The organism is Anaerotignum faecicola, assembly GCA_024460105.1.
Taxonomy (GTDB): domain Bacteria; phylum Bacillota; class Clostridia; order Lachnospirales; family Anaerotignaceae; genus JANFXS01.
Window position 1 is genome coordinate 57,672 of the sequence record JANFXS010000005.1, and the last position, 56,105, is coordinate 113,776.

The following is a 56,105-nucleotide window of genomic DNA, read 5'->3' on the forward strand; positions in this document are numbered from 1 at the left end:
CGCTTTTGTGCGTTTACGGTTTTTATATAGCCGAAAGCTTTAAATTATATAGAAAAAGGGAATTTAAGACTTTTAAAGAGTATTTCGGAGCAGGCATTATGCTTGCTATTACAGGCATACTCGTCGGAGGCCTTGTAAACGACAGCGTTATAAACGTTATGGCGGTTTCGTTTACTTTCATGGGCGTCGGTTTTGCCGTTAACAAAATGATAAGGGAAGAAAAATAACCGCAAAACGCCTGAACATTTATTTAAAATATTAGTTTTAACCTGAATTTAATTAGGCTCGTTCTTCTTACATTAAAACAATAGTCTATGAAAACGGTAAATTATTAATCTGCTTGCCGTAAAATCTTATCGTTTCAAATAAATAAGCAAAAAATAAGGCTGCGCAAACTTTTTGCCGGCCTTATTTTATAACAAATAATTAAATAATCTTTTCTCCAAATCTAAATCAAAATACCGGCTCAACAATATGGCTGCACATTTTAAATACCGGCAAAGCAAAAATTGCTTGTCGAAATAAAAAACTATCTGCAATTTTATGCTGTACAAGCGGCGTTAATAATGATATAGCCCCAAAAGAGCATAATTCGTGGAAATAGTGTGTAAAATGGCTGATAGTTCCCTATCTCAAGGAGAAGTTTTGGGTCTTTTGGATAAATCATGATTAACCCGGACAAATATAGATTAATTTGAATTGGATATTCTCAAAAATCGAACTGAGGATATTTTCAATATTATTCCGGTATTTCATAATCATAAAAATCAAGTTGTTTGATAAATTTTGGCTTTTAATTTGAATAACCCATTCGTTCAGATATTCAATAAAATCAAAAGCGACGTAAACGGAGGCATTTGCTGTGTGAATACTTTTCAAAAATTTAGCCTCGTTTGGATTTTTCTAAATCCGTTTTGCATAAATTTAATAACGGTAATATTGCAGGCTGTACTAAACATTATCGGCGGCAGAGTAAATATATACTTTGTTGTCGCGGCTAAGCAATAATTTTTTTATTTATTTACGCCGAAACTTATCGTATGGCTTAGTTTCAAAAGAATTTGTCTGATTAACGCTTTTGTTTTTGCAAAGCTGTTTAAATAATATAATAACTACATACTTACTTTAAATGCGGTGTTTCAATCAAACGGCTCCCGGTTTAAATATTAATAGGTTTATAGCGGAAACTGTTTTCGCTCTGAAACTTAATATTTTATATATTAGCTTTAAATAGGCAGACAGCCTATGCTTGACGTTTTTTACAATGCGTGTTATACTTTAATAGTTTAAAGTTTTACACTTTAAAGTGGGAATGAAAACGGATATTTTTATAAAGGGGACTCGGTTTAACTATGGGAACTGTTGAAAATGTAAAATTAAAATACGGTGAAAAAGAACTTGATTTTTGTATTGAAGGGGCCAAAAGCATAAGATACCTTTATGAAAATAAAATGCCTGTAATAAAAGACATAAAAGAAGCTTTTATCAATTCAATAACAAGCGGCGTTATTGACAGCGCTCCGCTGAAGGAACTTGTCAATGCAGACGATAAAGTAACCGTTATTATAAGCGATATTACCCGCCTTTGGATGAGGCAGGATATACTTTGCGGGATACTTGTGGAATATTTGAATACGGAAATGGGGGTGCCGTTTGAAAATATAGACGTTGTTATCGCGCTGGGAACGCACAGGAAAAACAGCGAAGAGGACAAGAAAAAGATTGCGGGCGAGTATACATACAAAAACGTCAGGGTTACGGATCACGACTGCGACGCGGCGGATCTTGCATATATCGGCACAACTTCTTTCGGAACGGAAGTGTTTGTAAATCCGTTGGCTGTCGGACGCAAAGTTATCTGTATGGGGGCTACGGTGCATCATCTTATGGCCGGATACGGCGGAGGAAGGAAAAGCATTGTACCCGGAATAGCTTCAAGGAAAACCGTAAGGATGAACCATGAGCGCGCGCTTGATCCAAAGCTTCCTATGAGCAGCCGTTTTATAGGAAGCGGGAAACTCGGCGGCAATCCTATAAATATGGATATGTGCGAAGCCGGCCGCATGGTTGGAGTTACGTTCGGCATAAACATTGTCGTGGATTCAGCGTCGCGGCACAGCGGATTTTTCTGCGGGGATTTTGATTCGGCATGGCGTGAAAGCTGCGCCTATGTGCAGAAATATTACGGCCTGCCCATAGACGGAGAAGCCGACATAGTTATAGCAAGCTGCGGCGGCTTTCCAAAAGATTTAAACCTCTACCAGTCCACTAAAACGCTTTTTAACGCCGCAAGGGCCGTTAAGAAAGGCGGCGCGCTGTTGTTTATGGCGCAATGCCCGGAAGGAAGCGGGGCAAAAGACTTCTTTGACTGGGCAAAACCTCTTGAAGAAGGAAGGCTTGACAAGGCTCTGCGGGAGAATTTTACGATAGGCGGATATATTTTTTACGCGGCGTGCGAAGCGTGCAGAAAAGCGGAGACTTTCCTTTTAAGCGAGATAGAGCCGTCGCTTGTAAAAGCAATGGACATTACGGCGTCAAGTTCCCTTGACGAAATATTAAAAAGGATAGATTTTAAAGGCAAGGACATTTATATAATGCCTTACGGCGGAAGCGTTATGCCTCAAGTTGAAACGGACTACAGGGAGCTTTGTAAAAATATTGAGGAAGGAAGATAAATATGAATATTCCGCTTTTGATTGTCATTTTATATGTTGTGCTTTTGTTCGGGATAAGTATTTACGTTTCGAATAAGCAAAAAAAGGACGGGGAAAATTTCCTGCTGTATAAAGGAAAGAACGGTATGTTTGTCGTCGCCGCGAGCATAGCCGGGCTTGCGATAGGCGGCGCGTCCACAATAGGGATAGCTGAAAATGCGTTCAGCGTTGGGCTTTCGGCAGGCTGGTATGATACCGCATGGGCCATAGGCGCGGTAGTTTCGTCATTTTTGGCCGTAAGGCATTTAAGACACAGCGGTTATTCGACAATAAGCGGCCTTGTGGATGAATTGTACGGAAAAAAAACATGCTTTATAATGGTTATCTCGATGTGCATAATACAATCGGGGATTATAGCCTTGCAGTATAAAGCGGGAGGATCTATACTGGCGTCGCTGCTTCCGGATGTGTTTACGGTTGAAAGCGGGACATTTTTCTCATTCATAATATTTATGCTTGTAGCCGTTATAGGAGGTATGGGAAGCGTTTCGCTTACAAACGTGCTGAACCTTATACTTATATATGTGGGCGTAATTGTTGCGGCGTTTATTGTGCTTAATAACCACGGCGGGTGGGAAGCGATAAACGCTTTGACGGCGGCTGAACCTGACGTACCCTATTTAAGCTTTACTGCCGGGATGGGCTGGATTGGTATTATAAGCTGGATAATAGTTATGCTCGGAAACACAAACAGCGTTCAGGGCGTCGTCCAGATAGGCCTTACGGGAAAAGACGACAGAGCTGCAACCGCAGGCTTTATACTCGGCGCGGCCCTTATGGTTCCGGTCGGCTTTATATGCGCTATGCTTGGCGTTGCGGGAAAGGCTCTGCTTCCTGAAGCCGAAGCGTCCGTTGCGCTTCCTATGATACTTATGAGTATTCCTCCTCTGCTGGGCGGAATAACCCTTTCCGGGCTTTGGGCGGCCGACATGGGAACGGGATGCTCTATGATTATAGGGCTTTCTACAACGGTGAGCAAAGATATTGTTTTTAAGTTCGCCGATATAAAAGAAAATAAAAAGATGATTATAAATAAAGCGATAGTTATAATAAGCAGTATTATCACATACCTGATTGCAACGCAAATGGGCGCTATACTGGACGCCATGCAGAAAGCTTTATCCCTTGCCATAGGGACGTCTTTTATTGTTGCGGGGGCTCTTATTGCCCCGGGATTTTCTGGAAGGAGGGCCGGGTTTTGGACAATACTTGCCTCGCTTATTTCAATAATACTTTGGAGCGCTGTTCCGGCGCTTACGCCTATATTCAAAAGCGTGGGCATATTTATGGTTGCCGTGTGCGGCGTTGTATTTGCGGTTATAAGCATATTCGACAAGGATAAGGTTAAAAATGCCGTAAAACACGGATAGACGGAGAATTGCCGGCTATGGAGGCTTGTATCGCGAAAGATATCCGTAGTTAATAAAACTTTGGAAATACAAAAGCAATCAAATTCCAGGGATGTATAATCTGTAACTCCCGGGAATTTACTTTTTGAACAGGCAAAACGGTATGGATTTATTTTATTGCATGGCGCGCCGCCGCTTGGTCGAAGAGGGCGGGCGTCATCCTTCAAGCTCCTTTTCGTCTATAAACATTATTATGAAACAGGCCAAAATCAACAGGGCGCTTGCAAGTATTGCCGGCATGCCCCAAATGTCGGTAATGATTTTGCCCGCTACGGCGCCTAACATGAACACGGCTATTGTGACGCAGTAGAACAGCCCCTTTTTTAAATCATCGCCGTTTTTCGAGTGGAGGTATGAGCACAATAAATCGGACGCCGTGCGGAGGTTGCCTGTACACATGGTTGTGGCTATGGCGTTGCCGCGTATTTTGCGTATGGTCTGCACTTGTATTCCGCATGCAAAGGAAATAAGGCTGTTTGCCGTTATATTCAGGCTTTGTGGCATAAAGCTTACAGCGATTATTATCATTATTTCCGCAATTAACGAAAGCTGACGCCAATGGAAATGAGGACGTTTTTTAAAGTGCATGCGGAAAAGCTGCGCCGTGAATATTCCCGCCGTAAACGCAAGTATTGGGAAAAGATGTTCAACGGCTTTTGAAAAGTCGCCGCTTGAAAGGTTAAGGCCGAAAAGTATTATATTTCCGGTCTGCGCATTCGCAAAAACTTTATCGCGGAATACATATGTGTACGCATCCATAAAGCCGCCCGAAAAAGCCATTATGAGGCCTATTATTATTGATTCTGACATTTGCCGGCTTTTCATTTTCACGCCTCCTTATATTAACCGTAGTTTTTATTTACGGTATTATACCACAAAACGGTTGACAAATCAGGGCGTATTTGATAAATTTAAGTATATTTAGTTTTTATTCCGCTGTGAAAAAGAGGAGTAGCTTCCAAACCGTTTTAAGAGAGCCTTTGTCCGGTGCGAAAAGGCAGCGGTTTTTTGGCGAAGGGCGCTTTGGAGCGGGTTATTTTAAAGAGGGCGTGCAGTTGTGCATTGTCAAAAAGGGTGGAACCGCGGAAGCTTTGCCTTTCGTCCCTTACGTTTTTGTAAGCGGCGAAGGGCTTTTTATATTCGCCGGGAAAATATAATTTATTTCAGGAGGAATTGTTATGGCAGTTGAAAAAACAATGGACAAAATAGTGGCTTTGGCTAAAGCAAGGGGATTTGTTTACCCGGGCAGCGAAATATACGGAGGCCTTGCCAATACATGGGATTACGGCCCTATAGGCGTTGAACTTAAAAATAATATCAAAAAAGCATGGTGGAAAAAGTTTGTGCAGGAGAGCCAATATAATGTGGGGGTTGACTGCGCTATACTTATGAACCCTCAGACATGGGTTGCCAGCGGCCATGTGGGAGGGTTCAGCGATCCTCTTATGGACTGCAAGGAGTGCAAAGAGCGTTTCCGCGCCGACAAGCTTATTGAGGATCACCTTCAGGAGTGCGGACACAAAGGCGAAGTCGCCGATGGTTGGAGCAATGAAAAAATGAAAAGTTATATTGATGAAAACAATATAAAATGCCCTTCCTGCGGCGCGCACAATTTTACTGACATAAGGCAGTTTAACCTTATGTTCAAAACTTTCCAGGGAGTTACCGAGGACAGCAAAAATGTGGTTTACCTGCGCCCGGAAACCGCACAGGGCATATTCGTAAATTTTAAAAACGTGCAGCGCACTTCAAGGAAGAAAATACCTTTCGGCATCGGCCAGATTGGAAAATCTTTCAGGAACGAAATAACGCCCGGCAATTTCACTTTCAGAACCCGTGAGTTTGAGCAGATGGAACTTGAGTTTTTCTGCGAGCCGGGCACGGATCTCGAATGGTTTAAATACTGGAAGGAAATGTGCATAAACTGGCTTAAATCCCTCAACATGTCTGAAGAAAATACGAGGGTGAGGGATCACAGCCCGGAGGAACTGTGCCATTATTCAAAAGCGACAACCGACATCGAATACCTGTTCCCATTCGGCTGGGGCGAACTTTGGGGAATAGCCGACAGGACGGACTTTGACCTGAAACAGCACCAGGAACACAGCGGGCAGGATATGACATATTTTGATCAGGATAAAAATGAAAAATATATACCGTACTGTATTGAGCCGTCGCTCGGCGCGGACCGCGTAACCCTTGCATTTTTATGCGACGCTTACGACGAAGAGGTTGTAGGGGAGAAAGACGGCAAAGAAGACGTAAGGACAGTGCTGCATTTCCACCCGGCTATCGCGCCGGTTAAAGCGGCCGTGCTTCCGTTAAGTAAAAAACTTGCCGAACCGGCAGGTAAAATTTATGCCGAGCTTTCAAAAAAATTCAACGTTGAATACGATGAGGCGGGAAGCATCGGAAAGCGTTACAGAAGACAGGATGAAATAGGGACGCCTTTCTGCATAACCGTTGATTTTGACACGCTTGAGGACAATTCCGTTACAATCAGGCACAGGGACACAATGGATCAGATAAGGATTAAAATCGATGAACTTGTTTCCTATCTCGAAGGCATGATGGAATTTTAAAACGTAATAATGTAAAAAAGGCGCCGTGTATTAAAAAGTAAATTTTAACGCGGCGTTCTTTATTTCCCAAAATTTCATATACTCTGAAAACGGCGTTATGGCGGGGTTTTCAGACACAATTTATTTTTTGGCGGGGAATGTTAAAAATTTTTTGAGTATTTGGTAAACTTTTTTAAAAATCGGGCGTATTACTTTTATGATAAAACCATTGACAGGCAAATTGTTTTACTATAAAATCATTTCTTGCCTATTAACAGTCTGACGGAAAGGAGAGTGTTATGCCTGTGGATGAAAGCCGCAATTTGGCGGATAAGCTTTTTTTTATCAGCGACGCTATACTGCGTTGGAATTCAAAAAATATGGCCGGCTGCTATAATGTTAACGGCAAAAGGCCGGATTCCCTTACAAAAACGCAAAGGCTTTTTATAACGATAATATCGGCTTTGGAAAACGCCACTGTTTCCGATATTGAGGAAATAACGGGAATTTCAAAAAGCAGCATATCCATCACGGTTTCGAGGATGGTGGAAGAAGGGCTTTTGGTACGCTATAAGGGAAACGACGGCAGGAAAGTTTATTTGAAAACAACCGAAAAGGCTGTAACGGCGTTGAAAAGTATAAGGGAGTATATGTTTGAGAAATTTCAAAGGCATTATAATAGCCTTAACGAAAAGCAAAAGGAATATTTAAAATTATCAGTAGAAAACGGATATTTATTTATATCTGACAGGGAGGACAGTAAAAATGAATCTTAACAAAAAGCTTTTGATACCGGCCGTTATTGCCGCGCTTGCCTTTGGAGGCTGCGGTGCGAAAGACGATAAAGAGCCGGCGACTGCGGAAGTGAGCAATGCGCTTTCCGTTGAAGTTGTTACGGCTTCAGACGGCGAGGTTGAAACAAATTATGTATATTCCGGAAAAACAACCCCGGTTGAAACGGCAAATGTTTTCAGCCTTGTAAGCGGAATAGTGAAGGACGTTAATTTCGATATAGGCGACACCGTAAACGAAGGCGACGTACTTTTTACGATGGATACGGAAGCAATAGAAAACAGCCTGAGGACAGCACAGGCAGCTTATCAGGCGTCCTTGGCAAATGTGGACGTTGCGCAGACAACGCTTGACACAGTCAACGGCGCAAGCATGCAGATGCAGCTTGAAAATCTTAAAAACGCTCTGGATTCTGCAAAAATGGCATATGACACGGCTAAAACGTCATATGACAATACAAAAGCGCTTTACGATCAGGGTTTTGTATCGCAGGTTGATATGGATGCAGTGACCGACGCGCTTAAAAATGCGGAAAATTCATACAACCAAGCGCAAAGTTCCTATGATATTACAAGCGGACAGCTTATTGAAGAAAATACGGAAAAAGCACAGGCAAGCCTTAATGCGGCGCAGGCACAGGCCAACAGCGCGGCGGCGCAGATTGCAAGCGCCGAAAAATCACTTAGGGACGCGCAGGTTAAAAGCCCAATAAGCGGCGTTGTTACGGGAAATAATGTTGTCGCGGGAACAATGCTTTCAACTTCTTCAGTGCCGTTTACCATTATGGATACGTCCTCCGTTATTGTTAAAGTAAGCGTTTCCGAGCAGATTATCAACAGCCTTGAAATAGGGGCGGCTGTTGACGTTAAAATCAGCGCTGTTTCAAACAATGAAATGAAAGGGAAAATTAAGACAATAAATCCTGCCGCTAATTCCGCAGGTACATATGACGTGGAAATCGAAATACCTAATATTACTGGCGTTGTTAAAACAGGCATGTTTGCAGAGGTAAGTTTTGTTAAGGAAAAAGGATACAATGCCATAGTAGTGCCGAGGGATGCGGTTATAAATAAAAACAATGAAAACTTTGTTTTTGTTGCCGAAAACGGCGTTGCAGTTAAAAGGCCTGTTGTAATGGGAATTGACGACGGACAGACGGTTCAGGTTTTAAAAGGCGTTGAAGAAGGCGAACTTGTTATTGTAAAAGGCCAGACATACCTTGAAGAAGGAAATGAAGTTAATATTGTTGTCAAAGACGGGCAGCCCACAGAAGAAGAAGGGACTGACGAAACGGCAGCGGCGCCTGAAAACGGCAGTGAAAGCGGAGCAGGCAATACGGCGGGAACCGAAAGCGAATCAAGCGGGACATACGGGTCTTCGCAGCCTGTAAATAATGAGGAAGGCGAAGGCACAGCAGCACAGCAAGAACCTTCCGCCGGAAATGACAACGGCACGGTTAAGGGGGAATAATTGATGTTATCTAAAGCCTCAATAAAAAGGCCCGTAACGACTGTAATGATTATGCTTATTGTTATGTTGGGCGGTATTATTTCATATTTTTCCCTTAACATGGATCTTATGCCGTCTATGAACATACCGGTTGCCATTGTAAGCACAACATATGTAGGGGCGGGGCCGGAAGAAATTGAATCCCTTATTACAAAGCCTTTGGAAGAAGCGTTGGGCACTGTTACAAACGTGGACAGCATTACTTCAACATCCTCGGCAAACTCATCAATAGTTGTCGTTCAGTTTACCGACGAAACGGATATTGACCTTGCGGCTGTAGATATGCGTGAAAAGGTCGATTTGGTCAAGGGGAGCCTTCCAGAGGACGCAAGCGAGCCTATGGTTTTGAAAATGGACATAAACAGCATGACGGCTATTTATGTTGGTATTAAGAGCGGTTCGCTTGATCTTACGCAGCTTAATACGCTTGTTGAAGATACAATAAGCAAAAGGTTTGAAAAAATTGAAGGCGTTACGTCTGTTTCAAATACAGGCGGCGTTGAAAACGAGGTTCAGATTACCGTTAAGCCTGAAAAGCTTCAGGGATACGGCTTGTCTATGAACCAGATTTCACAGGTGCTTGCTTCCGAAAATATGGATCTTCCTACCGGTACGGTACAGCAGGGCACTGTGGATATGCAGATTAAGGCGAACGGAAAATTTAAAACAATCGATGAAATAAGGGATTTGCCTGTTGCCACAAGCGGCGGCGCCATTATCCACTTAAACGATGTTGCCGATGTGGAATATGTGGAAAAGGAAAGATCGTCATACGCCCTTATTGACGGAGAGCCGGCTATTATGCTTGTTATACAGAAGCAGTCGGACGCCAATATAGTAAAGCTTTCCGAAAAAGTTAACGCTGAGATTGCAAAGGTTTCGGCAGAGTATCCTCAGGTTGAATTTTCAATGCTTTCGGATACGTCGGAATATATAACGACATCCATTAACAACATTGTTTCAACTGCAATACAGGCGGCGGCGCTTGCCATTATTGTTATATTCGTATTCCTCAGGAATCCTAAGATGTCCGTTATTATAGGTATTTCAATACCTGCATCGATTATTGCGACATTCGGTGCAATGTGGCTTTTCGGCCTTTCGAAAAATACGATTTCAATGGGCGGTATAGCAATCGGTATCGGTATGCTTGTTGATAACTCCATAGTTGTTTTGGAAAATATATTCTCATATATGCGTAAGGGCCTTGATCCTAAAGAGGCGTCTGCAAGGGGCGCGGGCGAGGTTGCCATGGCGGTTACGGCATCGACTCTTACAACTGTAGGCGTTTTCATACCGTTTATATTTATTTCGGGCACAATAGGCGATATATTTAAGGACCTTTCCCTTACGATATGTTTCTCGCTTTTTGCGTCGCTTGTTATATCAATTTCGTTTATACCTATGGCATGCTCAAAAATGCTTAAACCGGAACAGTTTACCGGCGATGGCGTTGAAGGCATGAAGGTAAGAAAGAAAAAAGGCATTATCACACACTTCCTCGATTCATGGGGGCGCGGCCTTGAAAAACTTGATTCCGGTTACAGGAAGATACTTTTATGGTGCCTTGTAAACAAGAAAAAGGTTGTTGCGCTTGTAGTTGTTTCGTTTATGGCAACGCTTACGCTTGTGCCTATTATGGGCTTTGACTTCATGCCTGAAATGGATGAAGGCTCGGTTACCGTAAGCGTTTCATTGCCGAACGGCACGATACTTGATGAAACGGAAAAGGTTGTAAACCAGGTTGTAGATACTTTTAAAGATGATGAAATTATAGACACATACTATGTTATGGTCGGCGGCGGCGGTATTTCCGCATCGGGCAGCTCCACAAGCAGCGGTTCCGTTATGTTAAGCCTTGTTGATAAGGAAGAAAGGGATCTTTCCTCAAGCGACTATGCAAATCAGCTTGAAACAAAGCTTAAAAATATACCGGGATGTGAAATCAATGTTTCCGCAAGCAGTTCCGCAATGGGCAGTTACGGCGGCAGCGGCATAACCATAAGGGTTACGGGCGATGAAAGCGACGTTCTCAGGGAAATTGCATATACAATGCAGGATATGCTCGAAGGAATTGAAGGCGTTACGGAAGTTGACAGTTCTGCAGAAGATACGCTGCCTGAGGTTAACATAATTGTTAACAGGGAAAAGGCATCCGGATACGGCCTTACGGCAGGCCAGGTTGCAAGCGCCGTAAGCGGTGCGATTAACGGCAGTGTTGCAACGGAGTTTAAGGTTGATGATACTGAGGTTGACATACGCCTTAAACAAAGCGATGAAAGCGTTAAATATATGCAGGATATATCGAATATTACAATAACGACGCCTTCCGGACTTGTGCTTCCTATTACGGAGGTTGCCGATATTGTAACGGGAGAATCGGCCGTTACTGTTACAAGGGCCGACAACCACAAGTATATAGACGTTACTATTTCAACTTACGGAAGGGATCTCGGTTCAATCCAGAAGGATATTGAAGCAAGGCTTTCAAGCTATATACTTCCAAACGGTTATGCCTATGAATTTACAGGAACCCTTGAAAGCATGAACGAATCGTTTACGCAGCTTGGAACAGTGCTTATAGTTGCCGTACTTCTTGTATATATGATTATGGCAAGCCAGTTTGAAAGTTTTATATATCCTTTTATAGTTATGTTCTCGATGCCGCTTGCCATAACGGGAGGCATATTCGGGCTCTTTATAACAGGAAAGTCGATTACGACGGTTTCTTTCATGGGATTTATAATGCTTGTCGGAATGGTTGTTAACAATGCTATCGTACTTGTAGACGCGGCAAACCAGAATGTTGCAAACGGAATGAGTTCCTATGAAGCTATATGCGAAGCAGGCCCTGACCGTTTGAGGCCTATACTTATGACAACGCTCACAACTGTACTCGGCATGATACCTTTGGGGCTTGGAATCGGTGAAGGTACTGAAATGCAGCAGCCTATGGCTATTGTAATTATATTCGGCCTCTCGCTTTCAACGGTTATAACTCTTATATTCATACCTGTGCTTTATATGCTTGTTGACAAACTTCGCTACAGGAATATTAAGAGCAAGGCCAAAAAGAAATTCGGTAAAAAAGATGAAACTGTAAACGGCTGATATATCAAATGGCATAAGCGCGTTTGAGCGTATCGGATTTGACAACAGGCCTAAGCATATTGAAACAGTTTTACCTAATTATGGTTGTTAAAAGCCGTATGGTTGATGTAAGACTTTTCATCAGCAGGCCGCAAAAGAAATTTTGCGGCCTGCTTTTTATATGTGCGGGAAATGCACGAATTTCAGGCGTAATTAATAATACAGTGTATGCGGACGTTTTGAAGGGGCAAAAATTCTGTTTTGGAGCGGGTATATTGGCGGTAAATATCGAAATTTTTTGTACATAAAGAAATATGGTTATGGTATTCAAATAGAATTTCATATATTTACAGCGTCTTGATGCGTGAATATTTATAAGGCGAATAGCTTCGGTTTACAAGGGCGCACGCGTCACGCAAGGAAAGTTTTCCGCGTTTTCGTACTGCATTGCATACTCTTGCCGTAGGATCCGCTGTGTCGGCGCATATGAGCCTTGAACTGCAAAAATTTTTTATTGTGGGGCATGAGAGTTTTAACTGACGTCGGCGGCATAAGAGCTTTGTTAAAGTCGCTTGCCGAAGGATTCGCGCACCTGTACGTCTTTGCCATGCTCTTACTCCGCTGACGTCAGTTAAAACCATGTGTGCTCTTGTGAACTGAAGCTATATAACGACTTTGGTACAGGCATACTTTTGCAGTGGCTTTGGTTTAGGAGGATAGATGCGGGGAGGAATACGTTGCTTAATAGATTTTAGGACAAAATATATTCGGACCGTATGGACGGTTATTATAATATTGACATATGACGTTTTGGCGGATATAATTTTCTTATGTTAATTCAGGGCGTCCGAACTTTTTGGTTGCGGAGCCCTTTTTGCTTTTTTGCGGGAGGGAGTAAAATGGTATATACAAAAGATGATATATTAAATATGGTTGCGGAAAACGACGTTAAGTTTATCAGACTGCAATTTACGGATATACTCGGAGTTTTTAAAAATGTAGCTATAACTGTAAGCCAGCTGGAAAAGGCGCTGAATAATCAATGCATGATAGACGGTTCGTCAATAAGCGGTTTTTTGGGCATTGAAGAAAGCGACATGTATTTAAAGCCGGATCTCGACACATTTGTTATATTCCCATGGAGACCGCAGCACGGAAAAGTTGCAAGGTTTATATGCGACGTTTATACAAGCGACGGGAAGTTTTTTGAAGGGTCCCCGCGGTATGCCCTTAAAAAGGCCGTTAAAAGGGCGGAAGAAATGGGATATACTTTTAACGTCGGGCCTGAATGTGAGTTTTTTCTTTTTCAGACGGACAATAACGGGAATCCAACGACTATCCCGCACGACAACGGCACATATTTTGATTTGGGCCCTGCCGATATGGGAGAAAATGCAAGACGTGAAATTTGCCTTACGCTTGAAGATATGGGATTTGAAATAGAAACAAGCCATCATGAGAAAGCCCCGGGGCAGCATGAAGTTGACTTCAAATACGGCGAAGCTCTGAGGTCTGCCGACAACATAATGACATTAAAGCTTGTTGTAAAAACAGTGGCGCAGCGCAACGGGCTTTTTGCGTCTTTTATGCCGAAGCCTTTAAATGGCGTTAACGGTTCGGGCATGCATACGAATTTTTCGCTTTTTAAAAACGGTGCGAACGCGTTTTATGATCCGGCAGACAAAAACGGGTTGAGCCTAAGCAAAGACGCATATATGTTTATGACCGGTGTGATTAAGCATGCAAGGGGAATGGCGGTTGTTACAAACCCAGTGGTAAATTCATATAAACGGTTGATTTCCGGATTTGGCTTGCCGTATTCGTCCGTATTGGACGCGGCTAAAGGCAACGGCATTATAAGGATTCCTAAAAGCATGCCGGACAATACGAGGATAGAGTTGAAATTTCCCGACGCCGCATGCAATCCGTACTTGGAATTTGCCGCAATACTTTCGGCGGGCCTTGACGGGATTGAAAAAAGTATGGAACTTGCCGAAAGTTTAAACGGCGGAATATATGAAATGCCCGGAAATTTAGGAGAAGCTATCGCCGAATTTAAGAAAGACAATATAATTCAAAGAGCTTTGGGAAGCCATATTGCCGCAAAATATACGGAAACAAAACAGCGGGAGTGGGAGGAATATCAAAGAGCCGTTACGGACTGGGAAGTTAAAAAGTATCTGAATGTGTACTGAATTGTTTGATTTATTCTGGGGTTGATACAGATGGAAAATATAATTGTCGGCTTTTCAGAATGGAATAACGGCATTGCCGTGAAAGATATGCTTGTCAAAAGCGGGTTTGTTGAAACAGAGATATGTACTTCCGGCGATGAAATTTTAAGGGCTGCAAACCGTGTGGCGGGAGGAATTGTAGTATGCGGATATAAAACGGGCGGCATGGTATATACAGAAATATATGAACTTCTGCCCGACGGTTTCGGCATGCTTGTGCTGCTTTCCGGCAGTCAGGCCGGTCTTATAGACAGCCAAGATGTGTTCAGTCTTGTGCTTCCCGTCAATAAAGCGGATTTACTGCATACAATTAATATGATACTTGAAATCGGAAGGAAACACGAGCTGTCGGCTAAGGCTCCGGGCCGCGGACAAGCTATACGAAAAACGGAAAAACGAGCAGACGAAAAGCTTATAATAGAAAAGGCAAAACTCCTTTTGATGAACAAATTTAACATTACAGAGGAGGCGGCACATCGGTTTATACAAAAAAGCAGTATGAATAAATGTATAAAAATGGTTGAAACGGCGGAAATAATATTGAAAGAGGAAAGGTTTTAATGGCTTTTTGCATGGTGAAGGCTGAAAGGAAACTTATTATATGAAAAAACTTGAAATTGTTATTAAAAGAGGAAAGCTGGATGAACTCAAAGACACGCTGAACGGGCTTGGGGTTACCGGTATGATGCTGACTAATATAATGGGATACGGAAACCAGAAAGGATATACGCAGATTTACAGGGGGAAGAAGTACAACGTAAATTTTATACCTAAAATTAAAGTCGAAACTGTCATAAAAGACTGCATGTATGAAGAAGTACTGGAAAAGGTGAGGGAAACTGTATATACAGGGAATATAGGCGACGGGAAAATATTTGTTTATGACGTTTTTGAGGCCGTTAGGATTAGGACAAATGAACGCGGTGAAGCGGCCATTGACGGCGACAGCGGATCGGAGTTTGATCCTGATATTATGAAATAACAGAAACGCAATGACGCGTCAGACATAGGGAAAAATAAATTAAACTATGTTGTTATATTACGCATTATAATACGGAGGTATGAAAATTAATGAAGGAATTTGCAACAGTCTGCATAGCGGGCAGAAATTTATAAAGAAAAGATTTTGATTTTTAGATATGCTGATATTTTCTATGCGGCATGACATAGGCGTTTATGAAAGCCGGATAGGATGGCGTTAAACATATTTACAAAATAACGGTGTATATCGACGTTATTTTGTACGGGTATGGAGCTTTTTAACGGCCCCGACAGTTTTTACATATAGAAAATAGTGGAACAGAGTACGGTAACGGGGCTTTTTGGACGCAAAAACTGTTGAAGTTGGCGGCATAAATACCGAATATTAAAAAATATATATTGCAAATGAGATAAAACCATATGCAATATATATTTTTTATAAATTCATTTTAACAGGCTGTGGGAAACAGCCTGTTTTATTATGCGCCGTTTTCAGACTATATGCGTTAAAAATGCTCTAGATTTCAAAAGGATCGCTTGTGCTTGGCTCAAAAATCTTATAGGCTGCTTCGCGCTGGAACATGCCTTCTTTTTCGCATGTTTCAAAGAGCTTGCGGGTGTTTCCGCGGCATACGCCTTCTATATCGTCAAGCACGGCTTGGCCGTCATGCTCGAGGTTGCCGAAAATTACGCTGTGGTATGCGCGTACAGCGCCGAGGTTTGCAACAAAGTCGACAACAACATCAACGCCTTTTTCTTTGAATATTTCATCGGCTTCTGCTGTTGTGGCGATATTAGCGCCTTCAACAACAAGGCTTGCCGTAACTTTGCCGGCGTTATCTTTGTTAATAACGTCTTCTAAAGCGGCGGGGATCAATATGTCGCAGTCGACATTGAGCCAGTCTGTATTCGGCATTGTTTTGTATGAAGGTTTAAATTTTGAACGATCCATTTCGCCGAAGTTATTTTTGTTGGCGATAAGCTCGGCAATGTCAAGGCCGTTCTGATCTTCGACAACGCCCAAAGCGTCGCTTACTCCTACGATTGTATATCCGAGTTCAACAAGTTTGTGCGCGCAGCTTGCGCCTACGCAGCCAAATCCCTGTATAAATACGCGGCCCTTTTTGCCGCCGTGTTTTATTTTCCATGCCTCGTCGGCAGACCATGCAACGCCGAACCCTGTGATACAGTTGTTTAATGTAAATCCCTGAACTTCGCTTTCGAGCATATGGTTGTATGTACGCATGTTTTCAAGTATCTGCTTATTCTGTTTCATTGTTTTTGTAAGGGGTATTTCCCTGCCATATTTAGCGTAGATTCTTCTTGTTGTAGAATATGGAACGCCAAGGTCGCCGGCAAGAGATACGCCCACGTCTATCATCGGCATCATAGCAACAATAAACCTCTCGAGAACTTCTTCTGCATCCGGAGCTTTATAATCGTATCTTATTCCGGCTTTGCATCCGCCTGAAGAATGAGGTTTGCAGGCTTCATGTTTCCACGCCATTACAGTAGCAAGACGCTGAACTTCTTCTTTTGTGACGTTTGAATGCATTCTAATACCGCCGTCGCAGTAGCCGTCAACAAGGTTGTATACACAAACCCAGCCGACTGCGTCGGTTTTGCTGTCGTTCCATTCAATCATTAAATATGGTTTCATTAAAAACGCCTCCCCTTATTTGATACAAATCAGACATCAAAATTAATTTTTATAGCCTGAATTATAGCAAAAAAAGTTACCGCGTCAATATAGTTATTCCAAAAATATTCAAGTATACGGACCGATGTTCCAATTATAGGGATAAACTGTTGAAAATGTCTGCATGGAATGAAGCGTCTTATATTTTATTTATCATTATCTTTATTTTCGTGGCAGCCTTTATATCCTAAATGCACAGAAAGCTTACAGGTTATTTCACGAAGATCGTCTTTCAGGCCGTTTTCTATTTTTCCCATAATGCGCTGTGTCGGCCCGCTTCCGCTGATAGCCGCAACTATGCGGCCTTTAAAGTCATATATCGGCATTGATATGCATGAAAGACCTTCGCAGTGTTCTTCATTGTCGATGGCGTATCCGCACTGCTTTATGTCATAAAGCTCGTTTAGCATACGGCCGGGAGTTGAAAGCGTTGTTTTTGTAAAAGATTCTATTTTGTTTTCCCGATAAAAGTCATATATTTTGTTTTCGGGAAATTCGCTTAAAAAAAGCTTTCCGGCTCCGGTGGCGTAAAGCGGCCTCCGTTCGCCGATATTTCCGGTGGATTTAAGCTGGATGTTCGGTTCAACAATGTTTATAACTATGTATTCGGTTTTATCGAGCACGCCGATACTGAAAGTTTCCGAATATTTCTGGCACAGCGTATTTAATGCCGGAAGATATTCGTTTGCCGAAAGGCTGTACTGTTTCGGAACGGAGTTGCCTATGTCGTAAAGCGCCCAGCTTAACTTGTAACGGTTGCCGGAAAATGTCTTTTTTACGTAGTCATAGGCGTATAGCGTATCCAATATACGGTGTACGCTGCTTTTTTTCATATCGAGGGCTTGACATATTTCGTTAAGGCTCAACCCTTCGGGATTTGTATTCTCTTTAAAATAGTTTATAACGTCCAAAGCTTTTTCCAAAGTTAAAACAGGATATTTCGGTTTATATGATTGCTGTTGTTCCATGTATTTTATGCGCTTTACAGCGCGCGCCTCCTTTCAAAGTTGCGTTCCGAATTTTTGTATAGGTAAATTATACTGTATAATTGGCGAAAAATCAAATGTATACAGTATAATTTTAAACAAATTCCAAATAGTGAAACATATGTGCCAAAAAAATTAACAAAATTTACAGATATATTGACACAGCTAAAGGTAATTTGTATATTCTAAACATATGAACATTATATGGAACGATAGTTTATATAATGGGATAAAATTAATTTATTTTATTTTAAAGGGAGAGTGCTTGATATGAAGAAAATGCCGGTATTATTAACATTTGATGTTGACGCGGAGATGATTTGGAGGAACAGGGATCCTGAAAACGCCAACAGGCCCGTTACATTATCTCTTGGACAGTATGGGGCAAACAGAGGGCTGCCGAGAATTTTAAAAATGCTTAAAAAATATGATATCCCGGCTACTTTCTTTGTTCCGGGCAAGACTGCCGAGGATTTCCCGCATGTTCTTACAAATATTATGGAAGCGGGATGCCATGAAATAGGACAGCACAGCTACAGCCATAAATTCCCTGATATGTTTCCGTCAGGCGAAGCGGAAGCGGCGGATTACAAGAGAGCGGCCGACATTATCGAACCGGCAATCGGCAAAAAGCTTGTCGGATACCGTTCGCCGGCATGGGAGTTTAGCAGGAATACATTGGGCATACTTAAAGATATGGGGATACAGTATTCAAGCAATATGATGGGCACAGACTGCATGGATTACCTTGAAGTTTTCGGTGAGAAGAGCGATATTGTTGAACTGCCCGTTCATTGGATACTCGACGACGCCGCTTTTTGGCTTTACAGCGTAAGGCTTCAGGGAAAATGCATGCAGCCGCTTGAATCGGTTGAAAAATGCTGGAAGGAAGAGTTTGACGGCCTTTATGAAGAGTTTATGGAAGAAGAAGAAAACGGCATAGATTCGGATATTACATATGTTATGACGTGCCATCCGCAGATTATCGGCCGTCCTTCAAGGATGAATGTGCTTGAAAACCTTGTTAAACACATATTTACACATCCTAATATTGAATTTGTTACCGCTTCCAAAGCAGTTGAGGATTTCAAAAAAAGGCACAATAAATAAAACATAATTTTTTTAAGGAGGATTGCAAATGGGGGAGAATAAAAAGATTTTAGGCGTGTCGGCCAGCCCGCGAAAAGGCGCGAACACAGACATTATGCTTAAAGCGGCTCTTGAGGCGGCGGAAACTGTAGGCGGAATTGAAACGGAAATAGTATATTTAAGGGATTATGACATACATAACTGCCGCGGATGTTTCGCATGCTGCCGCGAGCCCGGAAAAAAAGACAACGGAGAACACGCATGCGCAGTATATCGGGACGGTATGGAGGAAATTTATCCGAAACTGCTTGAATGCGACGGCCTTATACTTGCGTCGCCTGTGTATTTCGGAAGCATTACGGCACAAATGAAACAGTTTATGGATCGTACGGAAGGGCTTTTGCGTTACGGCACGAGCAAATATCAATATGCTCTTCAAAACAAAGTGGGCGGGTGCCTTACCGTAGGAGGCAACAGAAATGCAGGGCAGGAGTTTACCCTCCTTGCAATGCAGTATTTCTTCCAGGTTCACGATATGATAGTTGTAGGAAGCGGCGGCGAGCCTACTCCGGGCTGCTATCTGGGCGGAGGATGCACTACATATCCTCAAAAAGGGGATATTGCCGACGCCGTGCTTAAAGATGAAATCGGTTTAAAGAGCACGAGAAATCTTGGCTTGAGGGTAGCCAACACAATTAAAATGTTCAGATAAACCGTGTAATTTTTAATGGCGTAGAATCTAAAATTCATAACCTATATAACATGCGCGGCGTTTAAGGGTACGCCGCGTGGACGAAATACTACTTATTATATATGCCATTTAATTTATAATACGACAACGGGGAATTACATACGGAAGTAACACTTATAACTTGATGTTGCAGTGTGTTGAATTTACGAGGAGTGGTAATGTGGTTGACGCATTAAATAATTTTTTTGGTACGATAAGCGGTTTTTTATGGGGAAATATTTATATGATCGTTCTTTTGGGAACGGGTATTTATTTTTCGGTTAGACTGGGGTTCCCCCAGGTAAGAAGGTTCGGCGACAGCGTAAGGCTTACCTTTGCGGGCTTCAAGCAAAAAGGGGCGGCCGGCAAAGACGGTATGAGCGCTTGGCAGTCTTTTGCTACGGCTATAGCCGGGCAGGTTGGAACGGGAAACATAGCCGGTCCGGCAACGGCAATTATGGCCGGCGGGCCGGGAGCAATATTTTGGATGTGGGTGAGCGCGTTTTTTGGAATGAGTACAATTTTCTCAGAGGCAGTTGCGGCGCAGAAATATAAAGTTGTATTGAAGGACGGCACGGTAAACGGGGGTCCTGCATATTATATTACGGCGGCGTTTAAGGGAACGGCGGGAAAAGTACTTGCAAACGCTTTCTCGATTTTCCTTATTATTGGTTTCGGTATTGCGGCCGCGCTTATCCAAGGAAATACAATCAGCGAGGCTTTTGCAAATTCTTTCGGGATAGATCCTATTATAATCGGCGTTGTTCTCGCAGCGCTTACGCTCATTATTGTTTTGGGCGGCGTTAAAAGGATAGTGGGAGTAATAACCGCTTGTGTTCCTTTTATGGCTATTTTATATATATTAGCCGGGCTTATCGTTATATTTATGAACGCAGAACAGATTTTGCCGGCCTTTAAAATGATCTTTATAGGGGCTTTTAAACCTCAGGCTGTGGCGGGCGGCATGTTCGGTATTGGGATTAAGGAAGCAATGCGTTTCGGTATTGCAAGAGGTCTTATGTCAAATGAAGCGGGCACCGGTTCAACTCCTCATGCACATGCCGTGGCAAAGGTTAAACATCCATGCGATCAGGGGCTTGTTGCTTTTATGAGCGTGTTTATTGATACGTTTATCATACTTAACATCACAGTATTTATCATACTTACAAGCGGGACATATACGTCGGGACAGGACGGAATTGTGCTTACACAGCTGGCGTTTGATAATGCTTTTGGTTCAGTCGGAGGTATTATTATATCGATTTGTATATTCTTCTTCTCGTTTTCAACAATTTTGGCGGCATATTTCTATGGCGAGTCAAATGTGCTGAAACTGTTCGGAAGAAAGGCTATGCCAGTATACACGGCTTTAATTGCGGCTTTCGTAGTTATAGGTTCCGGGTTTACAGTAAGCCTTGTTTGGAGTATATGCGACGTATTCAATGGTTTTATGGTGTTTATCAATATAATCGGATTATGGGGCATCAGCAATGTTATTGTAAAGCTTTGGAAGGAATATGAGAGAGATCCGAATGTTGAAACTACGTTAAAGGATATTAAGGGCGAAAAGACAAGCGGAAGTTCAAAAAGCATGTAATTGATAATTTATGGTGCAGGGAGTTACATTTAACGCCTTGCACCATTATAATATTTAAAAATACAGTTAAATAATGGCTTGTTTAATATGCGGCCGATAAAAAATGAAGGAGGTTGTGTTATTTATGGCTGTCGTTGATGAGATTGTAAAATATGCTGAAGGCAGGAAAGATGAATTTTTGGAAATACTTAAAAATGTCGTTAACTATGAATCCCATATTTACGGGGAAAGATCGGTTAAAGACAAATGCGGGCTTTATATCGAAGGGCTGTTTAAAGGCCTTGGCTTTGAAACGTGGCATGAAGACGCAAAAGAAGCGGGCACGCATATTTGCGGGCGTTTAGGAAATGGAAACAAGAAAATATTCCTTTTAGGGCATTATGATACGGTTTTTAAAACAGGCACAACTTTGGAAAGGCCGTTTAGCATTGAAAACGATAAAGCATATGGCCCGGGTATTTTCGATATGAAAGGCGGCATCGTTGTATTTTATATGGCTGTTAAGTCTTTAATTGAATTAAAACAGTTCCCTGATGATGTGGAAATAACGTTCTTTTTCAGCTGCGACGAGGAAGGCGGAAGTCTTACTTCAAGAGGGTTGATTGAAAAAATGGCGGAGGAAGCCGATGTATGTCTTTGCTCCGAGCCGGGGCATAAGGGAGAAGGCTATATAACAATAGGGCGATACGGCAGGGACGTTGTAAAAGTTTTTGCAAGAGGCGTTGCCGCGCATGCAGGCAATAATCCGCAGTGCAACCCGCTTATTGAAATATCGCGCCAAGCCGAATACATAGATAAAAATTGCAGAGACGGCGACAGCCTCTATGCCTCCGTCGTAAGCATGCACGGCGGCGATACGGGAGCAACTGCAATGACGCCGGAAGAAGCGTATTTGATTGCAGATATACGGTACAAGGATGATGAACACGGAAAAATTGCCGCGGAAGTTATAAAAAATATAAAGCCTGCAATTAAAGATATGCAGATTGAGGTAAGCGGCGGAGTTGAAAAACCCGCACTAAGGCAGAATGAAAAATCTGAATTTGCATGCAGGCGTACTAAGGAAATTATCGAAGAAATGGGATATGAATATAAGCCTACTGTTTTAGGCGGAGGAAGCGACGGCAATTTTACAAGCAGTATCGGCTGCCCTACCATAGACGGCCTGGGGCTTAACGGGCAATATCTCCATAACCCGCGCGAATATGTGGATATACCGACTATACCGCAAAGGGTAGCCCTCTCGGCGGAACTTATCAGAACGGTATTAAATAACAGATGAAACGGCGGGGAGTATATTTCAATCTGCATATGCCTTTCTAAAAGGGAAATGCGCATTAAAAAAACATTTTAAACAAAAAATAACAAAGGCATACCGAAACGGCAGTTAAGTTAGGCATGTCTTTGTTATTTTGCGTAAAGATAAATCTTATATGTGCCTTGCGTTAGCCTGAAGGGAATTACGATATTGTGACGGGCGTTATTGCGCCTGCTGTGGAAAACGTTATGCCAAATATATTTTTGTTTGACCGTTTATATATAGTCGAAGGGCAGAATTTTTATCTGAGAATTATTCGGAACAGAACGTATACCGGGAAGTAAAATATCCGAAAACGCTGTATTCGTCTTTTCTGACATTGAATAATCCATTATTTTCACCGGAAGCTTTATATGCTGGATTATCCGTATATTTTTTTATACAGTATATCCGAAAGCCGTGCGAAATCCTCCGTACTAAGCGCTTCGCCGCGCACTTTCGCGCTTAACCCCGCGGCTTCAACCGCATTTTGTATTTCGTTTTTGCTTATGCCGAAATTTCCTGTGTTGTAAAGGGTATTTATCAGGGTTTTGCGCCTTTGGCCGAAAGCGCATTTTACAACCCTGAAAAAGAATGTTTCGTCAATAGTTTGCGGCCTGTTTTTTTCGGAAATATTAAGGGTTATAACGGCGCTGTCCACGTTGGGGCGTGGCATAAAACAGTTGGGCGGCACTATAAAATCTATTTTAGCGTCGGAATAAAATTTAACGGCCACTGTTAAAGCCCCGTAATCTTTTGTGCCGGCTTCGGCCTGCATCCTTTCGGCTACTTCTTTTTGAACCATAACGGTTATTGATTTTGCGTTTACGTTTTTTTCTAGTATTTCCATAATTATAGGCGTTGTTATATAATAAGGAAGGTTTGCTACAACTTTAATAGGCATGCCGCCGTTTTTTTCGCATACTAAGGCATTTATGTCAAGTTTAAGTATGTCTTTGTTTATTATTTCAACGTTTTCATACCCGCCCACGGTTTCTTCAAGTATCGGTATCAGGTTCCTGTCGATTTCAACGGCGGCGACCTTTTTTGCGTTTTCGGCCAAAGCCTGCGTAAGACTGCCTATGCCGGGGCCTATCTCCAATATAAAGTCGTCCTTATCTATATCGGCGGCTTTTATAATGTTGTCGATTATGTTTGAATCGACAAGGAAATTCTGTCCGAAATTTTTCTTAAACGAAAATTTGTTTTTTTCAATTATTTCTTTAGTTTTTAATGGCGTTGATATCCGTTCGTTCATCAATTATCACCCAATCCCTATAGCTTTTAAAAGGCCGAATGAAAAAATAGAAACTATTATGCCGGCCGTGAAAACTCCCAGCGCTATTACAAGGAATGATTTTTTCCTGTTCATATTCAGAAGTACGGCAAGCAGAGCGCCTGTCCATCCTCCCGTGCCGGGAAGAGGTATGGCGACAAACAGGAAAAGGCCGAGATAGCCGTATTTTTCTATTTGGTCGCTTTTGGAAAGGGCTTTTTTTTCTATTTTTTCAACTATGGAGTGCATAGGCGTCTTTTTAAGAAGCCTGAAAATTGCCGTAATAAGTATCAATATAAACGGGATCGGAAGGATATTTCCGATATATGAAATAGCGAAAGCGGGAAGCAGATCGATACCCATTGCGTAAGCCGCTATTATGCCTCCGCGCAGTTCAAGTATCGGAAAAAGCGAAATGACAAATACAATCAGTTCTTTTGAAATTAAACCTCCTAAGTGTTCTATAAAAAATTGCACAAGGTTTTCAGCCATATATTAGTTCCTTTCTTATTGAATATAATACGTTTAATTATAGTTTGTTTTATGTATGTTTGTCAATCATAAGGGTTAACCGCCCTGCATATACTTTTTTAGATGAAGGAGGTATTGCCATGTATAACAGAAGATATGACAGGAAAACTATAATTTTGAAACAGGAAACTGACAGTTTTTCAAGGCAGAACGCCAAAACGGCTGTCTGCACTGTAGAAATTAAAAATGGACGTGGAAAAATTATTATTAAAGGCATTATGCCCGATTTTTGCCATGTTTATTTGATTGCCAATGACGACGGTGGCAATATCGTTTTTAATGCGGGCGATATTAAAGATGTTTCGTTCGATGCTGACAACGTAGGCGGCAGCGGGAATAAAATAGAAGCTTTTGACGTTATAGTGGTAGGTGGACGCAGAGACGACGGGCAGTTTTTGTCAGACGTATATGTGGGGTACGCCAATAAAAGGCGCGAGTGGCGGCAGAGTATAAAGCCTGAAAAACAGGATAAACAAAAAGACGGCGCCGCCGACGTTTGTGAAACGGATACGGACGCGGCAAATTCAGCTGGACTGCCCGAACATGAAACGGAAGAAGAAAACGAAACCATACCGGAATTTGCCTTGCTTAATGAAGAAACGGCTGATGAAACTCGGGAAAACGCTTTAGACGGCATACCGCAAAATATATCCAAGGATAAAATATTGGTCTGGGGAGTTCCGAAAATCGCTGACGCGGCGGATATGAAAAAAGACGGTAATTACGGCGCATGCGAAGATAGGAACAAGGATGAAGAAGAAAACGGCGGCAGGACGGAAACGCCCGAAACGGACATACACGACACGTTTAAAAATATAGTGCGCAATTTTAATACGCAGATGAAAAAACTTGAAAGCATGGGCGTGCTTTCGCTTTCAGAAATACTGGCGATTAACGGCGGGGACTGCAATGGAGAAAACGAAAGGGAAACGGAGGTAAAAAGTGAAGATACCGGAAAAGAATATTGGGATTATAAAAATAAAAGCGTAAAAGACGCCGAGAAAAAGGAATTGATAAAAGACACAGAGCATGCGGAGGAATGTGGGAATGATTCGGCCGTCGGCGTTTCATTCGGCGACGATATTGAAGAGCTTTTTAATAATAATCCCGTAATGAACCCTTTTGACAATGACGATTACAGATGGGTGCGCATATGCCCGGAGGAAATGTGGCTTCTTCCGATTGACGATATAAGCGTTAATACAAGCAGTTTTGTAATTTGTTCGGACAGGAAATATAAACATTTAATGTTGGGGCGCGACAGCAGAAGTCTCCTTTTGGCTGTGCCGCAGGCGTTCAGCCAAAAAGACAGAAAGGCGGCTATGTCTTTGGGTTTTGTGGATTTTTGGCAGAATAAGGGACAAGAGCAAAAGGAAGGTTGTTACGGCTACTGGATCAGAAAAATAAAATAATTTATATTGTTAAAATATGCCCCAGGTAGTATTATATTTATGACAGGTTAGGCAAAATGGGCAAACCTGACTGAAAATACTTATTTGAGGGAGAATTTTTATGAGAGTGCGAAAAAAGACATGGGCGGCAGGAGAGCTTGAAAATAATTTCCATATTATACACGACCCGCAAAGCCATAAAGGGCGGTGGAACGAGCTTTTTTGCAACAATAGTCCCATATATGTGGAAATCGGATGCGGCAAAGGACGTTTTATTTCTCAAAGCGCGGCTGAAAATCCGGAAATAAACTTTATTGGGGTGGAAAGGCAGACAACCGTTATAGCGTCGGCGGCAAGAAGGCTTACGGAAAATCAGAAAAATGTTTACCTTATTCCGGGGGACGTGGAGAACCTTTCCGAATTTTTCGAACCCGGCGAAATTAAAAGGCTGTACATAAATTTCTGCGACCCTTGGCCAAAAAAGAAATGGGCTAAAAGAAGGCTCACACATAAAAATTTCCTTGAAAAATATAAGGGGCTGTTTGGTTCGGAAGGCGAAATATTCTTTAAAACGGACAACAGGGGGCTTTTTGAGTTTTCGCTTAACGAGTTGTGCGGCAACGGATGGCTCCTGTCGAATATAAGCCTTGACCTTCACTCAAGCGGTTTTGAGGGAAATATTATGACAGAGTATGAAGAAAAGTTTTCAAGCAGGGGATTTCCTATATACAGATGCGAGGCGCGCTGGAAAAAGTAATATAATAAAAAAGGCTGTAAACATAAATTAAACTGTGTCCAAAAGCGGAATTTGGGCTTTTGGACACAGGATTACGTTTATCAGCCTTTTTTAATTTTACTTTGAAAACAGCGGCATAAGTATGAAAAATACACACAGGCATGCGTAAAGCACAAACGGGAAGTTTATAACATTTTCATTATGCCCTGATACTGTGTAGTCGACGGCGCGTTCCGTTTCAACAGAAGGGGCTTTTTTGTTTATACGCATAAATACATATACAAGAACCGCCAATATAGGAAGCGTAAGCACAGTTAAGTATAAAACTGAGAATATTCCCGATGAAGCGTCGGCCGACGGCGCTGGAGCCGTTTTAAAAATAATGTATGCCGCGGCGCTTTGGGAAAAATTTATTGTAAAATGCGAAACTATAGACGAAAAAACGGAACCTGTTTTATATACCATAAGGCAGAAAATTATTCCCATAAAAAATGCGTAGAGAAATTGTTGGCCGTTCATATGCGCAAGGCCGAAAAGCAGACCTGTGGCGGCGGCCGCCTTTTTAAGGGGAACGTTCCTGTAGTTTCCGAAAACTATACCGCGGAATATGAGTTCCTCGAATATTGCAGGAATAACCGCTACGGATAAAGCCATTATCCAAAACGGCTGCTGCGAATATGTTTCAAGGGCCGCCGTTGTTGTGTTGGGAAATATAAATGCCGAAACTGCCGATATAAGCATAAGTATAGGCTGCATGAAAAACGACATTGCCGCCGTCACGGCTATATTCGCAAAGCCTAATGGACGCACGGACATTTCCGCAAAAGCAGAGCCTTTTGAGGCAATTATAAAAATAACGACGGGTACGCCGTATACGATTACTTCGCTTATTATAGAAAGCAGGAACGGATTAATCGGCAGGGACAGAAATATTGGGGCCAGAAACAGGTTTGATATGAGCATTGCCGCAATAAACAGCAGTGCATAAAAACTTGCTTTAAACGAAGGGATCATTTTGTCACTCCTTAAATTTAATAATTATATATTTTACACCGGATATGACGCTGTGTATATCTGCAATATTATACAAATTTTAAGAAACGGCTTTTACGGAACATTATGGCCCCAGAACCGTTGATAATAACTGAATTCGGTTCCTATCGTCATATAAATGGCGTCAAAGATTTGTCCGGTTTTGAAAAAACAGAACGAATATACTTTACACATATGTTAATATGGTGTATCCTCAGATAAATGGCGTTATATACTTTGACTATGACCGGCCGGGTTTGCCTATGATTTGCCCTTAATATCAGCAGTAAGGTTAATGAGCGGCGTACGGCTTCAACAAGAGCAAATAAGGCGTTTATCAAAAACGGCGGCGCTTAATACGCATGTATAAAAGATGAAGCTTGCAGGGATAATCTTGAGGAAATAAACATTTATACATACTGTATACTTCCGTTAAGGATGATTGTTAAAACGGGTTAGTATTGAACGGCGTAAACGCCGTGTTTTTACTAAAGACGTTTTATGCATGTATAATAAGCGTTTCGTCGGCAAGCACAGGCTCATACAGCCTAAAGGCTGAGTTTCAAGTGAAAACGGTTGCGGCGGAACGAAGGAAAACAATCTTGTAAAAAAATGCTGACGGGTTGCTGAAATAACCGCCGTATAAGCGTTTTGCTATGGTTATATTAAAGTTATACAGAGGCGGCCTAAGGCCGTCTTTTGTTCATTTTACAGAAAAAGGGGCAGATTTTTAGAAAAGAGGGGATTTCATGAGCAGATTAAGCATTAAAACGCCCAATAAGGCCCAGACGGTTGTGGAAGAGCTTTACAGGGACGTTGAAAGAAGAATAACGGCAAGCCCGCCGGGGCTTTGCCCGGTCGATTTGTCGCTGGCATTTTTGAAACTGTGCCATGCCCAGACATGCGGAAAATGCACGCCGTGCCGCGTGGGCCTAAGCCAGCTTGAAGGCCTTATCGAGAAAGTGCTGGACGGAAACGCCGATATGTCCGTACTTGCCACCATTGAAAAAACGGCAAGGGTAATTAAAAATACATCGGACTGTGCCATTGGTTTTGAGGCGGCAAATATGGTGCTTAAAGGAGTTCTGGGATTCAGGGACGATTATATTGAACATATAGAGAACAAAAGGTGCCTGTTTAATCTTCACCAGCCTGTGCCGTGCGTTGCGCTTTGTCCGGCGGGGGTTGATATACCGGGGTATATTGCGCTGATTTCCAATGAAAGGTATGCGGATTCCGTCCGCCTTATAAGAAAGGACAATCCGTTTCCCGCCGCATGCGCCATGGTTTGCGAGCATCCATGTGAAGCAAGGTGCAGGAGGAACATGGTTGACGACGCAATAAATATAAGGGCGCTTAAAAGGTATGCCATAGATATGGCGGGGGTCGTGCCTGTTCCGGAGCGCGCCGAATGTACGGGAAAGAGTATTGCGGTTATAGGGGGCGGGCCCGGCGGGCTTTCCGCCGCTTATTATCTTTCGCTTATGGGGCACAGAGTTGAAGTTTTTGAAAAACGGGCTTCTTTAGGCGGCATGCTGCGTTACGGTATACCAAGCTACAGACTGCCGAGGGAAAGGCTTCAGGAGGATATTGACGCTATACTTTCAACCGGAGTATTAACACATTTGGGCGTTGAAATAGGGAAGGACATAACAATACCCGAGATAAAAGAAAAGTTTGACTGCATTTATATATCCATAGGCGCGCATACTGATAAGAAAATGGGTATTGAAGGCGAAGGCATGCGCGGCGTTATCAGCGCGGTTGAAATGCTGAGGAATATAGGCGACGGCACTCTTCCCGACTTTAAGAACAAACGCGTTGTGGTAGTAGGCGGCGGCAATGTCGCAATGGACTGCACAAGAAGCGCAAAAAGGCTCGGCGCGTCGTCTGTGACATGCGTTTACAGGAGAAGAAAGATAGATATGACGGCTCTCCCGGAAGAGGTTGAAGGGGCAATCAGCGAAGGATGCGAGGTTTTATGCCTAAACGCCCCGTTAAGGATTGCAGGCGACAGCGATGAAAATGTTACGGCTCTTTGGGTCCAGCCGCAGATAATAGGCGATATAGGCGACGACGGACGTCCGAAACCGAGAAAGGCCGACACACAGCCTATGAGGATACCGTGCGATATTATTATTGTCGCAATAGGCCAGGGAATCGAAACTCAGCCTTTTGAGGAGTTCGGCGTTCCCATAAAGAGGGGAGTAATAGACGCTCTTGCAAGCAGTGACGTCGCCAATATAGAAGGAGTATTTGCCGGCGGCGACTGCGTCACGGGCCCCGCGACAGTTATCAGGGCTATTGCGGCCGGAAAAGTTGCGGCGGCCAACATAGACGAATATCTCGGATATAACCATGCAATCACAGTTGATGTGGACATACCAAATGCAAGGCTCGGAAGCAGACCTCCATGCGGAAGGGTAAACGCGGCCGAAAGGAGCGCGGGAGAAAGGAATATAGACTTTAACCTTATCGAATGTGGCTTTACGCATGAGGAAGCTATGCAGGAATCAAGGCGTTGTTTAAGGTGCGACCATTATGGTTACGGCACATTCAAAGGGGGGAGGGTTAAAAAATGGTAAATGTAACGATAGACGGCCAAAGGCTTGAAGTAAGTGAGAATACAACTATTTTGGAAGCGGCCAGAAGCATAGGCATTGAAATACCGAGCCTCTGCTACCTTAAAGGCATAAACGAGATAGGCGCGTGCCGTGTGTGCATTGTTGAAGTTGAAGGGATTGACCGTATGATTTCTTCCTGCAACAACTATGTAGAGGAAGGCATGATTATATATACCAACAGTCCTAAGGTGCGCGAGGCGAGGAAAGTTAATGTCGAGCTGCTTTTGTCACAGCACAGCAATAAATGCTCTTTCTGTATACGTAGCGGCAACTGTACGCTGCAGAAGGTATCAAACGATTTGAGTATACTTAAAGTGCCGTTTGAATGTAATGTGCCCGAATTTCAGTGGAGCCCGCGGTCGCCTCTTGTAAGGGACGCGTCAAAATGTATAAAATGCATGAGGTGCGTACAGGTATGCGATAAAATACAGACGCTTAATATATGGGACGTCGAAGGGACGGGCGCAAGGACAACCGTGGACGTGTCGAAAAACAGGAAGATAATGGATTCGGACTGTTCGTTTTGCGGCCAATGTGTTGTACACTGCCCGACCGGCGCTCTTTCGGAAAGGGATGAAGCGGGGCTTTTCTTTGACGCGCTTGCCGATCCGGACAAGACGGTTGTCGTCCAGATAGCCCCGGCGGTAAGAAGCGCATGGGCCGAGGAATTCGATATAAAAGAAGAGTTTGCAACGCCCGGACGCATAGTAGCGGCTCTTAAAAGAATGGGTGTGGATTACGTTTTTGACACGGATTTCAGCGCCGATCTGACTATTATGGAAGAAGGATACGAGCTTTTGGAAAGGCTTAAAAACGGCGGTGGCGAGTATCCGATGTTTACAAGCTGCTGCCCGGGATGGGTGAGGTTTTTGAAAAGCCAGTTTCCCGAAATGACAGGATGCCTTTCAACGGCTAAATCGCCGCAGCAGATGTTCGGGGCGGTTATAAAGGATTATTATGCCGAAAAAATAGGCGTCGACAAAAATAAAATTTACAATGTTTCCATAATGCCGTGTCTTGCTAAAAAAAGCGAGCATAAAATACCCGTTATGCAAAGTGCGGGCGTGGGACCTGATGTAGACTTAGTGCTTACGACAAGGGAATTTATAAGAATTATAAGAGCGGAGCATCTAAATGTGGCCAGCCTTGAAGAAATGCCTTTTGACGAACCGATAGGCGAAGCAAGCGGGGCCGGCGTTATATTCGGCGCAACAGGAGGAGTTATGGAAGCCGCCCTCCGCACGGCGTTTGCCGTTGTTGAAGGCGAGAACCCGCCGCCTGACGCATTTAAAAATATAAGGGGAATGAAAGGCTGGCGCGAAGCGGAATTTACAATCGGGGACAGGACGCTGAAAGTAGCGGCGGCAAGCGGCCTCGGAAATGCGCGGAAGCTTGTTAATGCGGTAAAAAAAGGCGACGTTAAATATGACTTTGTTGAAATAATGGCATGTCCCGGAGGATGCGCGGGCGGAGGCGGCCAGCCTATAAAAGAAGGCTGTGAGCTTGCGGAAGAACGCGCGCGGAAACTATACTTTATCGATGAAAACAGCAAAATAAGGTTTTCTCATGAAAACCCGGCCGTTATAAAGCTGTATGAAGAATATTTGGGAGAGCCGCTGAGCGCCAAATGCCATGAGCTTCTCCATACAGACCATTATGCATGGGAAATGCCCCTTGCACCCGAAAGAAAATAATGGGAATGAAATTCGTAAGTTTAAGCCGTACAAAAAATGAAAGGGCGGTTTTCTGTGACAGGAATAAGAAGCATTAAAAAACAGACTGACAACAATTATATAAATATGTATAAAATGGAAGCCGAAAGGCGCGACGGCGGAACATTTGAATATTTTATGGTTTCAAGGAAAAAAAGGCCGGAAGATTTTTATATGAACACAAAAAAGCTTAAAGCCGACGGCGTTTTGATTTACGGCATATACGGTGAAAACAGGGATAAAGTTGTTCTTGTGCGCCAGTACAGGTACCCCATAAACGGATATATATACGAATTTCCGGCAGGGCTTGTTGAAGAAGGCGAAAGCGCAAGGGATACTGCCGTGCGTGAAGCCTTTGAAGAAACGGGAATGGAATTTGAACCTTTAGACGTTAACGGATGTTATGAAAAACCGTTTTTTACGACAGTCGGCATGACGGATGAAACATGTTCCGCCGTTTACGGATATTACAAAGGGACGCCGTCTTCAAAGAATATAACGTGTGATGAGGATATAGAAGTTGTTGTTGCGGACAGGGATGAATGTAGGCGCATATTAAAGGAGGAAAACGTTGCGGTTATGTGCGCTTATATGCTTATGCATTTTATAAATTCCGAAGGGGACCCGTTGGAGTTTTTAAAAGCCGCCGACAAAACATGAACAGACCATAAGGAGCAGAATATGAAAAAAGATGACGACAGATTTATAAAGACCTATAAGCAGGCTTCATTTTCCGAAGGAATAGAAATTTGGGTTGACAAAGAAACAGGCGTTAATTATATATATAAATATTCCGGATACTCCGGAGGGATAACGCCGCTTTTGGATAGGGACGGCAAACCGGTTGTTACGGCTGTATTTGAAAAATAGCGGCTTTTGACGGAATAATATATCGAGAAACTGTTTTTATACCTAACGATTTGCGGTTTGTCTAAGCCAATTGCGAGGAATATTCCGGTCAGTTTTTAGCCGGGATATGTTAAAATAACGAAAGAACGTTAAAATATAAAATTTTACAGAAAAAAACCGTCTGGAAAATTTACAGACGGTTTTTGGATGTTTTAGGGAATTACAAAGGCCTTTGCGCAAAGGATATGTTTTTTGCCGCGGAGGCCTTAAGGCCGCACGGCAGAAAAGCATTTTAAAATCCGGCGGGGATGCGGCTGATTTTTTAAGGAGCAACTCCCGTAAATAATAAGCGTTATCAGCCTGACGCATCAGTTGTGCCGGCATGAAGGACATACGCCGTAAAATGTAAGCTGTTCGCTTTCGACGAGAAAGTCTGTTTTTTCCGCAACTGACGAACGCAGTACGTCAAGTTTTTCAAACTGGAAATCATATATTTTGCCACAGCATTTACATACTATGTGCGGGTGAGGTATAACGTTTGCATCGTAATTGCTTCGGCCGTTGCCGACGCTTAATTCCTGGATAATCCCGGCGTTTTTGAAACTGTCAAGCGTTTTATAAACAGTTGCAAGGCTTATTGTAGGATTATCGGGTATTAATGTTTTGTATATTTCTTCCGCGGAAGGGTGCGAACAAGTATTGCTTAACATAGAGTATATAGCCATACGCTGAGGAGTAACCTTCAGACCTTTTTCCCTAAGCATTTCTGTGATATGTGTCATAATCATGGCTCCTTAATATTACATAATACTTATTATTATCTAATAATAATAAAAAAATACGATTTTGTCAATATTATGCGTTTAATTTAAAAATTTTCTATGCTATCATAACATTAATCTGGTAAAAAAGCAAAAGAAAAGGGGGTTTTATTATGAATATTGTTCTCCATGAACCGGAAATACCTCAAAATGCCGGGAATATAGCAAGGACGTGCGCAGTTACCCATTCGTCTTTGCATTTGATTAAGCCGCTTGGATTTTCCGTTGAGGATAAGTTTCTCAAGAGGGCGGGGCTTGATTACTGGCATTTATTGGATGTACATTATTATGACAGCTTTAATCATTTTTTAAGCCTGAATAAAGGCGCGCGGATATTTATGGCCACTACTAAAAGCAGGCAGACATACACCGATGTCAAATATGATATGGATGATTTTATTATGTTTGGGAAAGAAAGCGCCGGTATACCGGAAGAAATACTGTTGGATTATAAAGATACTTCTGTGAGGATACCTATGTTTGAAGATACGCGCAGCCTTAACCTTTCGAATTCGGTTGCAATAATATTGTACGAGGCTTTAAGGCAGAATAATTTTGCGGGGCTTAATCAGGAAGGCCAGCTTCATAAGTATAAATGGTAGAGCGCATACGTGCCGCGGTTTTTTGGAGACCGCGGCTTTTTTGCGCGTAAATCGGCTTAATAGGCGCAATATATGGGATCATTAACCTACAGGAGAAGAAGGGAACGGAGTATTCAATGTAATTATGTATAATGGATTGACATGATGGTATGACAGGGATATAATTAACTATGTTAACTATTTTTGGAGGGGATTACGTTGAAAACAGACTGGCGGGACATGGGTACATATACCCGTGAATTTCATTTTTTTTCAAGGCATATGCTTTCCCAGCAAAATAAAAGGACGCTTACAACGGGAGAAATTGAAATATTGTCTTTTATATATTTTGAAGAAAAGGCAACGCCCTTGGCAGTGAGCAGGGCGACAGGAATGAAAATAGAATCCGTAAGCCGCACGGTAAAATCGCTTTATAAAAAAGGGCTGGTAGATAAAGAAAAAATGGTTAATGATGAAAGGAGCTACAGCATTTTTTTAACGGAAGCGGGGCTTTTTGAACTTAACAGTAATTATACTGTCATGCTCGGATCTCTTTATTTTCTTGAAAATGAGATGGGGGATGATTTTAAAACCATGGCGGCTCTTATCGGAAGGGCGAATACATTTTTAAAGCAGTTCGAGGGGGAATTTTAAATGTGTTTTTATGAAGCGCTCCAGCTTGATCCGGCGGTTTTGAAAAATCATATACGTACAGCGTCCGGGAAGGAAAAACTGTGGTTTATAAAGGCTTTGATTGTAAGGGACATACTGCTTGTAGGGTTTTCGATTTTATTTATATCCGCGCTGACGGCAATTTTCGGAAATGAAAACAGCAGTATGGCCGTAGTAATATTCTGTATACTTTTAAGCACGCGTTTTGTAAGCTTCGGTTATAAAATATCGCATTCGCTTTTTAATTTTGCGGTTGTATTTGCGCTGCTTTTTATATCTCCTGTTTTGATAGGCAATACCGGAGCGTTTGTCGGGTTTTTGATAAATTTTATTTCAATAGCCGTAATAACTGCCATAACATGTGAAAATCCAGAAATGGGAAACGGCGGCCTGTATGTGTTTGGATATATTTTTTTAAGCGGAAACCCCGTAAGCGGCGAGGCTTTAGCAAACAGGGGCCTTATGGCGGCGGCGGGATATGCGATGTGCGCCGCGGTTATGTTTTTTAAGCATAAACATAAGCATAATGAAGTTTCGTTTATACATGTTGTGGGAAAGTTCAGCATTTATGATCCCAAATGCCAATGGCAGATACAGCTTGCCCTCGGAATAAGCCTTCTGTATTTGGTAAACAGCATTGTTGATCTTGACCGGTTCATGTGGGCCGGATTTGCATGCTCTTCGCTTTTGGCTTCATACCCTTCAAATATTAACGGGCGTATGTGCGATAGGGCGGCGGGCGTAGTAATAGGTTCTGTCATGTTCGGAATTGTTTATCATTTTATTCCGGAATGGATTTTGCCGTTTTTGGGTCCGGCGGCGGGGCTGTGTCTTGGGGTTTGTTCCGATTATAAATACAAAACGGTGTTTAACTGCTTCGGGGCGCTTTTGCTTGCTTCAAGCGTTTACGGCGTCAAAGGCGCAGCGGCAATAAGGGTGATTGACAATATGCTTGGTATACTGTTTGCGTTTTTATTCTTTACCGCATACAGAAAGATATTTATTGAAAAATTATTAAAATGCGGCAAAGAAGAATGTGTATCGGATATTTAACGGGAAATATGCAAGTTTATATATTTATTCGGGAATTGTGTTTAAATACAAAACGCCCGCGGATTCGGCTGAATATCCGAATCCGGCGGGCGTTTTATATTTCGGGAAGACGGGCGGGATATTTACTCCACGGTAAATATCTCTATATTTTCCGCTTTTGCATATTTTTTAAAGTATTCGGCCGCGCTTTTAAGGAGGCTGTCCAAATTTTCATCTTCTGAAAAATCATAAATAACGGTTAAAATGTCCCTTGAAGAAAGGGAGATCATCGCTCTTGTGGAATCGCTTGTCGGGCTTCCGAATGGGCCGCTTTCGTCGCAGAGAACAGGAAGATTTTCGATGTTTATATTTTCTTTGCCTATGCCCGCATAGCTTTCGCCTGGAAGGCCTGTTCTGAAAGTTATGTTCCGGCTTATATTTGCAGTGTCGTATGAACCTACGGAGAACCCGCTTTCAAGCGAAACTAAATTGTTTGTGTCGACAACGGTGTTGATTTTATAAAGGCCTTTTCCCTGTTTAACCCTCCTGTAAAGGGCGTCGGAAGAAACGCGGTATCTGTTGGGATCTTTTCCGAAGGCTTTGTATGCCGCGCGGGAACATGCGACATTTTTAAACTCGTTTATGGGGGTTTCGGCCATTATGCCGGTCAGCGACGGTATAACGTTTTTTTCAATAACGTCCCATAAAGCGGCGTTTGTTTCTTCCACAGCCGCGGTATATTTGATACAGCCAAGACGTATTGACGGAAACTTGCTTTTCATGCCGGCGTCAATTTTAATATCCATTTTTTCACCTCAAAATCCTATGTTATAATAAGCCCGGGAATATGTCCCGCGGCCTGCCTACTTATAAATTATACCATATTGCTTTCGTTTTACAAGGGTATCCATATAAATACACAGCGTGAAACTGTTTTTTAAGGCGCGGTTTCAAAAATGCTTTTGCCTAATCATAAGCGGAAAAAAACATGTTTTTTCTATTTTATAAACGGTTTTGCCGCAAGGGAAATGAAAAACAGGGCGGCGGCCGCAAGCACCATGGAAGCCCCGGCCGACGCGTCCGCATAGAATGAAACAACAAGCCCAGAAACGCCGCTTATAAGCCCGCATGCAAGGGATATAAAGTGGTACTGCGCAGAATTTTTAGATACGTTGCGCGCGGCGGCGGCGGGAAGTATCAGAAGCGAATTTATTGTAAGTATGCCTATCCATTTTACTGAAAGCATTACGGAAACGGCAACGATAACTACAAATATATTTTCCATTAAAGAGCAGTTGATCCCACGGCTTGAAGCCAATGCCGAATTTATGCTTACAAGGAGGAGCTTGTTGTATATTTTGTACCATATTATATATACCGCTATGAGGGCTGCCGACATAATAAGTATTTCCGTTGGGGTAACTATAAGTATATCGCCTATAAGATAGGACGAATACTTTGCAAAGCCGCCTTCTTTTGAAAGAATTACTATGCCGAGAGCAACGGAGACCGAAGAAAAAACGCTTATAACGGTATCGGTTGAAGCGGTATTTAAAGATTTCACACGGCTTATGGCAAGGCCGAGGAATATGCCGAATGCAATCATGCTGAGCGTAGGGCTTTTAAGGCCGAGGAGCACGCCGATGGCTATGCCCGTAAATGCGCTGTGGCCGAGGGCGTCGGAAAAAAATGCCATTTTGTTGTTGACTGCCATTGTGCCGAGAAGGGCAAAAAGCGGCGTTATTAAAAGCGTTGCCAAAAGGGCGTTTTTCATAAAATCATATTTTAATAGTTCAAACGGGAGAATTTCCAGCAATTTATATATGTTTTCCATTATAAACCCTCCTCAATATATCCGAATGAGTCTTTAAACTGCCGTGAAGTAAATACTTCGTCAATTTCTCCCTGGCATAGCACCGTTTTGTCTATAAGCACAACTTTGTCGGCATATTTTTTTATCAGTGATAAATCATGGGAAACAAGAAGTATCGCCATGTGGTATGTATCCCTGAGATGAGTTACGGTTTTATAGAACTTTTCAAGGCCTATTGCGTCTACGCCTGATACGGGCTCGTCAAGTATAAGGAGATCGGGCATAGGATCCGTCGCCGCAAGCAGCATGACTTTCTGCAGCTCGCCGCCTGAAAGGTTGCCGAGGCTTTTATTCAAAAGGTGGCCGCAGTCAAGGCTTTCAAGGGAGGAAAGCGCGCGTTTTTTCAGCGCTGCGTTATGGCCGAGCCAAAGAGGCCTTTTCGATTTTCCGGCAAGCATAAAATCGGCGACGCTTACGGGAGTGCTTTTGTCAAAATCCAGGTGCTGGGGGACATATCCTATTAAAGGGCGTTTTATTTTCCCCTCGTCGTGGCGTATGAATGTGATTTCGCCCGTATACTGCCTTTCGCCGAGGATTGCGCGGATAAGAGTTGTTTTGCCCGCGCCGTTTTTTCCTATCAGCGCCGTAAGCTCGCCGCAGTGGAAAGTCATATTTATATTTTCTATTAACGTATCGCGGCCGCTTACGACGGTAATGCCGTCAAGCTTTACGCTGCAAAGGCCGCATGAATTATGGTTTTTCAATTAAAAACGCCTCCTTGAGGGTTTCAAAATTTTTAATTTGCGCGTCTATATATCCGTTTTTGTCGTCTGGACCGCTTGTAACCGGGTCGAGGACTATGCACGGCACGCCGAGTTCCCTTGAAACGGTTTCGACAAATGCAAGGCCTCCGTCGTCGGCGCATATTACTGCCGAGATATTCTCGTTTTCCGCGCTGTCTGCAATGTGGGCAAGACGTTTCGCCGACGGAACGGTGTTTTCATCAATTTCAACCGTTTCCGTTACGTTTATTCCCACGTCGTTTAAAAGGTAGGCGAAGGCCTCATGAAATGAAACTACGTTAATATCAAGACCCGAAAAATCGGGAACGTCTATTTGCGACAGCGTTTTGCAGTAAGAGTCTGCATTTTCAATAAATATTTCGGAATACTGAGGATACTTTGCGCTTAATTCCGAAGCGATGGTTTCGGTTTGTTTTTTGGCGTTTTCGACGGAGGTCCAAACGTGCGAATTATATTCGCCGCCGTGTTCTTCGTCATGGCCCTCCCCGCCGTGATTATGGCTTGAAGTTTCGGAAAGCGCAACATTTTCGGCGGAATCTATAAGAGTGATCCGGGGGTTTTGCCCAATCGCCTTGTTTATAAATCCGTCCTCCATTCCGGCTCCGTTTATAATAAAAGTTTCCGCGCCGCTTATTGAGCGCATGTTGCCGGAAGTGAGCTGGTAATCGTGAAGGCATCCGGCCTGTGTTTTAGCCAGATTGGCGGCGCCGAGAGGAGTTCCCTCCGTTACTGCAAGGGTGAAGTTGTATATCGGATAAAATGATGTTATTATAGGAGCGCTTTTACTTTCGGAAGAGGAGGAACATGCGCAAAGTGCCGCCGCCGGCAGAAGGGCAAGCAAATATTTTAATGATTTTTTCATATTTTTTCTCCTTATCGCATGTCTGCTGTAAAGTGATTTTTAAAAGCCTGTGTAAACGGCCTTCATTTGATTTTATGGTTATTTAAATTTATTGTCAATAGAAATAGTTGTTGCGGATCACACGGTTTTATGGTATATATTTAATTATAACCGTAAAGGGGGGCGGTATTTTGGCGGATAGGTACAATATCTACGGCTTTAAGGGGAAATTTCCGGTTATACCGGAAAGCTGTACAATATATGAAAACGTTACCATATGCGGAGATGTGCATTTAGGCGAAAACTGCGTTATACTTCCCGGCAGTGTGCTCAGGGCGGAACACAACCCGATTTTTATCGGCGACTGCACAAATATACAGGATTTATGTTCTATACACGTTGAGCTTGGGGAAAAAGGCGCGGTTGAGATTGGAAGCGGCGTAACGGTCGGGCACGGCGCCGTTATACACGGATGCAGGATTGGAAACAGGTGCATAATAGGAATGGGGGCCGTAATACAGGACGAAGCCGTTATAGAGGACGAATGCCTTATCGGGGCGGGAAGCGTCGTTACCCCGGCAAGCGTTATACCGAAGGGTCATTTGGCCGTAGGCGTTCCGGCTAAGGTTAAGAGGCCTTTAAATGAACGGGAGCTTGCCGAGATTGACATTTCTGTTAAGGAATACCGGGAATATGCCGCCGAATACAGGAAAAACAATATAAAATAAAACGATGTGCAGGGAGGAAGTTTGAATGTCGCGTTCATTTCAGACAAAAGGTATATGCGCTAAAACAATAAATTTCAATGTTGAAAACGGAAAGGTGAAGGACGTTGAATTTGTAGGCGGATGTCCGGGGAACCATGCGGGCATTGAAAGCCTTGTTGAAGGCATGGAAGTCGACGACGTAATTAAAAGACTGCGCGGTATAACATGCGGACACAGGGAGTCTTCATGTCCGGATCAGCTTGCCGTGGCGCTTGAGGAATATAAAGCCGAAAACAAGTGACGCCCAAAGCGGAGGGTCAACGGATTTTGATACTTCAAGGGCGCGTTTATCCGGCGGTTTTTGTTTCATTTTTTGTGTTGACATATAAAAAAGACTTTGTTATAATTGTTTTCAAATGACGAAAGTCTTTTTTTTATGCAAATTTTAATGCAAAGATGTGTTCTATCAGATGGAGGTGGAAGTGATGAGAACCAAAATTACTTTAGCCTGCACAGAGTGCAAGCAAAGGAACTACAACACAACTAAGGAAAAGAAAAATCACCCTGACAGAATGGAGTTCAAAAAGTACTGCAAGTTCTGTAAAACACACACATTACACAAAGAAACAAAATAATTTGTGTTGGTGAAAACCTGAAAGGGATGTGGAAGCAATGGAACAAAACACTACGAACAGCCCAAAAAAAGATTCTAAAAACGCTAAAGCAAAGCCGGGCCTCGGCGTTGTTATAGCCGACCACAAGGCCGAGTTTAAGAAAATAATCTGGCCTAAAAGGAACGAAGTTATAAAGAAAACTGCAACCGTTATTGTAACATCAGTTATTATTGGCCTTGTTATTTTCTGCATGGATACGGTTTATACAGGCGGGCTTGACGCGGCTATGAGTATTTTAGGATTAATCTGAAGTTTGAGTGAGTAAAAAGGATGGTAATATGTCTGAAGAATTTATGAATACTGAAAACGCTGAAGCGCCGAAGGTTGACGACAGCGAGGCTAGATGGTATGTTGTTCACACATATTCGGGATACGAGAACAAAGTTAAGGCCAATATTGAAAAGATAATCGAAAACAGGGGCATGCAGGATCAGATCCATGAGGTAAGCGTGCCTGTGCAGGACGTTATCGAAATAAAAAACGGCCAGAAAAAAACGGTTCAGCGCAAAGTGTTCCCCGGATATGTCCTTCTTAAAATGGTTATGAATGATGAAACATGGTACGTTGTAAGAAACACAAGGGGCGTTACGAGTTTCGTCGGCCCGGGTAGCAAGCCCGTTCCGTTAACGGACGAGGAGGCAAGGGCCATGGGCATCGAAGAATATATCCAGCAGACATTCGACTTTGACGAAGGCGATACCATCAGGGTTTCCAGCGGGCCGTTTACCGATTCTATCGGCATAATCAAAGAGATTAACCCTTCAAAAAGGAGCGTTGTCGTTATGCTTTCTATTTTCGGAAGGGAAACGCCTGTTGAGCTCGACTATACTCAGCTTGAAAAAATGTAAATATCGTTTGCGCGCTTTTAAGTGCGCGTGGGAGGGAAAATCCCGTTAATTACCACATTTATAGGAGGTGCCGAAATGGCAAAAAAAGTTACAGGTTACATTAAATTACAAATCAACGCAGGCAAGGCTACGCCAGCTCCGCCTGTTGGCCCCGCTCTCGGTCAGCACGGGTTAAACATCATGGGCTTCTGTAAAGAGTTCAATGAAAAAACAGCACAGCAGGCAGGCCTTGTTATCCCTGTTGTTATAACGGTTTATGCAGACAGGAGCTATTCGTTCGTTACTAAAACTCCGCCGGCGGCAGTATTACTTAAAAAAGCCTGCAAGATTGAAAGCGGTTCGGGCGTGCCTAACAAAACGAAGGTTGCCAAAATCTCTAAGGACGAAGTAATGAAAATTGCAGAGCTTAAAATGCCTGACTTAAACGCTGCAACCCTTGATTCCGCTTACAGCATGATTTGCGGCACTGCAAGGAGCATGGGTATTACAGTAGAAGAATAATAACCGGCCGGGACTTTAAAGGTTCCGTCTATTGGTGGGAGGGACTATTCTCCCGATATTACCACATAAGGAGGTCACGAAAGTGAAAAGAGGAAAGAAATATTTAGAAAAAGTTAAACTTGTAGACTCTACAGTATCATATGATTCGGCGGACGCTATTGATCTTGTTCAGAAAACGTCCGTTGCGAAATTTGATGAAACTGTTGAAGCGCATATCCGTTTGGGCGTTGACAGCAGGCATGCTGATCAGCAGGTTCGCGGCGCCGTTGTACTTCCGCACGGCACAGGAAAAACAGTTCGTGTTTTAGTTTTCGCTAAAGGCGACAAGGCAGAAGAAGCCCTTGCAGCCGGAGCAGACTTTGTAGGAGCAGAGGATTTAATACCTAAAATCCAGAATGAAAACTGGTTTGGATTTGACGTTGTTGTGGCAACGCCGGATATGATGGGCGTTGTAGGCCGTCTTGGCCGCGTTCTCGGCCCTAAAGGCCTTATGCCTAACCCAAAGGCCGGAACAGTAACTATGGACGTTACTAAAGCCGTAAACGACATTAAAGCCGGTAAGATTGAATACCGTCTTGACAAGACAAACATCATCCATGTTCCAATCGGCAAAGTATCTTTTGGTTCAGATAAATTATCGGAAAACTTCCAGACTCTTATGAGTGCAATTATAAAAGCAAAACCTCAGGCGGCTAAAGGCCAGTACCTTAAAAGCGTTGTTATTGCAACGACTATGGGCCCGGGGATCAAAATCAACACAGCTAAAATTACTGAGTAATCCGTTTTAAGGCGGCGTTTTGAAACTGAAAAAATCGGTAATTGCAGTTGACAATGCGGATTTTGTGTGATACTATATCAAAGTTAATAAAAACGTTGCCAAAGACAGCAGGCGCATTTATGCGTAAAAGGAAACTTGCCTGCCGAGGATTATTTTAAAGCGAAGCTTAAACCTCTTTGTCATGCGGCAAAGAGGTTTTTATTGTATATGCGTTTATTTCCCGCGCGGTTCAATATGCCGCTTAATTATGATATAAGCGCAAGCATACTATGAGGAGGTGTAAGAATGCCAAAAATCGAACAAAAACAAGTTGTTGTTAATGAGATTAAAGATAAGCTTTCTAAAGCTGCATCCGTTGTCGTTGTAGACGCAAGGGGTTTAACAGTTGACGAGGATACAAAACTTAGAAAGAAATTAAGGGAAGCTAATGTTGATTATAAAGTTTACAAAAACACAATGGTTACATTAGCTGTTAAAGGCACAGAATTTGAAGGCCTTGCTCAGTATCTTGAAGGACCGAGCGCTTTTGCATTCAGCTATGAAGATGCTACGGCAGCAGCCGGTATATTAAATACGGCGGCTAAAGATTACAAAAACCTTGAATTCAAAGCCGGCGTAATCGAAGGCGTTGTATATGACGCGGAAGGCATGAAAGCGGTTGCAGGTATCCCTTCAAGAGACGTGCTTCTTTCAAAACTTCTTGGAAGCTTCAAATCGCCTATGTCGACATTTGCACGCGTTATCAAACAGATTGCCGAAAAAGGCGAAGCGGCAGAATAATTTGAATTTTGTGTACAGTTAAATAATAATAGGAATTTAATTCGGAGGTGCTTATCAATGGCAAAATTATCAATCGAAGAAATCATTGCAGCTGTAAAAGAACTTACAGTTATCGAACTTAACGATTTAGTAAAAGCAGCAGAGGAAGAATTCGGCGTTTCTGCAGCGGCAGGCGTTGCAGTTGTAGCGGCAGGCGGCGCAGCTGAAGCCGCTGAAGAAAAAACAGAATTTGACGTTGAATTAACAGCGGCTGGTTCTGAAAAAATCAAAGTTATCAAAGTTGTTAGGGAAATTACAGGCCTCGGCTTAAAAGAAGCTAAAGAAGCTGTAGACGGCGCTCCTAAAGTAATCAAAGAAGGCGCTTCTAAAGAAGATGCTGAAGCTATCAAAGCTAAACTTGAAGAAGTTGGCGCATCTGTAACATTAAAATAATTTATATTTTTTACCCGGCGGTTATCCGCGGGGTATTTTTTTATTTAAAAATATTGTATAATAAAAGCATTATGGAAAAAAGGGGTGGTTTGTTGGAGAAAATAAACGGTTATATTGACCATACAAATTTAAAAGCCGACGCCGTGGAAAAAGACATATTAAAGCTGTGCCGCGAAGCTTTGGAATACGGTTTTGCAAGCGTATGCATTAATCCGTGCTGGGTCAAAACAGCATATAAGGAACTTTGCGGAAGCGGTGTTAAGGTATGCTCCGTTATAGGATTCCCACTCGGCGCCAATGATACGGCCGTAAAAGTTTTTGAAGCGAAAACTGCCGTTGAAAGCGGAGCAGAAGAGATTGACATGGTTATAAACATTGGACGGCTTAAAGAGGGGAACGCCCAATATGTGGAAAATGAAATTGCGGAAGTTAAAAAGGCAATAGGCGGCGCTGTTCTTAAAGTTATAATTGAATGTTGCGTGCTGACTGACGACGAAAAACGCGCGGCTTGTTCAGCGGCCGTAAATGCCGGCGCGGATTTTGTAAAGACTTCAACCGGATTCGGCGCGGGAGGGGCTGTTTTTGAAGATATTAAAATTATGAGAGAAGCTGTCGGCGAAAGGGCAAAGATAAAAGCCGCCGGAGGAATAAGGGACTTCAAAACGGCTGAGCTTATGATTAAAGCCGGGGCGGACAGGATAGGCGCCAGCGCCGGTATTGATATTGTCAAAGGGAGTATGAATTGAAAGGGGATTTAAAATGGAGTACAGGAAACTCGGACGAACGGGAATCGAAATTTCGGCTGTAGGTTTCGGCACAATGCGCCTTCCGACGCTGGACGGCGTTTTCAGCAGCATTGACATTGAAAAGGCAAAAGCGGTTGTGCGCCATGCCATTGACAACGGCGTTAATTATGTGGATACCGCATACCCTTACCATTTAAACGGGAACTCGGAAAAGGCGGTGAAGGAAATACTTGCCGACGGCTACAGGCAGAAAGTATATGTCGGGGACAAGCTTTCCATGTGGGTATGCGATACATATGAGGAATGTGAGGAATTTTTCAATGGCCAGCTTGAAAGGACAGGCGCGGGGTACTTTGATATTTATTTCCTTCATTCTTTAGACAAAAACTTTTGGGAAAAAGCAAAAAGGCTTAATGTGCTGAAACTTTTTGATAAACTGATTGCCGAAGGAAAAATCAAGCATATCGGTTTTTCGTTTCACGACAAATATGAAGTGTTTGAGGAAATAATCGACGCGTATCCGTGGGAATTCTGCCTGCTTCAGCTAAACTACATGGACATGGATTATCAGGCGGGTGAAAAAGGTATGAAACTCGCAGCGGAAAAAGGCTTGGGCGTATTTGTAATGGAGCCGCTTAAAGGCGGTCAGCTTGCAAAAGAACCGCCGAAAAGCGTGAGGCGGATTTGGGACGAAAGCAAATTTGACATGTCGCCGGCAGCACGCGGTATTTCGTATCTTTTGGACAAACCTGAAATAACATGCGTACTGAGCGGCATGAACGAGATAAGCCAGGTAGACGACAACATAAATACGGCGAATAAATACACCGCGGGACATAAGGACGAAAAGGAACTTATGCTGTATGCGCGTGCCAGGGAAGAATTTTCAAAACTTATTAAAATACCATGCACAAGGTGCCAGTACTGCAATCCGTGTCCTGTAGGCGTCGATATACCTGCAAATATCGATTATTATAATATGGGATACATGTACGACACTGTGGAACATGCAAAAAATTTCTACAACAGGCCGTTTTTTGACAACAAACGTTCAACAAACTGTATTCAGTGCGGGGAATGCCTTGATAAATGTCCACAGCATTTGCAGATACCGGATCTGATGAAAATGATTGCCGACGAATGGGCGTTATAATGACTATTGGGTAAAAATGCAGTCAGGCCGCTATAGTTTGGCCGTTATGCCCAACGCAAATTTTCTACAGTGTGCGTAATGCAAAATCAAGATACGCATATTGCCGCTGAAAGAGGTATCCGCATGCAGCAGGCTCATGACTGAAGAAAAGGCGTGCATATAAAAATGCACGCCTTACTATTATATGATGCATAAGCGTAAAGGTTGAATTTCGGCACGGCAAAACACAGGCGGGATGACGTAAATAGTAACAAATATAAATAAAGTTTATTGTCTGCATAAACGGGAGCAAAATGGGTATATTTAATATGTATGGGAAAAATGTATAAAAATAATGAGGTTTTAGAATAAATTTTGGTAAAGAATTTAAGAAAAAAATGCGGTTTTTGTGAAAAAAATACTTGCCAAATTTGTTCGTCTGCTGTATAATAATTTCTGTTGTGACATAGAGCTGTGAAACGGAGGTTGCCTCAAACGAGGGTGTTCCGCGGAGCGATGTCCAGTTCCAGAAACCGGGCGACAAGGTCACTGTACTGAATATTGTGGAAAAAGGATTATCATAAGGATAGTTCTGTGTGTGTGCGAAAGTGCAGACACACCCGGATAAGTGTGCAGTCACCACTTGTCGTGCTGAAACAAAAGTACGAAAAGGAGGGGACTTTTTTATTATGGCAAACCAGAAAATCAGAATCAGTCTTAAAGCGTACGATCACAAATTAATCGATCAAAGCGCAGCGCAGCTTATTGAAACTGCAAAGAAAACAGGAGCTCAGATCAGTGGGCCTATCCCACTTCCAACAAAAAAGGAAGTTGTTACAATCATCAGGGCCGTACACAAATACAAGGACTCCAGGGAACAGTTTGAAATGAGGACTCATAAAAGGCTGATTGACATCTTAATGCCTACGCCAAAGACAGTTGACGCTATCACAAGGCTTGACCTGCCGGCAGGCGTTGACATCACATTAAAAATTATGCAGTAATCCGAGAGCCGTTATTAACGGCGTTTGAAACTTGGTTTAATATAAGGGAAACGTATACGGAACTTATATAAACTAGTATGATTGCCGCGATAAGTTCGCGCGGTAATCCGCTGTAGAAAATCAGGAGGTGGAACTTAATGAAAAAAGCTATTATAGCTAAGAAAGTCGGCATGACACAGGTTTTCAGCGAAACAGGCAATCTCGTTCCTGTTACGGTTCTTGAGGCCGGTCCATGCGTTGTAGTTCAGAAAAAAACAGTTGAAAACGACGGTTACTCAGCAGTTCAGCTTGGCTTTATGGACAAAAAGGAGAAACTTACGGTTAAACCTGAAAAAGGCCATTTTGACAAAGCTGGTATCGCTCCTAAAAAAGTTTTAAAGGAATTCAGGCTTGAAGATGCACAAAGCTACGAAGTAGGTTCTGAAATCAAAGCCGACGTTTTCGCGGCAGGCGATAAAATCGATGTTTCGGGAACGTCAAAAGGTAAAGGCTATCAGGGTGCTATCAAGAGGCACGGACAGCACAGGGGTCCTATGGCTCACGGCTCCAAATACCACAGAGGCCTCGGTTCTTTATCATCAGGCACAACGCCGGGTAAGGTTAAAAAAGGCAAAAAAATGCCGGGCCACATGGGAAATGTTACCGTAACTATCCAGAACCTTGAGGTTGTAAGCGTAGATGCGGAGAAGAACCTTATATTGGTTAAAGGCGCGGTTCCGGGACCTAAAAATTCGGTATTGGCTATAAAGGACAGCGTAAAGGCTTGATAAAACTTTACGAAAGGAGGATTAGACATGGCAAATGTTAAAGTATATAACACAAGCGGAGCTGAGGTTGGAACAATCGACCTTAACGACGATATATTCGGCATAGAGGCAAGCGAACACGCAATGCATATGGCAGTTGTTCAGTATCTTGCAAACCAGAGGCAGGGCACTCAGAGCGCAAAAACACGCGCTGAAGTAAGAGGCGGCGGAAGGAAACCATGGAGGCAGAAGGGAACAGGCCGCGCAAGGCAGGGTTCGACACGTTCACCGCAGTGGACAGGCGGCGGCGTTGTATTCGCTCCTAAGCCAAGGGATTATTCTTTCAAACTTAACAAAAAAGTTAAAAGGCTTGCTTTAAAATCAGCCCTTTCAACAAAGGTTCAGGAAGAAAAGATTATTGTGCTTGAAGATCTTGCTTTGGCTGAAGTTAAAACAAAAGAAATGGCAAAAATACTTGAAAATATCAAAGCAGGCAAAGCGCTTATCGTTATGGACGGGAACAACAAAAACGTTATGCTTTCAGCAAGGAATATCCCCGACGTTAAAACGGCGGGCGTAAACACAATCAATGTGTATGATTTATTGAAATACAATACTTTAGTATTAACTAAAGACGCTGTTGCGAAAATCGAGGAGGTGTACGCATAATGGCAGATTTAAAATACTATGACGTTATACTTAAACCTGTTATCACAGAGGCCAGCATGGCTATTTTAGAAGATAAGAAATATACTTTCTTAGTACACCCGAAGGCTACAAAATCACAGGTTAAAGAAGCTGTTGAAAAAATGTTCGACGGAGCGAAAGTGGCTTCCGTTAACACAATGAACTATGCGGGCAAGCCTAAAAGAAGAGGAAATATCTGGGGCAAAACCGCCGCAAGGAAAAAAGCTATCGTTAAGCTTACGGCAGACAGCAAAGAAATCGAAATTTTCCAGGGTATGTAATTGACATTCGCCTGTAAAGGTACGGAATATATTGAAATGGACGTTTAATTACGTCCATTGGGATTAACGGACGTCTGTTAATCGACGGAATTTAAATCAGGAAACGCACGGAAACGTGTAAACTATCTGACAGTTATTGAAAGGAGTGGAAATAATGGGCATTAAAAGATATAAGCCTTATACACCTTCCAGAAGGCACATGAGTGTGTCTACATTTGAGGAAATTACAAAATCAACTCCTGAAAAATCCTTAGTTGTCCATATTAAGAAAAATTCAGGAAGAAATAACCAAGGTAAATTAACAGTTCGCCACAGGGGCGGCGGCGCTAAACTTAAATACAGGATTATCGACTTCAAAAGGAACAAAGACAATATCCCTGCAAAGGTTATAGGGATTGAATACGATCCTAACAGGACGGCAAACATTGCCCTTATCTGTTATGCAGACGGAACTAAGAGCTATATTCTTGCTCCTGTAGGCCTCAGCGTGGGCGACACAGTAATGAACGGCGAACAGGCCGAAGTGCGCACAGGAAATGCGCTTCCTATGAGATTTATACCTGTAGGCGCAAATATCCACAACATCGAAATGAAACCGGGCAAAGGCGGCCAGCTTGTACGTTCCGCCGGAAATGTTGCTCAGCTTATGGCTAAGGAAGGCAAATATGCCACAGTAAAGCTTCCTTCAGGCGAAATGAGGCTTCTTCCTATCGACTGCCGCGCAACAATCGGCCAGGTTGGAAATATCGACCATGAACTTGTTAAAATCGGTAAAGCCGGAAGGAAACGCCACATGGGCATCAGGCCTACAGTCCGCGGTTCTGTTATGAACCCTAACGACCATCCTCACGGCGGCGGCGAGGGCAGGGCTCCAATCGGACGTCCGTCACCTATGACACCTTGGGGCAAACCGGCTCTCGGCTACAAGACAAGGAAGAAACACAAAGCTTCCAGCAAGTATATTATCCGCGGCAGAGATTAATTGGGCTCTTTGCTATTGAGTTTTGGAATAAAGGAGGATTAATACATGGGCAGATCACTTAAGAAAGGACCGTTTGCCGACGAACACCTTTTAAAGAAAGTTGACGCTTTAAACGCAGCAGGCGAAAAAACGGTTATTAAAACATGGTCACGCCGTTCAACAATATTCCCTGATATGATTGGACACACAATAGCGGTTCATGACGGAAGGAAACACGTTCCCGTTTATATCACAGAAGATATGGTTGGCCACAAACTCGGCGAATTTGCTTTGACAAGGACTTACAGGGGCCACGGCAAAGACGCAGAGAAAAAATCGAAGGTTAGATAATTTAGTTTGGAAGGAGGTTTGGTTGTCATGGCAAAGGGACATAGAAGCCAAATAAAAAAGAACAGAAACATCGAATCGAAAGACAAAAGACCACAGGCAACTGCTAAATACGTTGGAATTCCTGCTTCTAAAGCTAAAATCGTTTTAGACCAGATTAAGGGCAAGGATGTTACAACAGCAGCGGCTATGCTTAAATATAACCCAAGGATTGCAGCCGAAATTATCGGCAAAGTTTTAAAATCAGCAGTAGCGAATGCGGAAAACAATTTAGGTATGGATGTCAGCAAGTTATATGTTGAAGAAGTAATTGCGGGGCAGGGCCCTACAATGAAGAGGATCCGTCCGAGAGCGCAGGGCAGGGCATACAGGATCCTTAAAAGATCAAGTCATATATCCATCATCCTCAACGAGAGATAAGGAGGTAAACAATGGGACAGAAAGTTAATCCACATGGATTAAGGGTTGGCATTATCAAAGATTGGGATACAAAGTGGTACGCTGAAAAGGATTTTGCCGATTACTTAGTTGAAGACGTTAAAATCAGGAAATTTATCAAAAAGAAATTATTCGCTTCAGGCGTTTCTAAAATATTAATCGAAAGAACTTCAGATAAAATCAAAATTTCCGTTTACACAGCTAAACCGGGTATCGTTATCGGAAGAAACGGCGCCGCTATCGAAGAATTAAAGAACGAAATTCAGAAGATGACAAACCACAAGGTTGCCGTTAACATCGAAGAAATCAAAAGGCCTGAGCTTGACGCAACACTTGTTGCGGAAAATATTGCGGCTCAGCTTGAAAGCCGCGTTACATTCCGCCGCGCTATGAAACAGGCTATGGGCAGGACAATGAAATTCGGCGCTAAAGGTATTAAAACATCATGCTCGGGACGTTTAGGCGGAGCTGACATGGCAAGGACAGAAAGCTACCATGACGGCACTATCCCACTTCAGACATTGCGCGCTGATATTGATTACGGTTTTGCCGAAGCAGACACAACATACGGCAAAATCGGTGTTAAGGTTTGGATTTATAAAGGAGAGGTTCTTCCTGTAAAAGCAGCAAAAAAGGAAGGAGGCGCTAAATAATTATGTTAATGCCTAAAAGAGTTAAAAGACGTAAACAGTTCAGAGGCAGGCTTAAAGGCAAGGCCATGAGGGGCAATAAAGTAACATACGGCGATTTCGGCATCCAGGCTTTGGAGCCTAGCTGGATTACATCAAACCAGATTGAAGCAGCCCGTATCGCTATGACAAGATATATTAAACGTGGTGGTAAAGTTTGGATTAAAATATTCCCTGACAAGCCAATCACGGCAAAACCGGCTGAAACCCGTATGGGTAGCGGTAAAGGTTCACCTGAATACTGGGTGGCAGTTGTTAAACCGGGCAGAGTAATGTTTGAGCTTGGCGGCGTTTCCGAAGAAGTAGCAAGGGAAGCTTTGCGTCTTGCTATCCACAAGCTGCCTATTAAATGCAAAATCGTTTCTCGTAGCGAGCAACAGGCGGAAATGGAAGGTGATAGCGGTGAAAACTAAAGCTTATATCGATAGTTTGAAAAATAAATCAGTGGACGAATTAAATAAAGAGCTCGTTTCTGCTAAGAAAGAATTGTTTAACCTTAGGTTTCAGAACGCTACAAACCAGTTAGACAATACTGCAAGGATAGGCGAAGTACGCAAAAACATTGCGCGTATCCAGACTATTATCACACAGAACAAGAGAGCAGCTCAATAATTTATGAGAGGAGGCAATCCGAGTGGAAGAAAGAAACCTTCGTAAAACAAGGATAGGCAGGGTAGTTAGCGATAAGATGGACAAAACCATTGTTGTTGCCGTTGAAGATAAAGTTAAACATCCACTTTATGGGAAAATTGTTAACAGAACTTATAAGCTTAAAGCACATGACGAAAACAATGAATGCCGTATCGGCGACCGCGTTAAAGTTATGGAAACAAGGCCTTTATCTAAAGACAAGAGATGGAGACTTGTTACAATCGTAGAAAAAGCTAAATAATTCTGTTGCGGAAGGAGGATTCATATGGTTCAGCAGGAAACCAGGTTAAAAGTAGCAGACAATTCAGGCGCTAAAGAACTTCTCTGCATTAGAGTTTTAGGTGGTTCAACCAGAAGGTATGCAGGAGTTGGCGATATTATTGTTGCCTCTGTTAAAGAAGCAACACCAGGCGGTGTTGTTAAAAAAGGCGACGTTGTAAAAGCGGTTGTAGTAAGGACAGTTAAACCTGTGGGCAGGCCTGACGGTTCATACATCAGGTTTGACGACAATGCAGCCGTAATTATAAAAGAAGACAAAAACCCAAAAGGTACTCGTATATTCGGACCGGTAGCAAGAGAGCTCAGGGAAAAACAGTTCATGAAGATTTTATCCCTTGCTCCTGAAGTATTATAATAGGAGGTGTGTCAGGTGCCAAGTACAAGGTTAAAAAGCGGCGACAAGGTTATTGTAATTGCCGGCAAAGACAAAGGCAAAGAAGGCAAAATCCTTGTTGTTGACAGAAAGAAAAACAGGGTTCTCGTTGAAGGCGTTAACATGGTTTCAAAACACCAGAAAGTTAACCAGAAAAATCCGCAGGGCGGCATTATCAGGAAAGAAAGCTTCATCGACGCCTCGAACGTTATGTACTCTCTTAACGGCAAGGGCACAAGGCTCGGCGTTAAAATAGAAGACGGCAAAAAGTACAGGATTGCTAAAAAGACAGGCGAGAAAATCGACTAATTTCGGGAAGGAGGTAACTAAGTGAACAGGTTAAGAGAATTCTATGAAACAGAAGTAGTAGATGCAATGACTAAAAAGTTTTCATATAAAAATAAAATGGCTGTGCCTAAAATCGAAAAAGTTGTTATCAACATGGGCGTAGGCGAAGCAAGGGACAACGCAAAAGTTCTTGACGGCGCCGTTAAGGACCTCACGATTATAGCAGGCCAGAAACCAATCGTAACAAAAGCTAAAAAATCAGTTGCGGCTTTTAAACTGCGTGAAGGCATGAACATCGGCTGCAAAGTAACTCTCCGCGGCGACAGGATGTATGAATTCGTTGACAGGCTTATAAACATAGCACTCCCTCGTGTACGTGACTTCAGGGGCGTTAAGTCAACTTCTTTCGACGGCAGGGGCAACTACACAATGGGCATTAAGGAACAGCTTATTTTCCCTGAAATCGAATATGACAAGGTTGATAAAATCAGAGGTATGGACATAATCTTTGTTACTACTGCCAACACAGACGAAGAAGGCAGGGAATTATTAAGGTTATTCGGCATGCCATACGAAAAATAAGGAGGGAACAAAATGGCTAAGAAATCAATGGTAATTAAGCAGCAGAGAGCTCCGAAGTTCTCTACTAGGGCTTATACACGTTGCAGAGTTTGCGGCAGGCCACACGCCGTGCTTAAAAAGTTCGGAATTTGCCGTATTTGCTTCCGTGAATTAGCTTATAAAGGCCAAATCCCGGGAGTTAAGAAAGCTAGCTGGTAATCGGAAAGGAGGATATTAACATGTCAATGAGCGACCCAATCGCGGATATGCTTACAAGGATCAGAAACGGCAACACAGCTAAACACGATACTGTTGACGTTCCTGTTTCTAAAATGAAAAAGGCAATCGCTGATATATTAACAAACGAAGGTTACATCAAGGGCTATGAAGTTGTTGAAGACGGCGTAAAAAGCACTATGAAGTTAACTTTAAAATATGGTAAAGATAAAAACGAAAAAGTAATCACAGGCATTAAAAGAATATCTAAACCGGGCCTTAGGGTTTTTGCCGGTAAAGATGATCTGCCTAAAGTTTTAGGCGGCCTCGGCACAGCAATCATTTCAACAAGCCAGGGCTTAATGACAGACAGGGAAGCAAGGGCTAAAGGCATCGGCGGGGAAGTTGTTGCTTTTATCTGGTAATTTAGTTATTATTTCGTAGGAGGTGCAGACCATGTCAAGAATTGGTAAATTACCTGTAGTAATTCCAGTAGGCGTGGAAATCAAGCTTGAAGAAGGCAATTTACTTACAGTAAAAGGCCCTAAGGGAACTTTACAGCGTAAATTAGCAGAGGACATGAACATCGCAGTTGAAGACGGCCAGATCGTTGTTACAAGGCCGTCAGACCTTAAAAGGCATAGAGCGTTACACGGCTTAACCCGTACATTAATCTTCAACATGGTTGAAGGCGTAACAAAAGGATATGAAAAAGTCCTTGAAATCAACGGCGTTGGTTACAGGGCGGCTAAACAGGGCAAAAAATTAACTTTAACATTAGGTTATTCACACCCTGTAGAAATGGAAGACCCGGAAGGTATTGAAACTGTCCTTGAAGGGCAAAATAAGATTACCGTAAAGGGTATCGACAAAGAAAAAGTTGGACAATTTGCAGCAGAAATAAGGACAAAACGTCCTCCTGAACCATATAAGGGCAAAGGTATTAAGTATGCTGATGAATATATAAGACGTAAAGTTGGTAAGACCGGTAAGAAATAATTTAAAGCGCGTGCGTTAAAGTATTTATATCGGAAAGTGACTAATTTTTTAGAGGAATAGGAGTGAAATCCAAATGATTAGAAAGCCATCACGCGCAGCGGCCAGAATTAAACGCCACTACAGAATCCGCAACAAAATCAGCGGAACGGCGGCACAGCCAAGGCTTGCGGTATTCAGGTCAAACAAGCACATTTATGCGCAGCTTATAGATGATGTTAACGGCCATACGTTAGCAGCCGCTTCAACTATGGAGGCGGATATAGCCAGCAAACTTGAAACTACTTCAAATATAGCGGCAGCTACAGCTGTTGGTGAAGCTATTGCGAAAAAAGCCCTTGAAAAAGGTATCAGCGAGGCCGTTTTCGACAGGGGCGGATACGTTTACCACGGCAAAGTTAAAGCATTGGCTGACGCAGCAAGAGAAGCTGGTTTACAATTCTAAGCAAGGAGGAAAAGACGTTGAAAAGAATCGATCCAAGCACACTCGATCTTAAAGATAATGTTGTAACAATTAACCGTGTTACAAAGGTTGTTAAAGGCGGTCGTACTTTCAGGTTTGCGGCGCTTGTTGTCGTAGGCGACGGCAACGGCCATGTTGGCTGCGGCCTTGGCAAAGCGGCTGAAATTCCTGATGCAATCCGCAAAGGCAAAGAAGACGCTATGAAAAACCTCATCTATGTTGACAGGAACGACGTTGACAGCCTTTACCACGGCACAACAGGCCAGTTCGGAAGTGCAAGCGTACTTATCATGCCGGCAGCAGAAGGTACAGGCGTTATCGCCGGAGGCCCAGTGCGTGCGGTAATGGAACTTGCAGGCATCCGTAACATCAGGACAAAATCCTTAGGTTCAAACAACAAACGTAACGTAGTAAGCGCTACAATCGCAGGTTTGGCAAACATTACAACACCTGAAAGGGTTGCTAAATTACGCGGTAAGTCTGTTGAAGAAATCTTAGGCTAAGGAGGGAATTAAAGTGGCTGAAATTAAAATCACATTAGTGAAATCCACAATCGGTGCAATCCCGAAACATAAGAAAACTGTTCAGGCTTTAGGCTTAAGGAAAATTAACTCAAGCGTAATTCAGCAGGACAATGTAGCAATCAGGGGAATGGTTAATCAGGTTAGCCATCTCGTTAAGGTTGAAGAAATATAATTAAATTGAGGAGGTGCTACAATGAACTTAGGCGAATTAAGACCGGCTGAAGGCTCAAATCCAAAGAATTGGAGAAGGGGCAGAGGTCATGCTTCAGGAAACGGCAAGACGGCAGGCAGGGGCCACAAAGGCCAGGGCGCCCGCAGCGGATCAGGCGGCAAAGCAGGTTTTGAAGGCGGCCAGATGCCTCTTTACAGGCGTCTTCCTAAGAGGGGCTTTACTTGCAGGAACTCTAAGGAAATTATAGGAATCAATGTACACACATTAAATATATTTGAGGATGGCGCTGTTGTTGATGTTGATGCATTAAAAGCAGCAGGACTTATCTCCAACCCTAAGGACGGCGTTAAAATCCTTGGCGTTGGCGAAATTGAGAAAAAACTCACTGTTAAAGTGAACTACTTCAGCAAATCAGCAGCTGAAAAAAT

At 42.9% G+C, this 56,105-nt stretch carries 67 protein-coding genes and 2 other annotated features (2 of these 69 cut by a window edge); of the genes, 55 read left to right on the forward strand and 12 right to left on the reverse strand.

What is annotated here, in order from left to right:
• From NE664_09210 to NE664_09220, 3 genes are all read left to right on the forward strand, one after another.
• Window positions 1–227, forward strand: partial view of an O-antigen ligase family protein gene (locus NE664_09210; GenBank protein ID MCQ4726822.1) — the end only. It extends 1,663 nt beyond the left edge of the window; only the last 227 of its 1,890 coding nucleotides appear in the window; the start codon falls outside the window, past its left edge; its stop codon occupies window positions 225–227.
• A 1,125-nt stretch (window positions 228–1,352) separates the two neighbouring features.
• Window positions 1,353–2,675 carry a nickel-dependent lactate racemase gene (larA, locus tag NE664_09215; protein ID MCQ4726823.1) on the forward strand — a complete coding sequence of 441 codons (1,323 nt, stop codon included), beginning with the start codon at window positions 1,353–1,355 and terminating at the stop codon, window positions 2,673–2,675.
• Between the two features lie 2 nt (window positions 2,676–2,677).
• Window positions 2,678–4,084, forward strand: a complete 1,407-nt coding sequence (locus tag NE664_09220; protein MCQ4726824.1) for a sodium:solute symporter family protein — start codon at window positions 2,678–2,680, stop codon at window positions 4,082–4,084.
• A 195-nt stretch (window positions 4,085–4,279) separates the two neighbouring features.
• Here the strand turns inward: NE664_09220 and NE664_09225 are convergent, their stop codons facing one another.
• Window positions 4,280–4,948: a DUF1275 domain-containing protein gene (locus tag NE664_09225; GenBank protein MCQ4726825.1), complete on the reverse strand. Its 669-nt coding sequence runs from the start codon at window positions 4,946–4,948 to the stop codon at window positions 4,280–4,282.
• 104 nt (window positions 4,949–5,052) lie between these two features.
• Window positions 5,053–5,232: a binding site (T-box leader), on the forward strand.
• 69 nt (window positions 5,233–5,301) lie between these two features.
• On the opposite strand from NE664_09225, the gene NE664_09230 reads away from it, so the two are divergent.
• From NE664_09230 to NE664_09245, 4 genes are all read left to right on the forward strand, one after another.
• Window positions 5,302–6,705, forward strand: coding sequence for a glycine--tRNA ligase (locus NE664_09230; protein ID MCQ4726826.1), 1,404 nt, complete (start codon window positions 5,302–5,304; stop codon window positions 6,703–6,705).
• Between the two features lie 278 nt (window positions 6,706–6,983).
• Window positions 6,984–7,460 carry a MarR family transcriptional regulator gene (locus tag NE664_09235; GenBank protein ID MCQ4726827.1) on the forward strand — a complete coding sequence of 159 codons (477 nt, stop codon included), beginning with the start codon at window positions 6,984–6,986 and terminating at the stop codon, window positions 7,458–7,460.
• A complete protein-coding gene (locus NE664_09240) occupies window positions 7,450–8,946 on the forward strand; it encodes an efflux RND transporter periplasmic adaptor subunit (GenBank protein ID MCQ4726828.1) in 1,497 nt (498 codons plus the stop codon). The genes NE664_09235 and NE664_09240 overlap by 11 nt, the downstream gene beginning before the upstream one ends.
• Window positions 8,947–8,949: 3 nt before the next feature.
• Window positions 8,950–12,096 carry an efflux RND transporter permease subunit gene (locus NE664_09245; GenBank protein ID MCQ4726829.1) on the forward strand — a complete coding sequence of 1,049 codons (3,147 nt, stop codon included), beginning with the start codon at window positions 8,950–8,952 and terminating at the stop codon, window positions 12,094–12,096.
• Between the two features lie 390 nt (window positions 12,097–12,486).
• On the opposite strand, the gene NE664_09250 is transcribed toward NE664_09245, so the two are convergent.
• Window positions 12,487–12,684, reverse strand: coding sequence for a hypothetical protein (locus NE664_09250; GenBank protein ID MCQ4726830.1), 198 nt, complete (start codon window positions 12,682–12,684; stop codon window positions 12,487–12,489).
• A gap of 290 nt (window positions 12,685–12,974) precedes the next feature.
• On the opposite strand from NE664_09250, the gene glnA reads away from it, so the two are divergent.
• From glnA to NE664_09265, 3 genes are read left to right on the forward strand one after another with little or no spacing between them, the layout of a single operon-like run.
• Complete coding sequence (gene glnA / locus NE664_09255; protein MCQ4726831.1) at window positions 12,975–14,270, forward strand: type I glutamate--ammonia ligase; 1,296 nt, start codon at window positions 12,975–12,977, stop codon at window positions 14,268–14,270.
• Window positions 14,271–14,300: 30 nt separating this feature from the next.
• Window positions 14,301–14,870, forward strand: a complete 570-nt coding sequence (locus NE664_09260) for an ANTAR domain-containing protein (GenBank protein ID MCQ4726832.1) — start codon at window positions 14,301–14,303, stop codon at window positions 14,868–14,870.
• 40 nt (window positions 14,871–14,910) lie between these two features.
• The gene (locus NE664_09265; protein ID MCQ4726833.1) at window positions 14,911–15,291 is read left to right on the forward strand and encodes a P-II family nitrogen regulator; all 381 of its coding nucleotides are present in this window, start codon (window positions 14,911–14,913) and stop codon (window positions 15,289–15,291) included.
• A gap of 516 nt (window positions 15,292–15,807) precedes the next feature.
• Here the strand turns inward: NE664_09265 and NE664_09270 are convergent.
• Complete coding sequence (locus tag NE664_09270; GenBank protein MCQ4726834.1) at window positions 15,808–16,950, reverse strand: Glu/Leu/Phe/Val dehydrogenase; 1,143 nt, start codon at window positions 16,948–16,950, stop codon at window positions 15,808–15,810.
• Between the two features lie 185 nt (window positions 16,951–17,135).
• Window positions 17,136–17,957, reverse strand: coding sequence for an IclR family transcriptional regulator (locus NE664_09275; protein MCQ4726835.1), 822 nt, complete (start codon window positions 17,955–17,957; stop codon window positions 17,136–17,138).
• Between the two features lie 288 nt (window positions 17,958–18,245).
• On the opposite strand from NE664_09275, the gene NE664_09280 reads away from it, so the two are divergent.
• The 4 genes from NE664_09280 to NE664_09295 all read left to right on the forward strand — a co-directional run bounded on the left by NE664_09280 (window position 18,246) and on the right by NE664_09295 (window position 22,673).
• Window positions 18,246–19,085, forward strand: a complete 840-nt coding sequence (locus NE664_09280) for a polysaccharide deacetylase (GenBank protein MCQ4726836.1) — start codon at window positions 18,246–18,248, stop codon at window positions 19,083–19,085.
• Window positions 19,086–19,113: 28 nt separating this feature from the next.
• Complete coding sequence (locus NE664_09285) at window positions 19,114–19,776, forward strand: flavodoxin family protein (protein MCQ4726837.1); 663 nt, start codon at window positions 19,114–19,116, stop codon at window positions 19,774–19,776.
• 199 nt (window positions 19,777–19,975) lie between these two features.
• Window positions 19,976–21,391 (forward strand): sodium:alanine symporter family protein, encoded by a 1,416-nt coding sequence (locus NE664_09290; GenBank protein MCQ4726838.1) that lies wholly within the window; start codon window positions 19,976–19,978, stop codon window positions 21,389–21,391.
• Between the two features lie 124 nt (window positions 21,392–21,515).
• The gene (locus NE664_09295; protein MCQ4726839.1) at window positions 21,516–22,673 is read left to right on the forward strand and encodes a M20/M25/M40 family metallo-hydrolase; all 1,158 of its coding nucleotides are present in this window, start codon (window positions 21,516–21,518) and stop codon (window positions 22,671–22,673) included.
• Window positions 22,674–23,070: 397 nt separating this feature from the next.
• On the opposite strand, the gene rsmA is transcribed toward NE664_09295, so the two are convergent.
• Window positions 23,071–23,946, reverse strand: a complete 876-nt coding sequence (rsmA, locus tag NE664_09300) for a 16S rRNA (adenine(1518)-N(6)/adenine(1519)-N(6))-dimethyltransferase RsmA (GenBank protein MCQ4726840.1) — start codon at window positions 23,944–23,946, stop codon at window positions 23,071–23,073.
• Window positions 23,947–23,952: 6 nt separating this feature from the next.
• On the reverse strand, window positions 23,953–24,456 hold the full coding sequence (locus NE664_09305; protein MCQ4726841.1) for a small multi-drug export protein: 504 nt from the start codon (window positions 24,454–24,456) through the stop codon (window positions 23,953–23,955).
• Between the two features lie 119 nt (window positions 24,457–24,575).
• Between NE664_09305 and NE664_09310 the strand changes: the two genes are divergently transcribed.
• Together NE664_09310 and trmB are read left to right on the forward strand one after the other, a co-directional pair.
• Window positions 24,576–25,907: a kelch motif-containing protein gene (locus NE664_09310; GenBank protein MCQ4726842.1), complete on the forward strand. Its 1,332-nt coding sequence runs from the start codon at window positions 24,576–24,578 to the stop codon at window positions 25,905–25,907.
• 100 nt (window positions 25,908–26,007) lie between these two features.
• Window positions 26,008–26,643 carry a tRNA (guanosine(46)-N7)-methyltransferase TrmB gene (gene trmB, locus NE664_09315; GenBank protein ID MCQ4726843.1) on the forward strand — a complete coding sequence of 212 codons (636 nt, stop codon included), beginning with the start codon at window positions 26,008–26,010 and terminating at the stop codon, window positions 26,641–26,643.
• A gap of 96 nt (window positions 26,644–26,739) precedes the next feature.
• Here the strand turns inward: trmB and NE664_09320 are convergent, their stop codons facing one another.
• Window positions 26,740–27,636, reverse strand: a complete 897-nt coding sequence (locus NE664_09320; GenBank protein MCQ4726844.1) for a CPBP family intramembrane metalloprotease — start codon at window positions 27,634–27,636, stop codon at window positions 26,740–26,742.
• Between the two features lie 767 nt (window positions 27,637–28,403).
• Here NE664_09320 and NE664_09325 point away from each other — a divergent pair.
• From NE664_09325 to NE664_09340, 4 genes are read left to right on the forward strand one after another with little or no spacing between them, the layout of a single operon-like run.
• A complete protein-coding gene (locus NE664_09325; protein ID MCQ4726845.1) occupies window positions 28,404–30,239 on the forward strand; it encodes an NAD(P)-binding protein in 1,836 nt (611 codons plus the stop codon).
• Window positions 30,233–31,972: an NADH-dependent [FeFe] hydrogenase, group A6 gene (locus tag NE664_09330; protein ID MCQ4726846.1), complete on the forward strand. Its 1,740-nt coding sequence runs from the start codon at window positions 30,233–30,235 to the stop codon at window positions 31,970–31,972. The genes NE664_09325 and NE664_09330 overlap by 7 nt, the downstream gene beginning before the upstream one ends.
• Before the next feature lie 54 nt (window positions 31,973–32,026).
• Window positions 32,027–32,650 (forward strand): NUDIX hydrolase, encoded by a 624-nt coding sequence (locus NE664_09335; GenBank protein MCQ4726847.1) that lies wholly within the window; start codon window positions 32,027–32,029, stop codon window positions 32,648–32,650.
• Between the two features lie 21 nt (window positions 32,651–32,671).
• The gene (locus NE664_09340; GenBank protein ID MCQ4726848.1) at window positions 32,672–32,860 is read left to right on the forward strand and encodes a DUF6440 family protein; all 189 of its coding nucleotides are present in this window, start codon (window positions 32,672–32,674) and stop codon (window positions 32,858–32,860) included.
• A 347-nt stretch (window positions 32,861–33,207) separates the two neighbouring features.
• Here the strand turns inward: NE664_09340 and NE664_09345 are convergent, their stop codons facing one another.
• A complete protein-coding gene (locus NE664_09345; protein MCQ4726849.1) occupies window positions 33,208–33,621 on the reverse strand; it encodes a transcriptional repressor in 414 nt (137 codons plus the stop codon).
• Window positions 33,622–33,770: 149 nt separating this feature from the next.
• On the opposite strand from NE664_09345, the gene trmL reads away from it, so the two are divergent.
• The 3 genes from trmL (at window position 33,771) to NE664_09360 (ending at window position 35,966) form a co-directional block, all read left to right on the forward strand.
• Window positions 33,771–34,262, forward strand: a complete 492-nt coding sequence (gene trmL / locus NE664_09350) for a tRNA (uridine(34)/cytosine(34)/5-carboxymethylaminomethyluridine(34)-2'-O)-methyltransferase TrmL (protein MCQ4726850.1) — start codon at window positions 33,771–33,773, stop codon at window positions 34,260–34,262.
• 198 nt (window positions 34,263–34,460) lie between these two features.
• Window positions 34,461–34,895: a MarR family winged helix-turn-helix transcriptional regulator gene (locus tag NE664_09355; protein ID MCQ4726851.1), complete on the forward strand. Its 435-nt coding sequence runs from the start codon at window positions 34,461–34,463 to the stop codon at window positions 34,893–34,895.
• Window positions 34,896–35,966, forward strand: a complete 1,071-nt coding sequence (locus tag NE664_09360) for an FUSC family protein (GenBank protein MCQ4726852.1) — start codon at window positions 34,896–34,898, stop codon at window positions 35,964–35,966.
• A gap of 122 nt (window positions 35,967–36,088) precedes the next feature.
• Here the strand turns inward: NE664_09360 and NE664_09365 are convergent, their stop codons facing one another.
• The 4 genes from NE664_09365 to NE664_09380 all read right to left on the reverse strand — a co-directional run bounded on the left by NE664_09365 (window position 36,089) and on the right by NE664_09380 (window position 39,423).
• Window positions 36,089–36,751, reverse strand: a complete 663-nt coding sequence (locus NE664_09365; GenBank protein ID MCQ4726853.1) for a phenylalanine--tRNA ligase beta subunit-related protein — start codon at window positions 36,749–36,751, stop codon at window positions 36,089–36,091.
• A gap of 191 nt (window positions 36,752–36,942) precedes the next feature.
• Window positions 36,943–37,779 (reverse strand): metal ABC transporter permease, encoded by an 837-nt coding sequence (locus tag NE664_09370; GenBank protein ID MCQ4726854.1) that lies wholly within the window; start codon window positions 37,777–37,779, stop codon window positions 36,943–36,945.
• Complete coding sequence (locus NE664_09375) at window positions 37,779–38,522, reverse strand: metal ABC transporter ATP-binding protein (protein MCQ4726855.1); 744 nt, start codon at window positions 38,520–38,522, stop codon at window positions 37,779–37,781. The genes NE664_09370 and NE664_09375 overlap by 1 nt, the downstream gene beginning before the upstream one ends.
• On the reverse strand, window positions 38,509–39,423 hold the full coding sequence (locus NE664_09380; GenBank protein MCQ4726856.1) for a zinc ABC transporter substrate-binding protein: 915 nt from the start codon (window positions 39,421–39,423) through the stop codon (window positions 38,509–38,511). The genes NE664_09375 and NE664_09380 overlap by 14 nt, the downstream gene beginning before the upstream one ends.
• A 170-nt stretch (window positions 39,424–39,593) precedes the next feature.
• Between NE664_09380 and NE664_09385 the strand changes: the two genes are divergently transcribed.
• From NE664_09385 to rplO, 32 genes are all read left to right on the forward strand, one after another.
• Window positions 39,594–40,130, forward strand: coding sequence for a gamma carbonic anhydrase family protein (locus NE664_09385; protein ID MCQ4726857.1), 537 nt, complete (start codon window positions 39,594–39,596; stop codon window positions 40,128–40,130).
• A 25-nt stretch (window positions 40,131–40,155) separates the two neighbouring features.
• Entirely contained in the window at window positions 40,156–40,410 is a 255-nt protein-coding gene (locus tag NE664_09390; GenBank protein ID MCQ4726858.1) for a TIGR03905 family TSCPD domain-containing protein, read from the forward strand.
• Window positions 40,411–40,579: 169 nt separating this feature from the next.
• The gene (gene rpmG / locus NE664_09395; GenBank protein ID MCQ4726859.1) at window positions 40,580–40,744 is read left to right on the forward strand and encodes a 50S ribosomal protein L33; all 165 of its coding nucleotides are present in this window, start codon (window positions 40,580–40,582) and stop codon (window positions 40,742–40,744) included.
• Between the two features lie 37 nt (window positions 40,745–40,781).
• Window positions 40,782–41,033, forward strand: a complete 252-nt coding sequence (secE, locus tag NE664_09400; GenBank protein ID MCQ4726860.1) for a preprotein translocase subunit SecE — start codon at window positions 40,782–40,784, stop codon at window positions 41,031–41,033.
• A 28-nt stretch (window positions 41,034–41,061) separates the two neighbouring features.
• Entirely contained in the window at window positions 41,062–41,631 is a 570-nt protein-coding gene (gene nusG / locus NE664_09405) for a transcription termination/antitermination protein NusG (GenBank protein ID MCQ4726861.1), read from the forward strand.
• A gap of 75 nt (window positions 41,632–41,706) precedes the next feature.
• Entirely contained in the window at window positions 41,707–42,132 is a 426-nt protein-coding gene (gene rplK, locus NE664_09410) for a 50S ribosomal protein L11 (GenBank protein ID MCQ4726862.1), read from the forward strand.
• An 82-nt stretch (window positions 42,133–42,214) separates the two neighbouring features.
• Entirely contained in the window at window positions 42,215–42,910 is a 696-nt protein-coding gene (rplA, locus tag NE664_09415) for a 50S ribosomal protein L1 (protein ID MCQ4726863.1), read from the forward strand.
• Window positions 42,911–42,990: 80 nt separating this feature from the next.
• Window positions 42,991–43,120: a sequence feature (ribosomal protein L10 leader region), on the forward strand.
• A gap of 75 nt (window positions 43,121–43,195) precedes the next feature.
• Window positions 43,196–43,690, forward strand: coding sequence for a 50S ribosomal protein L10 (gene rplJ / locus NE664_09420; GenBank protein ID MCQ4726864.1), 495 nt, complete (start codon window positions 43,196–43,198; stop codon window positions 43,688–43,690).
• A gap of 57 nt (window positions 43,691–43,747) precedes the next feature.
• On the forward strand, window positions 43,748–44,122 hold the full coding sequence (rplL, locus tag NE664_09425) for a 50S ribosomal protein L7/L12 (protein ID MCQ4726865.1): 375 nt from the start codon (window positions 43,748–43,750) through the stop codon (window positions 44,120–44,122).
• Between the two features lie 92 nt (window positions 44,123–44,214).
• Window positions 44,215–44,868 carry a deoxyribose-phosphate aldolase gene (deoC, locus tag NE664_09430; protein MCQ4726866.1) on the forward strand — a complete coding sequence of 218 codons (654 nt, stop codon included), beginning with the start codon at window positions 44,215–44,217 and terminating at the stop codon, window positions 44,866–44,868.
• 13 nt (window positions 44,869–44,881) lie between these two features.
• Window positions 44,882–46,021, forward strand: coding sequence for an aldo/keto reductase (locus NE664_09435; GenBank protein ID MCQ4726867.1), 1,140 nt, complete (start codon window positions 44,882–44,884; stop codon window positions 46,019–46,021).
• 668 nt (window positions 46,022–46,689) lie between these two features.
• Complete coding sequence (gene rpsJ, locus NE664_09440) at window positions 46,690–47,004, forward strand: 30S ribosomal protein S10 (protein ID MCQ4726868.1); 315 nt, start codon at window positions 46,690–46,692, stop codon at window positions 47,002–47,004.
• A gap of 137 nt (window positions 47,005–47,141) precedes the next feature.
• The gene (gene rplC, locus NE664_09445; protein MCQ4726869.1) at window positions 47,142–47,771 is read left to right on the forward strand and encodes a 50S ribosomal protein L3; all 630 of its coding nucleotides are present in this window, start codon (window positions 47,142–47,144) and stop codon (window positions 47,769–47,771) included.
• Window positions 47,772–47,798: 27 nt separating this feature from the next.
• Complete coding sequence (gene rplD / locus NE664_09450) at window positions 47,799–48,419, forward strand: 50S ribosomal protein L4 (GenBank protein ID MCQ4726870.1); 621 nt, start codon at window positions 47,799–47,801, stop codon at window positions 48,417–48,419.
• Complete coding sequence (gene rplW / locus NE664_09455; protein MCQ4726871.1) at window positions 48,419–48,718, forward strand: 50S ribosomal protein L23; 300 nt, start codon at window positions 48,419–48,421, stop codon at window positions 48,716–48,718. Before rplD ends, rplW begins: the two co-directional genes overlap by 1 nt.
• A 154-nt stretch (window positions 48,719–48,872) precedes the next feature.
• Window positions 48,873–49,700, forward strand: a complete 828-nt coding sequence (gene rplB, locus NE664_09460; GenBank protein MCQ4726872.1) for a 50S ribosomal protein L2 — start codon at window positions 48,873–48,875, stop codon at window positions 49,698–49,700.
• Window positions 49,701–49,745: 45 nt separating this feature from the next.
• The gene (gene rpsS / locus NE664_09465; GenBank protein MCQ4726873.1) at window positions 49,746–50,030 is read left to right on the forward strand and encodes a 30S ribosomal protein S19; all 285 of its coding nucleotides are present in this window, start codon (window positions 49,746–49,748) and stop codon (window positions 50,028–50,030) included.
• 27 nt (window positions 50,031–50,057) lie between these two features.
• Window positions 50,058–50,447, forward strand: a complete 390-nt coding sequence (rplV, locus tag NE664_09470; GenBank protein ID MCQ4726874.1) for a 50S ribosomal protein L22 — start codon at window positions 50,058–50,060, stop codon at window positions 50,445–50,447.
• An 11-nt stretch (window positions 50,448–50,458) separates the two neighbouring features.
• A complete protein-coding gene (gene rpsC, locus NE664_09475; protein MCQ4726875.1) occupies window positions 50,459–51,118 on the forward strand; it encodes a 30S ribosomal protein S3 in 660 nt (219 codons plus the stop codon).
• 2 nt (window positions 51,119–51,120) lie between these two features.
• Window positions 51,121–51,567, forward strand: coding sequence for a 50S ribosomal protein L16 (gene rplP, locus NE664_09480; protein MCQ4726876.1), 447 nt, complete (start codon window positions 51,121–51,123; stop codon window positions 51,565–51,567).
• Entirely contained in the window at window positions 51,557–51,766 is a 210-nt protein-coding gene (gene rpmC / locus NE664_09485; protein ID MCQ4726877.1) for a 50S ribosomal protein L29, read from the forward strand. Before rplP ends, rpmC begins: the two co-directional genes overlap by 11 nt.
• A gap of 22 nt (window positions 51,767–51,788) precedes the next feature.
• Window positions 51,789–52,046, forward strand: coding sequence for a 30S ribosomal protein S17 (gene rpsQ, locus NE664_09490; GenBank protein MCQ4726878.1), 258 nt, complete (start codon window positions 51,789–51,791; stop codon window positions 52,044–52,046).
• A 24-nt stretch (window positions 52,047–52,070) separates the two neighbouring features.
• Window positions 52,071–52,439: a 50S ribosomal protein L14 gene (gene rplN, locus NE664_09495; GenBank protein MCQ4726879.1), complete on the forward strand. Its 369-nt coding sequence runs from the start codon at window positions 52,071–52,073 to the stop codon at window positions 52,437–52,439.
• A gap of 15 nt (window positions 52,440–52,454) precedes the next feature.
• The gene (gene rplX / locus NE664_09500) at window positions 52,455–52,766 is read left to right on the forward strand and encodes a 50S ribosomal protein L24 (GenBank protein ID MCQ4726880.1); all 312 of its coding nucleotides are present in this window, start codon (window positions 52,455–52,457) and stop codon (window positions 52,764–52,766) included.
• A 21-nt stretch (window positions 52,767–52,787) separates the two neighbouring features.
• Window positions 52,788–53,327 (forward strand): 50S ribosomal protein L5, encoded by a 540-nt coding sequence (gene rplE, locus NE664_09505; protein MCQ4726881.1) that lies wholly within the window; start codon window positions 52,788–52,790, stop codon window positions 53,325–53,327.
• A 12-nt stretch (window positions 53,328–53,339) separates the two neighbouring features.
• Window positions 53,340–53,525 carry a type Z 30S ribosomal protein S14 gene (locus tag NE664_09510; GenBank protein MCQ4726882.1) on the forward strand — a complete coding sequence of 62 codons (186 nt, stop codon included), beginning with the start codon at window positions 53,340–53,342 and terminating at the stop codon, window positions 53,523–53,525.
• A gap of 20 nt (window positions 53,526–53,545) precedes the next feature.
• Entirely contained in the window at window positions 53,546–53,947 is a 402-nt protein-coding gene (gene rpsH / locus NE664_09515) for a 30S ribosomal protein S8 (GenBank protein MCQ4726883.1), read from the forward strand.
• 31 nt (window positions 53,948–53,978) lie between these two features.
• Window positions 53,979–54,521, forward strand: a complete 543-nt coding sequence (gene rplF / locus NE664_09520; GenBank protein MCQ4726884.1) for a 50S ribosomal protein L6 — start codon at window positions 53,979–53,981, stop codon at window positions 54,519–54,521.
• Between the two features lie 73 nt (window positions 54,522–54,594).
• Entirely contained in the window at window positions 54,595–54,963 is a 369-nt protein-coding gene (rplR, locus tag NE664_09525; protein MCQ4726885.1) for a 50S ribosomal protein L18, read from the forward strand.
• Window positions 54,964–54,980: 17 nt separating this feature from the next.
• A complete protein-coding gene (rpsE, locus tag NE664_09530; protein ID MCQ4726886.1) occupies window positions 54,981–55,484 on the forward strand; it encodes a 30S ribosomal protein S5 in 504 nt (167 codons plus the stop codon).
• A gap of 13 nt (window positions 55,485–55,497) precedes the next feature.
• A complete protein-coding gene (rpmD, locus tag NE664_09535; GenBank protein MCQ4726887.1) occupies window positions 55,498–55,677 on the forward strand; it encodes a 50S ribosomal protein L30 in 180 nt (59 codons plus the stop codon).
• Window positions 55,678–55,698: 21 nt separating this feature from the next.
• Window positions 55,699–56,105: the 5' portion of a 50S ribosomal protein L15 gene (gene rplO / locus NE664_09540; protein ID MCQ4726888.1), read on the forward strand. It continues 34 nt past the right edge of the window; only the first 407 of its 441 coding nucleotides appear in the window; the start codon lies at window positions 55,699–55,701; its stop codon lies beyond the right edge, outside the window.

Coding starts and splice junctions, on each gene's coding strand:
- NE664_09250 (MCQ4726830.1), bottom strand. CDS start 12,684: ATGGCAAAGACGTACAGGTGCGCGAATCCTTCGGCAAGCGACTTTAAC.
- NE664_09360 (MCQ4726852.1), top strand. CDS start 34,896: ATGTGTTTTTATGAAGCGCTCCAGCTTGATCCGGCGGTTTTGAAAAAT.
- rplR (MCQ4726885.1), top strand. CDS start 54,595: ATGATTAGAAAGCCATCACGCGCAGCGGCCAGAATTAAACGCCACTAC.
- rplP (MCQ4726876.1), top strand. CDS start 51,121: ATGTTAATGCCTAAAAGAGTTAAAAGACGTAAACAGTTCAGAGGCAGG.
- rplC (MCQ4726869.1), top strand. CDS start 47,142: ATGAAAAAAGCTATTATAGCTAAGAAAGTCGGCATGACACAGGTTTTC.
- rsmA (MCQ4726840.1), bottom strand. CDS start 23,946: ATGAACGAACGGATATCAACGCCATTAAAAACTAAAGAAATAATTGAA.
- NE664_09275 (MCQ4726835.1), bottom strand. CDS start 17,957: ATGGAACAACAGCAATCATATAAACCGAAATATCCTGTTTTAACTTTG.
- NE664_09305 (MCQ4726841.1), bottom strand. CDS start 24,456: ATGGCTGAAAACCTTGTGCAATTTTTTATAGAACACTTAGGAGGTTTA.
- rplB (MCQ4726872.1), top strand. CDS start 48,873: ATGGGCATTAAAAGATATAAGCCTTATACACCTTCCAGAAGGCACATG.
- NE664_09230 (MCQ4726826.1), top strand. CDS start 5,302: ATGGCAGTTGAAAAAACAATGGACAAAATAGTGGCTTTGGCTAAAGCA.
- rplW (MCQ4726871.1), top strand. CDS start 48,419: ATGGCAGATTTAAAATACTATGACGTTATACTTAAACCTGTTATCACA.
- NE664_09325 (MCQ4726845.1), top strand. CDS start 28,404: ATGAGCAGATTAAGCATTAAAACGCCCAATAAGGCCCAGACGGTTGTG.
- larA (MCQ4726823.1), top strand. CDS start 1,353: ATGGGAACTGTTGAAAATGTAAAATTAAAATACGGTGAAAAAGAACTT.
- rplK (MCQ4726862.1), top strand. CDS start 41,707: ATGGCAAAAAAAGTTACAGGTTACATTAAATTACAAATCAACGCAGGC.
- rplJ (MCQ4726864.1), top strand. CDS start 43,196: ATGCCAAAAATCGAACAAAAACAAGTTGTTGTTAATGAGATTAAAGAT.
- rpsH (MCQ4726883.1), top strand. CDS start 53,546: ATGTCAATGAGCGACCCAATCGCGGATATGCTTACAAGGATCAGAAAC.
- NE664_09285 (MCQ4726837.1), top strand. CDS start 19,114: ATGGGGGAGAATAAAAAGATTTTAGGCGTGTCGGCCAGCCCGCGAAAA.
- NE664_09225 (MCQ4726825.1), bottom strand. CDS start 4,948: ATGAAAAGCCGGCAAATGTCAGAATCAATAATAATAGGCCTCATAATG.
- NE664_09320 (MCQ4726844.1), bottom strand. CDS start 27,636: ATGATCCCTTCGTTTAAAGCAAGTTTTTATGCACTGCTGTTTATTGCG.
- rpsC (MCQ4726875.1), top strand. CDS start 50,459: ATGGGACAGAAAGTTAATCCACATGGATTAAGGGTTGGCATTATCAAA.
- rplF (MCQ4726884.1), top strand. CDS start 53,979: ATGTCAAGAATTGGTAAATTACCTGTAGTAATTCCAGTAGGCGTGGAA.
- NE664_09365 (MCQ4726853.1), bottom strand. CDS start 36,751: ATGGATATTAAAATTGACGCCGGCATGAAAAGCAAGTTTCCGTCAATA.
- NE664_09380 (MCQ4726856.1), bottom strand. CDS start 39,423: ATGAAAAAATCATTAAAATATTTGCTTGCCCTTCTGCCGGCGGCGGCA.
- secE (MCQ4726860.1), top strand. CDS start 40,782: ATGGAACAAAACACTACGAACAGCCCAAAAAAAGATTCTAAAAACGCT.
- NE664_09310 (MCQ4726842.1), top strand. CDS start 24,576: ATGTATAACAGAAGATATGACAGGAAAACTATAATTTTGAAACAGGAA.
- NE664_09240 (MCQ4726828.1), top strand. CDS start 7,450: ATGAATCTTAACAAAAAGCTTTTGATACCGGCCGTTATTGCCGCGCTT.
- rpmG (MCQ4726859.1), top strand. CDS start 40,580: ATGGAGGTGGAAGTGATGAGAACCAAAATTACTTTAGCCTGCACAGAG.
- nusG (MCQ4726861.1), top strand. CDS start 41,062: ATGTCTGAAGAATTTATGAATACTGAAAACGCTGAAGCGCCGAAGGTT.
- rplD (MCQ4726870.1), top strand. CDS start 47,799: ATGGCAAATGTTAAAGTATATAACACAAGCGGAGCTGAGGTTGGAACA.
- NE664_09235 (MCQ4726827.1), top strand. CDS start 6,984: ATGCCTGTGGATGAAAGCCGCAATTTGGCGGATAAGCTTTTTTTTATC.
- NE664_09510 (MCQ4726882.1), top strand. CDS start 53,340: ATGGCTAAGAAATCAATGGTAATTAAGCAGCAGAGAGCTCCGAAGTTC.
- rpsS (MCQ4726873.1), top strand. CDS start 49,746: ATGGGCAGATCACTTAAGAAAGGACCGTTTGCCGACGAACACCTTTTA.
- glnA (MCQ4726831.1), top strand. CDS start 12,975: ATGGTATATACAAAAGATGATATATTAAATATGGTTGCGGAAAACGAC.
- NE664_09270 (MCQ4726834.1), bottom strand. CDS start 16,950: ATGAAACCATATTTAATGATTGAATGGAACGACAGCAAAACCGACGCA.
- NE664_09245 (MCQ4726829.1), top strand. CDS start 8,950: ATGTTATCTAAAGCCTCAATAAAAAGGCCCGTAACGACTGTAATGATT.
- rpsJ (MCQ4726868.1), top strand. CDS start 46,690: ATGGCAAACCAGAAAATCAGAATCAGTCTTAAAGCGTACGATCACAAA.
- NE664_09340 (MCQ4726848.1), top strand. CDS start 32,672: ATGAAAAAAGATGACGACAGATTTATAAAGACCTATAAGCAGGCTTCA.
- NE664_09435 (MCQ4726867.1), top strand. CDS start 44,882: ATGGAGTACAGGAAACTCGGACGAACGGGAATCGAAATTTCGGCTGTA.
- NE664_09330 (MCQ4726846.1), top strand. CDS start 30,233: ATGGTAAATGTAACGATAGACGGCCAAAGGCTTGAAGTAAGTGAGAAT.
- NE664_09295 (MCQ4726839.1), top strand. CDS start 21,516: ATGGCTGTCGTTGATGAGATTGTAAAATATGCTGAAGGCAGGAAAGAT.
- NE664_09390 (MCQ4726858.1), top strand. CDS start 40,156: ATGTCGCGTTCATTTCAGACAAAAGGTATATGCGCTAAAACAATAAAT.
- rplL (MCQ4726865.1), top strand. CDS start 43,748: ATGGCAAAATTATCAATCGAAGAAATCATTGCAGCTGTAAAAGAACTT.
- NE664_09370 (MCQ4726854.1), bottom strand. CDS start 37,779: ATGGAAAACATATATAAATTGCTGGAAATTCTCCCGTTTGAACTATTA.
- rplV (MCQ4726874.1), top strand. CDS start 50,058: ATGGCAAAGGGACATAGAAGCCAAATAAAAAAGAACAGAAACATCGAA.
- trmB (MCQ4726843.1), top strand. CDS start 26,008: ATGAGAGTGCGAAAAAAGACATGGGCGGCAGGAGAGCTTGAAAATAAT.
- NE664_09345 (MCQ4726849.1), bottom strand. CDS start 33,621: ATGACACATATCACAGAAATGCTTAGGGAAAAAGGTCTGAAGGTTACT.
- NE664_09260 (MCQ4726832.1), top strand. CDS start 14,301: ATGGAAAATATAATTGTCGGCTTTTCAGAATGGAATAACGGCATTGCC.
- NE664_09220 (MCQ4726824.1), top strand. CDS start 2,678: ATGAATATTCCGCTTTTGATTGTCATTTTATATGTTGTGCTTTTGTTC.
- rplN (MCQ4726879.1), top strand. CDS start 52,071: ATGGTTCAGCAGGAAACCAGGTTAAAAGTAGCAGACAATTCAGGCGCT.
- NE664_09280 (MCQ4726836.1), top strand. CDS start 18,246: ATGAAGAAAATGCCGGTATTATTAACATTTGATGTTGACGCGGAGATG.
- NE664_09265 (MCQ4726833.1), top strand. CDS start 14,911: ATGAAAAAACTTGAAATTGTTATTAAAAGAGGAAAGCTGGATGAACTC.